The following is a 54,912-nucleotide window of genomic DNA, read 5'->3' as shown; positions in this document are numbered from 1 at the left end:
GGACACGCCGAGGAACGCATGATCACCCTGACCTTTCAAGATCTGTAACTGGCAGTAAGCGGGAAGGTGACAGGGAGAGCCCGAAGGGGTGGCACGGTGCCGACCTCGAACACCGCGGTGACGTGGTCGCCGGAACGCGAACCTCTATCAAGGAGGACCGTCGTGGACTCGAACCGCACGAACCCGGCCAGGCTCGGCAAAGCAGCTGCGGCCGGTGTGCTGGCCCTGCTGCCCTTCACGGCGACCGGTTGTGCCGGCGACGACCCGTCCGGGGAGGACGCCGCTCAGCCGATCACGGCCGTGGAGGACGACGCACAACTCGAATACTTCGGCTCCGACCAGTTCGTGGGAGACGAAGTGGTCGTCAGCTCCGTCGTGACGTGGGTGCTCGGTGAGAAGTCCCTCATGCTCGACGGCAGCGAGTACGGGGACGCGTCGCTGCTCGTGCTGTCGCCCGACGGGCTCGGAGCGGTCGAGGAGGGGGACATCGTCAACGTCAGCGGGTACGTCGAGCAGTTCGTCCAGGTCAACTACGCGGAGGAGTACGGCGTGTCCGACGAGGGCGTCTACGGCCTCTACGTCGACGAGGAGTTCCTCCTCGCGGACCACATCTGGAACGGCCCGTCCGACTCGTCGGGTACGCCCAAGCCGTCGAGCTGACCTGCGATCGATCGGACAGCGGCCGGACCGGCTATTCGGTGTCACCGCCGCGGGCACGCCTCGGACCAGAGGTGGTCCGAAGAACAGGAGGCGGCAACATGCGGGTGTCCGCCCGATCAGTGACGCGGGACGTTGCCACGGCGCGTCGACCGCGTTCGATCGAGCATCGGCCCATGTCGGTGCAGCCGGTCGACCTCGCCGCCCTCTCCGCTGGCCCGCCGACCTTGGACGACGTCCGATTGCGTTGCGTGAGGAAGACCTTCCAGTGGTGACACTGGTCGTCATGGTGCGTGAGGACGCTGGAAGCGGGTGCTCCCGGTGAAGCCTGTCGGGACCCGAGATCCTGTTCGGTCGATGTCGCGCGGTGTGCTTGCCGGGCTGTCTGATCCACTTTGTAGTGGATTCCCGCATGCCACAACAACCACCTCCCGCACGGCGGACCGACGAGCTCGACCCCATGCCGGTCACCGCACACGGTCATCAGCCTGTGGTGCCTCAGTACGGTGCGGCCCCGCTCCAGGACATGGCTCCGCTCTACGGCGTGCGCGAGCCTGCCGCAGCGAGCGTTGCCAGCGGCGTGGCGTTCGTGGCCGGCGTGTGGTTGGCCCTTGCACCGTTCGCCCTGGACTACGCACCTGCGGAGCAGGGCCTCGAAGGCTACTGGCACGACATCGTCGTGGGCGGCACTATCGGGCTGTTGGCCCTGGTGCGCTCCTTGGCCCCCCGTCACGTGCCGTGGCTGAGCCTGGTCAACGTCGGGCTCGGCGCGTGGCTGGTGCTCTCGCCCGTGGTGCTCGGCTACGAGCCGTGGCCGGTTTCGACCACCGCGGCGGTGAACAACATCGTGGTCGGCGGCGTGGTGATCGCCATGGCGCTGCTCAGCGCGTGGACGACGTACCGGACCCGCTCCGAACGCCGATCGCACGAGGGAGGGCGCTGATGGTCGGCCAACCGTCCCAGCGGTGGGACGGGCAGCCGGCCGACGACAAGCACATGCCGCTGACTGCCGGCGCCGCGAGCGCGGTGACGCTCTTGGCCGGCATCTGGCTGCTGCTGGCACCCCCGGACAACAGGCCTGGCACGGGCCGGAACAGGTGGAAGCCATGGCTCGTCACGCGAGGCTGGACGCCGAGGCGAGGCCTGAGTACGCCATCGTGATGGACACCGGGGACTCGCGGCAGTACCGGTCGGGTTGATCGGTCCGAGTGGTCAAGGGACGCTCCAGGGCCCGTGGCCTCGGCCACCAGGATGCGTCCGCCGCGGACCGCTTCACCTGACGATTGGCTGACGATGGGGCGCGGCCCGGTACCGCGCGCCTCCCGGGGCATGGGCGTGAGGACGGCGGGTAGTCACCGACCATGCGCGCACTCACCGTCGTGCCCGGCACCGCCGGGTCGTTGCAGCTGACCGACCTCCCGGACCCCGAACCGCGACCAGGGGAACTGTTGGTCGAAGGGTTGGTCGTGGGGGTGTGCGGGACGGACCGGGAGATCGCGGACGGCGAGTACGGGTGGGCGCCGCTGGGTCGTGACCGGCTCGTGCTCGGGCACGAGTCACTCGGTCGGGTGAGGGTCGCGCCGGAGGGCAGCGGCTTCTCCGCCGGTGACCTGGTGGTGGGGGTGGTCCGTCGACCGGACCCCGAGCCGTGCGGGGCGTGCGCGCGGGGCGAGTTCGACAACTGCCGCAACGGCCGCTACACCGAGCGCGGCATCAAGGAGTTGGACGGGTACGGCGCCGGGCTGTGGTGCGTCGAAGCGGACTACGCGGTCGGGCTCGACCCGGCGCTGGAGCGGGTCGGGGTGCTGATGGAGCCCACGTCGGTGGTGGCCAAGGCGTGGGAGCAGGTGCGCCGGGTGGGGGAGCGTGCCTGGTTCGAGCCGGAGCGGGCGCTGGTGACCGGCGCGGGACCGATCGGGCTGCTGGCGGCGATGATCGGGGTCCAGCAGGGGCTGGAGGTGCACGTGCTCGACCTGGTCACCGACGGGCCGAAGCCCCGGCTGGTCGAGCAGTTGGGTGCCACCTACCACCACGGGGACATGGCGGAGGTGGCCGGGAAGCTGCAGCCGGACGTGGTGATCGAGGCGACCGGCGTGGGCAGCCTGGTGTTCGCCGCCATGCGCAACACCTCCCCGTACGGCGTCATCTGCCTCACCGGCGTGTCGGAACCGGGTCGCCGGTCCGAGGTCGACGCGGGTGGCGTGAACCGCGAGATGGTGCTGGAGAACAACGCCGTGGTCGGCTCGGTCAACGCCAACCTGCGCCACTACCGGCAGGCGGCGCGAGCACTGGCCGCGGCCGACCAGGACTGGCTCGACGGCCTGATCACCCGGCGCGTGCCGCTGGAATCCTCCGCCGAGGCCTTCGAGGCCGGACCGGAGGACGTGAAGGTGGTCATCGACCTGGAAGGCGGTCGGTGAGCGGTGCCGTCCCCGATCGAGGACTACGCCCTGTTGGGTGACCTGCAGACCGCCGCCCTGGTGGGCCGGGACGGCAGCGTGGACTGGCTGTGCCTGCCCGCGTTCGACTCGCCGGCCTGCTTCGCCGCGCTGCTGCACGACGAGAGCGCGGGCCGCTGGCTGCTCGCCCCGGCCGGTGGCGGACCTGCCACTCGGCGGCGCTACCGCGGCGACTCGCTGGTGCTGGAGTCGGAGTGGGACACCCCGGACGGCACCGTGCGGGTGATCGACTGCATGCCGCCCCGCGGCGAGGCCGCCGACGTGGTGCGCGTGGTGGAGGGCGTGTCGGGCCGCGTACCGATGCGCACCGACCTGCGGCTGCGGTTCGACTACGGCAGTGTCGTGCCGTGGGTGCGCCACCACGACGGGGCGTTGGCCGCGGTCGCGGGTCCGGATGCCGTGTGGCTGGAGGCCGGGGTGCCGGTGCACGGGCACGACCTGACCACCACGGCCGAGTTCGAGGTGCGCGCCGGGCAGCGCGTGCCGTTCGTCCTCACCCACACCGCCTCCCACCTGCCACGTCCACACGCGGTCGATCCCGAGCAGGCCGTCCTGGACACCGAGGACTTCTGGAAGGGCTGGATCGGCCGGTGCACGTACGACGGTCCCTGGTCGGAGGCGGTCCGCCGCGCGCTGGTCACGCTCAAGGCGCTGACCTACGCGCCGACCGGGGGCATCGTGGCCGCGGCCACCACGTCGCTGCCCGACCAGTGGGGTGGGCCGCGCAACTGGGACTACCGCTTCTGCTGGCTGCGCGACGCCACGTTCACCCTGCAGGCGCTGTTGGGCACCGGTTACGTGGCCGAGGCCCGCGCTTGGCGCGAGTGGCTGGTGAGGGCGGTGGCGGGCGACCCGGCGAAGCTGCAGATCATGTACGGCATCGACGGCCGCAGGCGGCTGCCCGAGCAGACCTTGCCGTGGTTGTCCGGTTACGAGGGCGCGTCACCCGTCCGGGTTGGCAACGCTGCTGCCGACCAGTTCCAACTCGACGTGTGGGGCGAGGTGCTCGACGGGCTGCACCTGGCCCGCGAGGCCGGGCTGCACACCAGCGACACCGCGTGGGACCTGCAACGGGAGCTGCTGGACTACCTGGAGGGCCACTGGGAGGCTCCGGACAACGGCTTGTGGGAGGTGCGCGGCCCGCGCCGGCACTTCGTGCACTCCAAGGTCATGGCGTGGGTCGGACTGGACCGCGCCGTGCACACGGTCGAGAACCACGGCCTGGACGGCCCCGTCGACCGCTGGCGGCAGGTGCGCGACCTCATCCACGCCGAGGTCTGCGAGAAGGGCTACGACGCCGAACGTGGCACGTTCACCCAGTTCTACGGCTCACAGGGACTGGACGCCTCGCTGTTGCTCATCCCCAGGGTCGGGTTCCTGCCGTGGGAGGACCCGCGCGTGCGCGGCACGGTGGACGCGGTGCGCCGCGAGCTGTGCACCGACGGGTTCGTGCTGCGCTACCGCACCGACGCCGACGGTGGCGTGGACGGCTTGCCCGGCACCGAGGGCGCGTTCCTGGCGTGCACGTTCTGGCTGGCGGATGCCCTGCACGGTACCGGCCGGGTCGACGAGGCGCGTGAGCTGTTCGAACGGCTGCTCGACCTGCGCAACGACGTCGGCCTGCTCAGCGAGGAGTACGACACCGCGACCGGCCGCCACATGGGCAACACCCCGCAGGCGTTCAGCATGGAAGGCCTGGTCAACACCGCCCGCCGGCTCGGCGGCGCCTCCACCCGCACCTCCGCCGGCAAGGACGAGCAGGCATTGTGACGTCGCCCGTGCCCGAGAGCCGTTGCTGGATCAACCTGGATCGGGTGAAGCTGGCCGAGACGATCGACGCGCTGATCGCGTGCGCGGAGGCGTGTACGGCGTGCGCGGACGCCTGCCTGGGTGAGGCGTCGGTCGCGGAGTTGACCAAGTGCGTGCGCACGAACATGGACTGCGCGGACATCTGCGGCACGACCGCGCGGGTGCTGTCGCGGCACACGGGTTACGACGCGAACATCAGTCGGGCGCTGCTGGAGGCATGCGTGACCGTGTGCCGGTCGTGCGGTGACGAGTGCGGGTCGCACGCGGAGATGCACGAACACTGTCGGATCTGCGCCGAGGCGTGTCGCGCGTGCGAGGCCGCCTGCCGGGACCTGTTGGCCGCCATCAGCTGACCGCGGCACGGTCCGAGTCGCCGAGGCACCGGTGGACGTCGATTTCACCCGGGCGGCGGGCCGTCCTGCGTGGACAGCGGTGTCGGCTCCGCGGTGTCGCCCGTGGTCGGCGTGGTGGAGGTCGTGGAATCGGGTCGTTGGGTGACGGTCGGGGTGGGCGCCGGGGTCTCCGCCGGAGTGGTCAACGGTCGTGGTTCGGTCTGCGTGGTGACGCCGCAGGCGGGAAGCACGAGGAAGGTCACCGCGGAGCATGCGGCGAGCAGGAGCGCGGGCATCTTCACGGGCGTGCCTCCGGGATCTCCACGACGAAGCGGGCGCCACCGCCAGGGCGGTCCTCGACCCAGGCCGAGCCGCCGTGGCGCTGGACGTGCTGGGTGACCAGGGCCAGGCCGAGACCGCTGCCGGTGTCGGTGCCCCGGCTGCCGGCGCGTGCGCCGCGGTCGAAGCGGTTGAAGATGCGGTCGCGCAGGTCGGGCGGCACCCCCGGCCCGGCGTCGTCGACCTCCAGCCGGGCGTGGCCGTCCCGGGTGAGCACGGCCACGCGCACCGCACCGCCGGCGTGGCGTTCGGCGTTGTCGAGCAGGTTGTTCACCACCCGGTCGAGGCGGCGGCGGTCCCCCAGGACCTGAGGGCCGGGTCGTGCCGTGCGAACCGGGACGTCAGTGCCGGGACGGGAGTCCAGGACGTTGTCGACCAGGGACGAGAGGTCGATGACCTCCAAGTCGGTGTTGTCCGCCTCCTGGTCGGAGCGGGAGATCTCCAGCAGGTCGACCACCATGTCGGCGAACCGGTCGACCTCGGAGGTGAGCAGGTCCAGGGCGCGGCCGGCGGTGCCGGGGATCTCGGCGCGGCGGCGGCGCAGGACGGCGGCGGCATTGACCATGGTGGTCAGGGGTGAGCGGAGTTCGTGGCTGACGTCGCCGGCGAACCGGGCGTCGCGCAGCACCCGCTGTTCCAGCGCGTCGGCGGTGGTGTTGAACGTGGTCGCCAGGTGCGCCAGGTCGGGGTCGGTCTGCGTGGGCAGTCGGGCCTTGAGGTCGCCTCCGGCGATGCGCGAGGCGGCGGCGGTCAGCGCTGTCAGGGGCCGTAGGGCACGTCTGCTCGCCCATGAACCCAGCGCGACGCCGAGCAGGCCGCTCACCACCACGCCTGCGATCAGCAGGATGCTCAGGAACCGGAACGTCTGGTCCAGCTGCACCAAGGGTGCGAGTTCGACGTAGACGCCGTCGGTGGAGCTGATCGGCAGGCTGATGGCCAGCACGGGAATGCCGTCGACGACGAGCCGTTGGGAGGCCGGTGTGTCGCGGCGGCCGAGTTCGACCAGTTGATCGGGCAACACTCGGGGGTCGACCTGCCGACCGCTGGTGAGCACCTGTCCGGGCCGGTAGAGCAGCACGCTGGAGTCGGGTCCGGTGGTCAGACCGGTCAGCAGGTCCTCCAGCCCTTCGGAACCAGTGGACAGTGCCTGGTCGACCAGGCGGGCGTTGACCTCTGCTTGGCGGGTGGCGCTCTGCTCCCGCTGGTGCAGCATGTACCCCGAGGTGAGGTTCCACACCAGCACAGCGAGTGCACTGGTCAGCAGCAGCGAGCCGATGCCCAGCACCACCGCGACCCGCCAGCGCAGCGACAGCCGGCGCATCAGCCGGCCACCCGGTAGCCCACCCCGCGCACGGTGACGATCAGCTCGGGGTCGTCGGGGTCGGGCTCGACCTTGCGGCGCAGGCGCCGGATGTGGACGTCGAGCAGCCTGGTGTCGCCGAAGTAGTCGTAGCCCCAGACGCGTTGCAGCAGCTGCTCGCGGCTCACCACCCGACCTTCCGCCGAGGCGAGCTCCACCAGCAGCCGGAACTCGGTGCGGGTGAGGTGCACCTCCTCGCCCGCGCGCAGCACCGTGCTCGTATGCGGCTGGACCTCCAGTTCACCCAGCCGCAGAACTTCGTCGTGGCGGCCGGTGCGGCGCAGTAGAGCGCGGATGCGGGCGGCCAGCACGCTGGCCATGAGCGGTTTGGTGACGTAGTCGTCCGCACCCGCCTCCAGTCCGGCGATCACGTCCGAAGCGTCGGTGCGTGCGGTGACCATGATGATGGGCAGGTCACCCTGGGCTCGAAGGGTGCGGCACACCTCCAGACCGTCCACGCCGGGCAACATCAGGTCCAGCAGCACCACGTCGAACGTCGAGGTCTCCAGCAGCGCGAGGGCCTCTTCACCGGACACAGCGTCGGTGACGGTGAAGCCCTCGTCGTCGAGCGCGAGTCCGAGAGCCTGCCTGATGTGCTCGTCGTCCTCGACCAGCAGCACGGAGAGGGTCATCCCCTGATTCTCGGCGCACGGTGACGGGTCCGCCGCCCGGCGGCGTCTTCCGGCATCGAGACGGAGGCTGATCGTAAGGTCGTTCACCGAGTCGCCATGCGTCAGAGGTGATGGTTGAACGTGAAGCGGTAGCGGCCGTCGACGTCCATGCGGACGTCCAGCAGCTTGTCCCGCAGGTACCGCGCCGCGGCTGGCGCGAGGAAGATCCGGTCACCAGTCGGCGCGGTGACCACCTCGTCCTGCGCCACGGGGTGGGCGGCGACGGTCAGGGTCATCGCGCGCACCCCGTCCCGCTCCGACCAGCCGATCCGCAGACCGCCACGTTCTTCACCCTCACCCGGGGCCAACCCGCCGATCACCGCGCCGGCCGCATGGGTGATGTCCAGCATGGAGGAACTCCTCTCAGGCCTGGGGGTAGACGCCGAAGTGGACGCGCCCGGCATGGTGCTTGCGCACGTCGAGCACCTTGTCCGCCAACGCCTGCGCGGCGAGGGGGTCGAGGAAGACGCGGGCGTCGCCGTGCGTGACGATCACGTCGTCGACCTCGGGGTGCGGCTGGATCGACAGGTCGAAGTCCCGGTCGCGGGTTCGGGTGGTCGTCGCGATCCGCAAACCGCCCTGACGCCCAACCCCGGTGGCCGTGGTCAGCTCGTCGATGGCCTGCACGGCCGTGGTGTCGATGTCGAGCACGGTCTGTCCCCTTCCCTCGCTCGGGTGCGGTCATCGCCGAGACTAGGTCGCCGTCCTCGTCCACGGCCGCATCCCGTTGCTCCGCAAGGAGATTGTCAGGATGTGGCGCGATGAGGCCGAAATCGCAAGGTTGTCGTCAGGTGCGACCGACTGACGACCCTTCTGTGGGCAGGACACCGTTGAACTTCACAGGCAGCTTGCCGACCGCGGTCGGGCAGTACCGATCTGGAATCGTTCGAGGATCCTCATGCCCCCGCCCACGCCCGCAGGTACCCGCCGTCCGGGACGGTCGACCTTGCGATCGCCTGACGACCGGAGGGAACGTGCTCTGCTGTGCCTGACTCGGGTAGCCGGAAGGGCATGAGCAGGATCGGCACGACGCGCTGCTCGGCGTGCGCACACGGAGCGCGGACCAGGTCGAGTCGCGTTCCGATACCGACTGCGACGGCACCTCCGAGACCGTGCCACGCATCGGCGTGCCCGCCGAGGGCGCCGTGGACGTGCCGCCCACCCACTGCCCGCCGAACCACCAGGAGCCAATGACATGAAAGCCCTTCGTACGGCGCTGCTCGCGACGGCCGTTGCGACCGCTGCGGCGTGCACCTCCGGGCCTACCGCCACTGTCGCGCAGCCGAGCAGCGCCCCGCCCTCCGCGACCGGGACGTCCTACGCCGACCTGGTGGAACGCATCGCACCGCACGTGGTGACCGTTCGCACCGACGGCGGTCTGGGCAGCGGGGTGGTGTTCCGCTCCGACGTGGTGGTGACCAACCAGCACGTCGTCGGCGAGCAACAGGACGTCGTGGTCGAGTACGCCGACGGGCAGCAGTCCCCGGGCGAGGTGCTCGCCACCGACGAGGTCACCGACCTGGCGGTGGTGCGCACCGAGCGCAAGGACCTCCCAGTCCCCGAATACCGGGAGGAGCTGCCCCGGCCGGGTGATCCGGTACTGGCCCTGGGCAGCCCGTTGGGCTTCGAGAACACCGTGACCGCGGGCATCGTGTCCGGGCTGCGCCGGGAGATTCCGGGCTCGGCGGCGCAGACCCGGGCGTTGGTGGATCTGATCCAGACCGATGCCCCGATCTCGCCGGGAAACTCCGGCGGTGCGCTGCTGGACACCGCAGGTCGGGTGGTCGGCATCAACGAGGCCTACATCCCCCCGGCTGCGGGCGCGGTGTCGCTGGGCTTCGCCATCCCGGCGGCCACGGCGGTCGACGTGGCCGAGCAGCTGCTGGACGACGGCTCCGCCACTCACCCCTACCTGGGCGTGTCGCTGGGGCGGTTGACCGACGACATTCGTGATCGGTTCGGCGTGACCGCCGACGAGGGAGTCCTCGTGCTGCGCCTGGACGATGGTGGCCCGGCTGACGTCGCCGGCGTGCGTGCGGGCGACGTGGTCGTAGAGCTGGCCGGGCAACAGGTACGCGAGGTGGAGGACGTCCTCGGGGCGCTGCGCCGCACCGAGCCGGGAGAACGGGTCGACTTGGTCGTCGTGCGGGATGGACAACGGCAGGAGCTGTCTGTCGAGATCGCGGCGCGCGAGCGCTGAGAACGGTGGTGGCCGGTCGGTGTGGACGACGGTCGACGTTGGACGGTTGTGTGCTGTTCGCGTGCGGACGCACCGGAGCGTCCTGCTCGTCGCGGCCCTGATCACGCTCGATGCGGTGGCGGGCGGTCCCCGTCGGCCTCCCCGATCGTTCCTCCAGGGTCCACTTGGCGGCCGCCGTCACCGCGGGCCTTCACCCGCGAGCCTGGCACCGAACTTCGCGTCGCGGGGTGCCGACCCAACGGCCGGCCCGATGGTGGCCGGGGCTTGGTGAGCATCGTCTCGCCGAGCGACTTCAGCAGGGAGGTCCTGCTGCACGGCCTCACATTCACCGGAACCGCCGGCTGATGACGCCTTGGCGTTCGTTCGCGCCGGACGCAAGCTCGCCGCAAGGTTCCGGACTCGGCCCGCGGGAAACCGGGACAAGGGGGATGGAACGCAAGCGCAGGACCGTATGACAGGAGCTTTCGATCATGTTTCGACGTGCGGACAAGGTGGTCGCGGTGAGCGCGGTGCCGGCTCTCGCCACCGGGCTCACCGGATGCGGAGCCGATGACGACAACCCCATCGCCGATGGCGGGGCGGCCACCACGACCGAGGAGACGATGACCGGGGAGACAACGACTTCACCCGCCCGGACTCAGTACTTCGCCGGAGCCGACCACGTCGGCGAGAAGGTCACGATCACCCTGCCGGTGGTGCAGGACCTGACCGACGGCTCGGTCGTGCTCGACGCGGAGGCATATGGAGACGACAGCCTGCTGGTGCTGTTCAAGGGTGGCGAGCGTGAGTTCGCGGAGGGCCAGTCGGTGACGGTCACCGGCACGATCCGGCAGTTCTCCTACGACGACTACGCCGACGACTACGGCTTGGCCGAGTCCGCGCTGTTCGACGTCTACGCCGACGAGGAGTTCATCGCCGCCGACGACGTCACCGCGGATTCGCCCGCCCCAAGCAGCTGACGGGCGGCCCGACGGGCCGACCCGGAGAGCGGGAGGTGACACCACGTGGACAGGACGGCCGGCCACGACGACGAACGAGCACTGGCCGAGATCGAGCGCGAGCTTACCCGCGGCGGACCCCGCGCCGGCCGCGGCTCTGGACACCGTCTCCCCGGTACTGGGCGCCGGTGGGCGCGGTCGCTGGCTCGTTGACCTCGTGCGGGTGTTCGGTGACAAGTTGTCCGTGTTCGACGGCGGCGGGGTGAGGTGCGTCCCTGGCGGCGCTCGCTGTTGCTGGAGCTGGAGGAGAAGCGTGAACGTGACCAAGAACGATGCGGTGGTGGCCGGTGTCGACGGGACCGAACCGTCCGAGCGCGCGGCGCTGTGGGCGGCCCGGCAGGCGGTCGTCTTCGGCAAGCCGCTGGTGCTGGTGTACGGGATGCGGTGGCCGATGTACACGCAGGCGCACCTGCACGCGCCCGTCGGCATGGGCGTGGTCGAGCCCGGTTTCAACGAGGAACCGATGCGGCGGTGGGCCCGGGACATGCTCGACGGCCTCGCCGAGCGGTGCCGGGAGGCCACCGGCGCCGAAGTGGACAGCGACATCGTGTCGGGCGAACCTGTGGACGCGGTGATCCTGGCCGCGGACCGGGTGGCCTTCGCGGTGGTCGGCCACTCCGAACAGGGTGGGGTGGCCGAGTTCCTGCTGGGCGTTGGTGCGCCCCTTGGTGCTGCTGCTCGTCGTCGTGATGCCGTTGGCGGCATTCGCGGCCGGGGCCGCGGCTCTCCTGCTGGGTCTGCCGCTCGCGCTCGCCGCGCTGGTCGGTGCGTGCCTGTGTCCGACCGACCCCGTCCTGGCCGCCTCCGTGGTCACCGGCGAACCGGCCGAGCGGGACCTGCCCGGTCGCCTCCGCGCCCTGCTGACCGGTGAGAGCGGCGCGAACGACGGGTTGGCGTTGCCGCTGGTCGGTATCGCCGTGGTGGTCGTGCTGCCCGCTACCCACCTCGGTGACGCGTTCGGAAAAGTGGCGTGGGAGGTGGCCGGGGGCGTGGTGATCGGTCTGCTCGCAGGCCTGGCCGCAGGGTGGGCGCTGCGCGCGGCCACCCGGCAGCGAGACTTGGAGGAGGGACCGAAGCTGGTGTTCACGCTACTGCTCGCCGTCTCCGTCCTGGGCATCGCGCGCTTGGCCGGCACCGGCGGCGTGCTGGTGGTGTTCGTGGCGGGCCTCGCCTACAACCGCATGGTCGCCGAGAGCGACCGCGGCCCGCAGGACGCCGTGGACGAGGCGGTGAACCGCTATGCGGTGCTGCCCCTGTTCCTGGTGTTCGGCGCCGTACTGCCCTGGCGGGACTGGGTGGACCTCGGCCCGGCGGCGGTCCTTTTCGTCCTCGCGATCCTGCTGATGCGGCGGGTGCCGTTCGTCCTTGTGCTGGCCCGGCCCCTGTGCCTTGCGCGCCGGGACGCGCTGTTCGCGGGCTGGTTCGGTCCCATCGGCGTCAGCGCCCTGTTCTACCTGGCCCACAGCATCCACGAAGGGGTGGACGACCCGCGCCTGTTCGCGGCCGGGACACTCGCCGTGGCGGCCAACACGGTCGTCTTCGGCCTCACCGCCACCCCGGGCCGCACGCTCTACGCGAAGTCGCGGGCCGCCGACCCGCCGCGGTCGTCGCGCTGACGGCTTCACCGGTCTTCCGAGGCCGCCAGGAACAGCTGACGCTGCTCACCGGGGCCGACCGGCCGGACTCGCTGCTCGGCGTGCGCACCGACAGCGGGGCCCAAGTCGAGCTGATGGCCGACCGGGACTGCGACGGCACGAGCGAACGGGTCGACCACATCCGCCTGCCCGCCGGAGGTGCTGCGGAGACCGGGTCCGGCGGCGTCGACGCCGCCTACCACCTGCGGATCGTCGACTTCACCCGCGAGGTGCCCGCGGGCACCACCGTCCCGCTGACCTTCACCTTCGCCGAGGCTGGGCAGACGACCTTGGACGTGCCGGTGAAGACGGGCGGGGACGGTCACGTACCGCCGCCGGCCACGTGCATCCCCGGCCCGTCCCCGACAACCGGCACCACCCCGGCGACGTCACCGACCCGGCCCGCGACAGTCCTGCGTGGCCGGGTGGTGGACGGCGTGGAGCCCGGGTGCCTGGTGCTGGCCACCGACCGCGGCCAGTTCCTGTTGCTCGGCGGCGACGAGGAGGTCCTCCGAGCGGGTGCGGAGGTCGTCGTGGAAGGCACGGTCCGCCCCGGCCAGGCCACCACCTGCCAGCAGGGCACGCCGTTCGCCGTCGACGAAGCGCGAACCGCGCCGACCCGATGAGGCATGACCGGCGGTTCCGGCAGCCGCAAGGTGGCCGCAAGGTTCTTGCCCGGTGGCCAGGGAACCCGGCTGACCATGACGAGCGGTGACAGCGCGGTGCAGGAGGCAGGTCCGATGGCGATATGCGGAAATCCTGCGGCGGCCGTGCGGCCGGCGGCGGACGCGGCCGGGTGAGGTCATGGGCCGATACCCGAGCGGTGAACCGGACTACCAGCGCGCCGCGCGGTTGACCGCCCGTCGGGGCGCACCGGGGCCCGGCGGGGTGGTGGCGGCCGCAGGGGTGTGGCTGGTGCTCGCGCCCTCGGTCCTGGAGTACCCGGACGGCGGTGCGGTGGTCAACGACGGTGTGGTCGGTGCCGTGGTCGCGATCGTGGCGATCACCGGCGCGGCGGTGCCCCGGGCCGCGTCGTGGTCGAGCGGGACGACCGCGCTGCTCGGCGTGTGGGAGGTGGCCTCGCCGTTCGTGCTCGGCCCCGGCTCCGACCGTTCGGTGGTGGCCAATCAGGTCGTGGTCGGCCTGGTGGTGGTCGTGGTGTCGTTGGCCGGTCTGGCGGTGGCGGTCGAGCGGTCGTGCTCGGGCAGTCCGATGCGGGCGAGGCGGTCCCGGTGGGAGTGGCGTCGTGCGCGTCCCCGCCGCGTGCGTCGGTGAAGAGGGGAACGATGACGCGTCTTGTGGGTCTGTGCCTGGTGGCGGGTGTGTTGCTGGCCGGGGTGCTGTTCCCGGTCGTGGGCGGGGCGGGGGTGCTCCTCGCCCGGGCTGGTGATCACGTCACGGGTTCGGTCGCGTTGCTCGGCGACGTCGAACCGCCGACCGTGACGACCTTGGTCGACGCCGACGGCGAGCCGTTCGCCCACCTCTACGACCAGTATCGAGTGCTGGTTTCCTCGGAGGAGATCTCGCAGGCGATGAAGGACGCCGTCGTGGCGGTGGAGGATCACCGGTTCTACGAGCACCGCGGTGTGGACTGGGTGGCGACCGTGCGGGCGGCGCTGCGCAACTACGCCTCGGGTGGGGTGGTGCAGGGTGCGTCGACGCTGACCCAGCAGTACGTCAAGAACCACCTGGTCCACGTGGAGGCGCGGCACGACCCCCTGCGCCAGGCGCGGGCCCGGATGCGCACACCCGAGCGCAAGCTGTGGGAGATCCGCACGGCCGTGGCCTTGGAGAGGCACCTGTCCAAGGACGAGATCCTGACCCGTTACCTCAGCACGGTGCCGTTCGGGGCCGGGACCTACGGCGTCGCGGCGGCGGCCCGGACCTACTTCGGCACCACACCGGACCGCCTGACCGTGCCGCAGGCCGCACTGCTGGCCGCCCTGGTCAACAGCCCGGCGGCGCTGAACCCCGAACACCACCCCGACGCGGCTTTGCAACGCCGCGACCTCGTCATCGACCTCATGGCGCGGCACGGCATGCTGGTTGCGGAGGTGGCGGAGCGAGCCAAGCGGGAACCGCTGGGCGTGCTGACCCCGGTGCGGCCCCTGCCCAACGGGTGCGTGGGCGCCGATCCGGGCCTGGGCTTCTTCTGCTCCTACGTGATCGACCACCTGGTCGCCAAGGGCCTCGACCCGAAGCGGCTGAAGTCAGGCGGCTACACCGTCCGCACCACCCTGGACCGGAAAGTCAGCGCCGCCGCCGAACGAGCGGTGCGGGCGCAGGTCCCTCGTGACACCCCCGGTGTCGCCAACACGATGGCGGTGGTCGAGCCCGGCCGGGAGCGGCACGAGGTCGCCGCGCTGGTGGCCAACCGCGACCACGGCCCGGACGCCGCGCGGTTCCAGACCATGCTCGACCTGCCCTCCGGGGTGGCCAACACCTTCGGCGCCGGCTCGGTCTACAAGGTCTTCACCGCCGCCGCGGCCCTGGAGCACGGCTACCGCCCCGACTCGGTCGTCGACTCGCCCACCTCCTACACCTCCCGGGTGTTCAAGGGCGGTGCGCCGGGTTGCCCGTCCACGGGTGAGCCGGACACGCGCTGGTACTGCCTGCGCAATCACAACGACGACTACCCGCCGCGCATGACGCTGCGCCAGGCCCTGGCCACCTCACCCAACACCGCCTTCGTGATCCTGGAGGAACGGGTCGGCCTGGACGCGGTGGTCGACATCGCCCGAAGGCTGGGCATGCGCCGCACCCTGGCGAGCACCATCGCCGGCGACGCGCCGGACTCGAACTCGCCCCGGCCCGAGCTGCGGGTCGACCAGGCGGAGTTCTTCACCGCCCGGCAGAACGCCTCCTTCACCCTCGGCCCAGCGCCGTCGAGCACCCTGGAGCTTGCCAACGTCGCCGCCACGATCGTCAGCGGCGGCACGTGGTGCGAACCGACACCGCTCGTCGAGGTGGTCGACCGGCACGGGCAGGTCGTGGACCTCCCGGCCTCACCGTGCGAGCAGGCCGTGCCCGAACCGCTGGCCGACGCCCTGGCCGCGGCGCTGAGCGACGACGAGGACCGTGGCACCGCCGCCGCGGCGGCCCGGCGGTACGGGTGGACCCGGCCGATGATCGGCAAGACCGGCACCACCGAGGAGTACAAGTCCGCGGCGTTCCTCGGTGCGACGATGGACCACGCGGGCGCGGTGCAGGTGTTCAACGACAGCCCGGACCCCCGTCCCGTCTGCGTCGGGGCGGCTGCGCCGAGGCTGTGCGCGAGCGGCAATCTCTACGGCGGTACCGTCCCGGCACACACCTGGTTCGACGCCATGACGCGGATCCACGCCGACCTGCCCGCGACACCCCTTCCACCGGTCCCACCGGCCCACCGCGCGAGCACCGGTGACGGATGAGCCGCCGGACGGGACGCGCCCGGTCTCCGGCTCGTCCGGCCCGCCGGTGGGCAGGTTGTCGGGCGGTTCGATGCGCAGGGCCTTGGCCACCGGCACGTCGGAGGAGGAGTGCAGGACGATCGACAGGGCGATGGTGACGGCCACGAGGTCGAACACGTGTGCGGCGTCGGGCAGGCCGGATCGCAGGACGAGCAGGCCGTAGACGACCGAGGCGAAGCCCTTGGGGCCGAACCAGGCCGCGGCGGCGCGTTCGCGCCTGCTCAGCCTGCTGCGCAGCAGCGAGACGGCGGGTGCGCGGTCTCATGGGAAGCGGCGGCCAACCGAAGGCCAACACCAGGGTCACGACGGGCTCCAGTTGTGACTTCCAGTCATATATGGCGGATTTGACAGCGCGTTGGTTGGTTGACGAACTGTTGAAGGGCGGGTGTTCCCAGCGGTAGTTGGCGGGAACGCGGTGGTCCGCCCCCTCCTGCAACTGCTCGCCGTGTGGTCACGGACATCACAGCCTCACCCATGCAGGGGACACTCCGGTAGCTGGAACGAGTGACGGGGCTGTGGAGGTGGTGCTGCTCGTGTGGCGAGGGAAGTCCTGGAGTGACCCTATCGACGACGCGCTGTGCCACCGGGGTGAAAGCACGTGGACCGTCATCCGAGCCCGACCACCCTCCGATCGGTTGCCGGCCGGGGAGTCGACCACGACGGCGACCGTGATAGAAGGTCGGATACACCAGTGATCAGGGCACCGGTCCGTGATCCGATCAGGGACCTGATCACACCGCAGGCGTTGCGGGATCCGGCTTCGGCGTGGGAGCCGTTCCGGCACCGCGAGGGCTTGTGGTGGAGCGACACCCTCGACTCCTGGGTGGCGGCCTCGTCGGCCGACTGCTCGGCGGTGCTGGCGGACGCCGACCGGTTCTGCTCGGACTGGCGACGGCTGGGGGAGGACACCCCCGCCTCCGCGTTGAGCGTCCAAACCCTCGACCCGCCCGAGCACACGGCGGTGCGGGCCCTGCTGGTCCACGCCTTCCGCGCCCTGGACTGGGACCGCCTGCGCCGACGCACGGCCCAGGACGTCGAGCGCAGGCTCGCGGCGCTGGCCGACCGCTCGTCGTTCGACTTCATGGACGAGTTCGTCCAGCCGCTGGCGCTGGCGGCCATTACCGAGGTCCTCGGCGTCACCCTGCCCGACGAGAACCGGTTCACTGCGATCTCGGCGGACATCGTCGACTCCATGGACTACGCGCTGCGCCCGGACACCGTCGAACCGGGGCGCACCGCACGCACGGCCCTGGCCGAGCTGGCGGGCCGGTGGCTCGACGAGGACACCACCAAGCCCGGCGTGGTGCGCCACCTGGCTGCCCACCGCGCCACCGCCGAGGTGTCCGAGACCGTGCTGCGCAACTCGCTGCGCGTCATCCTGCACTCCGGCTACGAATCGGCGAGCAGGCTGCTGGGCAACGCCCTGCTGGCCTGCCTGGACACACCCGGCGTGTGGGAGGCCCTGGCCGGCGGCGTGACCGACAGGGCGTTGCAGGAACTGGTGCGCCACGCCGGACCGGTCCAGGCCGAAGCTCGCGGCTGCGTGCGCGACACCGACGTCAACGGACACCCCGTCCGCCGCGGCGAGATCGTCACCGTCCTGATCGCCGCGGCCAACCGGGACGAACGCGTCCTCGACGACCCGCACACCCTGCGCCTGGACCGCCACCCCAACCCGCACCTGGGCTTCGGCCGCGGCCCCCACGCCTGCCTCGGCGCACCCCTGGCCCTGCTCCTCACCCGCACCGCACTGGGCGCCCTGACCCGCCACCACCGACCACCCCGACCACTGGGCGAACCGGTCTTCCGCCGCAACGCCACACTGCGCGGCCTGCACCGGCTCGACCTCGGTTGGGGTTGACCGTGAAACCGAGAACCAGCGACGAGAGGAGAAGACCATGCGTCACCTCCACTAAACCCATGACCCCGGCTCGGTGCCCGGCTCACACGCGGGCACCGCGCCCACCTGTGTGCAAGCTTGAGCCCGTTCCATAGAAAGGTTCGACACGACGCTGCAAACATCGCCGGTCGACCCCAACTGCCACATAGGGCCGGCAACCGCCATTCATCGTTGGGAGTCACAGGCACCGAGTGCAGTGGCGCCGCAGGCGATTCGGTGGACCAGTCGACGTGTCATCCTCATTCCTCCTTGCTCGTTCGAAATCCCGGGCTTGACCGGGCGTGCCTTTCCACCACAGCAAGCGGCCGGAGTGAACGCAAGTCCAGGTCGGTGGGCTGCGTGTCTACCCGCCGAACAACACCGAACCGGTGTTCGTCGAGCACGGTGCCACCGCGTGCGCGCCGCCGCTCGACGGCCCGTTCCTGGAGGTCGGCCCGGTCCGACCCGGAGCCGACAACACCGGGATCTGACATCGGACCACACGGCCGGCGTGGGCCGCGTCGAGGCCGACCGCACGACCGCACGGTCCGCGGTGCCGTCGTGCCGACGGGACGCACGCCGTGTGGAGGCGGGCAGTCGGTGGGGCTGCTTGCGTTGTGCGCCAATGGCGGCGAGGCAGGGGCTACCTGTTCCGAACGGGAGGAGCGGTGCAAGGTGATCGTCAGGTTCAGTGGACCGTGCCGGTGGCAGACTCGGGCCGTGGTTCGAGATCCTGCCGCCGCGTGCCCCGGCCACCCTGGGGCGGACGAGGACCGACGATGAGCGCCGGGCACGACAGCGCTGCCTTCGACGCCGGTTATGACACGGCTGTGCTGGTGATCCGGGACGACCGGGTTCTATGGCGGGAGACGACCCGACTCTGGCTGCGCGAGCGCATGGACGGCTGGCCGGATCACGACGTGCTGCAGGTCGAACTGGTCGTCGCCGAACTGCTCGACAACGCGCAGGGCTACGGTCTACCGCGTTACGTGGTGGAGCTGGTGCTGGACCGGCATGCCGAGATCCTCACGATCAGGGTTCGCAACCGCGCCCCGCGCAGCGGCGCCGGTTGGACCCAGGCCGCCGGGTTGTCGATAGTCGAGGCGCTGAGCGAGCAGTGGGGCGTCGTGTCGATGGGGAATTCCACGACCGTGTGGGCCAGGGTGCGGTTCGCTGCGGTGTGACGGCGGTCCCGGATCCGGCTCCGCACAGGTCGTTCCCGGCCCCGATCGCGTCGTTCGTCGTGCCGGTGATCGGGTGGCGGCGCCTTGTCCTGCCCGAATGGTTCATCGGGGACGTGGTGGGAATCCTTACCGGTAACCGGTTTTGTGAGAGGAGAGTCGTTTGTGGGGTCGACGGTTCGTACTGACGGCACGGCACTGGGCGGTGCCGGCGTCGCTGGTGCTCATCGCCGGTTGCACGGCCGGTCCCGCTGACCCTGCATCGAACGCCACACCGGTGACGGCGGAGGTGAGCGCGCCCTCGACCGCGCTCACGGTGCTCGACGTCGGCGACGGCGGTGAATCGGCGATCGCGACCAGCGCCGCGCTGTTCAGGAGCGCGCCCGTCGCCGTGGTGACCGACCGCTCGGATCTCTCGGGCGCGGGCGCGATCGCGGAACGGCTCGGTGCCCCAGTGCTCCTCGCCCCCACCACCGGCCCACCCGACGCCCTGCGCGAAGAGCTGACGAGGCTGTCGCCGCAGGCTGTGCTCACCGTCGACTCCGGAACGCGACCCGTCGCAGAGGCGGCGGCGGGGACCGTGCCGGTGCTCGCCGTCGACCCCGCGACCTCCGAACTGCCCGAGGGACTGCCCGACATCGACCCGCCCGCACCGGTCGGTGTGACAGTCCTGGTCGACGCCACCCGGGACGACGCGGCGGCCGTTGCCACGGCACGTGCCGCCGGCGCCCGGGTCGTCACCGTGCGCGGCGCCGATCCCAGGGCCGACCGCGCCGCGGCCGAGGCGCTGCGGACCGACCCACTGACGGCCGTACTGGCCGTGGGTGGCGGCTTCGGTCCGGTGGAACGGTTGCGGACGCGGCTGGAGGTCGCCGTTCGCGGGATCGAACTGCCGGGCGGCGGCCAGGTGCTGTTCCCCGCCAGGCGGCTGGTGTGCCTGTACGGCCACCCCGGCGCACCCGTGCTGGGAGTGCTCGGTGAACAGGGCGTCGAGCAGGCCGTGGCGCGGGCGAAGGAGCACGCGGCCCGGTACGAGCCGTTGAGCCAGGTACCCGTGGTGCCGGCGTTCGAGATCATCGCCACCGTGGCGCAGGGCGCGCCCGGCCCCGACGGCGACTACTCGGGCGAGGCGAGCGTGGAGTTGCTGCGGCCCTGGGTCGAGGCTGCGGGCCGGGAAGGACTTTACGTCCTGCTCGACCTGCAACCCGGCCGCGCGCGGCTGCTCGACCAGGCGAAGCGGTATGCGCCGCTGCTGGAGCTGCCGCACGTCGGGCTCGCCGTGGACCCGGAGTGGAAGCTGGGACCGGACCAGGTGCCGCTGCGGCAGATCGGCGGGATGGACGCCGCGGAGATCAACGAGGCCGCGACCTGGCTGGCCGACCTTACCGCCCGCGCCGCCCTGCCGCAGAAACTGCTCGTGGTCCACCAGTTCCGGTTGTCCATGATCCGCGACGAGCCGTCGCTGAAGACCGATCACGACGAGCTGGCCGTGCTGATCCACATGGACGGCCAAGGCAGCACAGCCCAGAAGACCGCCACCTGGCAGTCCGTCGTCGCGGCCCGACCACACGACGGCGTGCCGATGGGGTGGAAGAACTTCTACGACGAGGACCACCCGATGCTCACCCCGGAGCAGACCATGCGCTACGCGCCGACCCCGATGATGATCTCCTACCAGTGAACCGCCGCACGATGCTGAACTCCGCTGCGGGCGGCGCCCTGCTCGTGTCGGACGCGTGCACGGCGACACCACCGGACCAAGCGCCCGCCGCACCGGTCGCCACCGCGCACACGCCACCGCGACTGTCCTGATCGCCGGTGATCGCCACAACCCGTAGGGCACGCCCGTCAGCGGTCGGTGCTCGCGGTGTTGGCGGTCGAGGCCAACCGGGTGGTGCCGGTGCACAGCCTGATCGACCGTGTCTGGGGCGAGCGGCCGCCGGGCACGGCGCGTTCGGCGTTGCGCGTCTACCTGACTCACCTGCGCCGGGCACTCGCCCCGAGTGGGATCACGATCACCCGTTCGGGTGGTGGTTATGCGCTGGCTGTCGAGGCCGACATCGTGGACCTGCACCGTTTTCACCGGTTGCTCGCCCTAGTGCGCGAGCAAGCTGACCCGCAGCGTGCCCTGGCGGTCGTCGAAGACGCCCTCGCGTTGTGGCGGGGTGAGCCGCTGGCCGAGCTGGACACCGCTTGGGCGCAGGCGATGCGGGAGCGATTACGCCGCGAGCGCACCGCCGCCGAGACCGACCGGGTCGACTGGGTACTGGCCTGCGGTCGGCACCGGCAGATGCTGCCCGAGTTGACCACCCGGGCCGAGGCCGAACCTCTGGACGAGCGCGTCGCCGGACAGTTGATGCTCGCGCTATACCGCGTCGGTCGTCAGGCCGACGCCCTGGTCCACTACCAGCACACTCGCCGGCGCCTGGTGGAGGAGTTGGGCGCCGACCCCGGCAAGGCACTACAAGAGCTGCACCAGCGCATCCTCACCGTCGACCCAACCCTCACCCCGACGGAAACCGCGACCATCACGGCCGCAGCCGGGTGGTCGCTGGTGCCGCGGCAACTGCCCGCCGCCCCTCGCTGGTTCACCGGCCGTGCCGACCATCTGGCCGCGCTGGACGCCGTCCTGGACAACCAGGGCACCGTGGCGATCTCCGCGATCGGAGGGGCGGGCGGCATCGGCAAGACCTGGCTCGCGCTGGCCTGGGCGCACCGGCACCTCGACCGGTTCCCCGACGGACAGCTGTTCGTCGACCTGCGTGGGTTCAACCCGGATGGCACACCCACCGACCCGGTGGTGGCGCTGCGCGGCTTCCTCGACGCCCTCGGCGTGCTCCCCGACCGCATCCCGTCCGGCCTCGGTGCCCAGGCCGCGCTGTACCGCAGCCTGGTCGCTGATAAACGCATGCTGATCCTGCTGGACAACGCCGCCGACACGGCCCAGGTCACCCCGCTTCTGCCCGGCGGCGATACCTGCACGGTCGTGGTTACCAGCCGCCACCGGCTTCCCGGCCTGGTCACTGCCCATGGCGCTCACCACCTAGCCCTCGACGTGCTCACCAACGTTGAGGCCCGTGCCCTGTTCGCCCGTCGGTTCGGCGCCGAACGCATCGCCGCCGAACCGGCTGCCGTGACCGAGCTGATCGCGTTGTGTGGCGGCTACCCGCTGGCGCTTGGCATCATCGCCACCCGCGCTCGCACCCAACCTGACCTTTCACTGGCCGAACTCGCCGCCGAACTGCACGAAACCGGGCTCGACGCGCTGGACGACACCGACCCCGCCGCCAGCCTGCCCACCGTCCTGTCCTGGTCCCACCACGCCCTGTCCTCCGGACAGCGGATGGTGTTCGCGCTGTTGGGCATCGCCCCCGGCCCCGACATCGGCCTGCACGCCGCGGCCAGCCTCACCGGCCTGCCGCCCGTAGAGACCAGAACGGCGCTCGACAAGTTGGCACAGGCGTCACTGATCGGCCGGACCGCCGATGGCCGGTACCGGATGCACGACCTGATCCGCCGCTACGCTGCCGACGCCGCCCATCGCGAACTGACCGAGCAGCAGAGGGATACGGCGCTGCGGCGCGTAATCGACCACTACACGCACACCGCTTACACCGCATCGCGGCTGGTACACCCGCTCAGTCGCGACGTTGTTCCGCGACCGGCCGCACTCGGTTGTCGCCCCGAAGACGTCCACTCGCAAGTACAGGCGTGGTCGTGGTTCCACCGTGAACACGAGTGCGTCTTGGCCGCCCAACGCGCGGCCGCCGAGCGGGGTGATCACCGGACGGGGTGGCTGGTGATGAGATTCCTGTACCCGTTTCGCCACCTGAGCGGGGACTTCCACCGGCACGTCACATCCTGTCGAATTGCACTGTCGGCCGCTCTTCATCTCGAGGACCCGGCGGTGCACAGCGACGCACACCGTTTTCTCGGTGGAGCACTGTGCCGCATCGAACGGTATGAGGAGGGCATGGGCCATCTGCGCATCGCCGAGACCTTGGCTCGGCGATTCGGCGACGACCGGTGCCTGACACGGACCCACGAAGCCCTCGCCCTGGCGTGGAACCAGCAAGGACAACACGAGCGAGCGCTGCACAGCGCGACCCATGCCCTGCGCTTCGTCACCTCGCTGCACAACCCGGTGTGGCAGGCCACAGCACACACCATCGCGGGCCGCAGCGCGGCCCGCCTCGGCCTCCACAACCTGGCCACCACCCACTGCCTGGCCGCGCTACCCGTACAACGGGAGCACGGCGACCACGACGGCCAGGCCAATTCCGCGTTCACCCTCGGCCTGGTCGCCCAGGACACCGGAGACCACGACCGAGCGGTGACCCACTTCCACGAGTCCTTGGCCGTGTTCCGCGCCCAAGCCAACGCCCCCTTGGAAGCCGACACTCTCGACCGGCTCGGCCACGCCCATGCCGCTCTCACGCAGCAACACCGAACCCGCGAGGTGTGGCGGGAAGCGCTGGACCTGTACCAGGTACAAGGACGCCGCGAGGACGCCGAACGCGTGCAGCGGCAACTCGACGCACTCGATCCCGAAGGCGACCCGGCCACACGATCCGCAACGTAATCCGAACGATTTCGGGGTGGCCTAAGAAGCGTGAGGTGCTGCGGTTGCCGGTGTGGCCGCGTTGCGATCCGGAAAGGTCGAGGGCCATCGGCAGGCCGTGGAGGTGTCCGGGTCTCCGAACGCTCGGTGGGCACTTGGAGGCTTGCCTGCAGACAGGACGGTTGTGACGGCCTGGCGACGCGCAAAGAGCGTTCCGGTCCGGCCGAGCTGATCCGGCTGGTCGTCGGCTTCGACATGACCGAGCAGGGTGTCGGGTTGTGGTTGGTCGGCACGGTTCACCCTGCAGCGTCCGACGCGACGGGCCTACAAGCAGCAGCCCGCCGCGGTGCGGTCCTGGCTGAACGAGCGGAACCCGGCCATCGAGTCTCGGGCGAAGGCTGACGGTGCGGTGATTGCGTGGGTTGACCAGTGCGGACCGCGCTCCGGCACCGTGCCAGAACTGGCCGCGGTTGAGCTGGATCAGCTGCCGACTGGTGGACAACACACGCAGGATGGTCGAGGTGTGCGCGAGCGGCCATGGACTCGGTTCCGCAGGCGCTCCAGCACATCGCCACACGCCAGGAGGAATCCTCCAGACCGGCTCGGTACCGGGCGGCGCGCCCGTGCTGTTCCTCGACGGAGTCCGACCTTCCAGGTGCCCCGAGCTGAGCTGGCTGACGGTGTGATCTACGCGTGACTTCCATGCGCGGTCATCCGACCGGCAGAACTGGCGGTCCCGGGCGATCCGGCGGTGAGCGTGGAAGCCGCCTTCCGATCCTCCTACGAGGCTCTGGACGAGCAGTCACGCCGGTCGTTTCCGAGCGCTGGCCACACTGCCCATGCCGATCCACGCGGCCGAGGTGGACGCAACTGTCCCCCGGCAGGTCCGCGGCCGGCATACTCGTGTGGGGTACCACGTGTTGGGGTGGGGACATGGTGCGGATCGCGCTGGGATTGGTGGGTCTGCTGGTCGCGGTGATGCTGACGGCTGTCTTTCGAGAGCCGTCGGTGGTCGTCGGACAGGCCAGTCCGCAGTGGGACCGCGTGTCCCCGATCACCATGAGGGAGACCTTCGAGGACTGCGCGGAAGGTGCGCGGTCCCTGTCGACCGGTCCGCTGGTCGCCGGTCCGGTTCTCGCGCGTTCCGACGGGTTCGTCGTCGTCGGCAGCTCGCTCAACTATGTCCTGGCCTGCGTCAGGAATGGCGCGCTTCCGAGCAGTCACGGGTTGATGACGGGCTCGGCGTCGACGCGCGAGCACGTGTTGTGTCCGTGCGGCTTCCTCGTGCTGGGCGACCCGGAGGGCACCGCCCGGGTCGGTTATGGGCGCGTGCGATCGGATGTCGTCGCCGTTCACCTCCGCACCCGAGCCGGACTGGCCATCCAGGCGCAGGTGTCCGGTGGTGTCTTTCTCGCCGACCTGGCCGGGGTGACCTCCGACGAGTGGACCACCCTGTCCTATCGCGCGCTTGACGCCACCGGCACGGTGCTGGCCGAGTGGTAGCGGTGCCTGGCGGGCTCTCCCAGCCGGTCACCGGACTTTGCCGGATGAGCGGAATCCACCCGTTCCCGACCGCTCCGGCGAGGGTGTGGCGGGCGTGTCGAGTGCCCGCCGGCGTCCCCGTACCCAGGCGATCCGTCCGTTGCCGGTGGTGTCGTCCGGCCCGCCTCCTAGGCATGCGGATGCGCGGTGGTAAGGGAGAAGGGCACGGAAGCTGACGCCGGATCCGCGGACCGCCGGGCATGTGAGGTGGATGTTCGACCGCCGGTTGGCGGGTGTCGATGGCCGGAATCGCCCGTGAGCTCAACGAGCGTGGTGTGTCGTGTCCGTCGGTGGCGGATCGGGAGCGCCATCGGCATCGTTCGAGTGAGGTCGCCCCTTTGAATCGGACACCCTGATCCCAGACACCACGTATTGCGGTCGCCCTCGTCACTGTGCCGCACCTGCCGCCACGGAAACCGCCTACTTGCTGACTCACGGTCATGGGTGGGCGGTAGGGTGGTGGACTTCCATGCGGGCCGGATGGTGGGGAGTGGCGAGCTGGTGAGTACTGAGTCTGAGCACGTTCCTGATGCGGTTCCGGATCCGGGTGGTGGGTCTGCCAACGCGTTGGGCACGATGATCGCCACTGCCGCGGTCACGGCGGCGGTGGTGCCGTTCGTGCAGGCCATCGCCAAGAAGGCGGCCGACGATTCCTATGACGCGGTCCGAGGGTGGCTCAAGGGTCTCTTCCGGGACTCCAAGGCCAAGCGGATTCCGCCCGGCGGTGCGCCCAAGGAGTTGCTGGTCGTCACGGATCTCGACCCCAAGATCAAACTCTACCTGCCGACTGATTTGTCCGATCAAGCTATCCGGGCGTTGGAGCAGCTCGATCTCGACACCGGGGTCGCCAGGGGAAAGCGAGACAAGGTCACGAAGCTGCCGATCTACTTCGACGAGCGGACCGGGACGTGGCGGATCGGCGGATGACCGATCTCCGTGCCGAGTACGAAGCGCTACTCCGTCGGGAAGGGCTCACGCCTCGGCCGGATCGCACGCCAGAGGAGACGGCCGCCTGGCGTGCCGGGCTGACGGCGTCCGAGCAGGCGTTCTTCGCCGCCCTGTCGTTGGACGGGAAGTCACCGGGCCTGTTCCAGCACTTGGCGGACGAGCTGCTCGGCACCATGGCGGACGCCGGCATCGAGCTGCCCACCCCCGTGCACGTCGACGAGTATCCGCACGAGGCGTTCAACGCGCGGGCGTGCGCGGTGCCCGGCGGCACGTTGATCCTGCTCAACACCGGGTTCGGGTTGATGGTCCACGAGATCAGCAAGATTTTCGGGATGTCGGTCCGGACGTTCGAACGGGACGCCGACGGCGGGATCAGGATTCCCCAGCCGTCTTCCGCTGATCGGCGGCGTGGGCACATGGCCGACGCCGCGTTGGCCAGCGCGGTGCTCGGTTACCTGCTGCGCGGCGATGTCCGGTACGGGATGCGGGTGCCGTTGGACGTCGATCACTCGGTCGGGTTGGCGTGGCAGCTCACCAAGGCCACCGAGCGGTTCGTGCTCGCGCACGAGTTCGCCCACCTGCTCGAAGGGCATCTCCACGAGGCGCCGCGCGCCGGGCACGCCTGGCTGTCGCGGACCCGTGAGCAGGAGTTCCAGGCGGACCAGACAGGGGCGTTGCTGGTGCTGCGCGGGCTGAAGGCCACCGACGACCCGGTGATGACCTACCTGGCCGTGGCCGGGCCGTTGCTGTTCTTCGTGATCGACCACCTAATCACGCGGGTGCGCAAGGAGATCGACGACATCCCGCACGGCCTGCACATGTCCGACCACCCGACGTCGGACGAGCGCGGCGCCGCCCTGCGGGCGTTGTTCACCGAGCTGCACGGGCCGGCGGTGCTGCAAATCGCCGACGCGTGCGTGCAGTGGCTCTCCTCGCGCGAGGACGACATCGTGGCCGCCGCCCGACGTCAGCTGCCGGGCTGAAGCTGCTGGCCCGGGAGTTGCCGGGCTGGCGGTCAGCCGAGGTCGTCCAGCGCCGCCCGCGCTCGCCGCGCCGCCTCGGGCTCGGGCGAGTCCACTGCGATCCGGTAGAACCTCGTCGCCTCACGAATCTCGCCGCGCTCCTCGAACGCCCTGGCCAGGTTGAACGCGGCGACCGTGCGTTCGAGCCGCGCACCATGGTCGAAAGCCTGTCGCCACCACTGCTCCGCCTCCGCCGAACGTCCCCGATCGTCTTCGATCACGCCGATGTTCAACGCCGCCAGCGGGCCGTACTCCGGGTCACCCAGCGCCGCCTCGTAAGCCTCACGGGCACTGCCCGGGTCTTCCCGAGCGAGCAGACCGCCGAGCAGGTAGCCGCAGTGCGCGCGAGAGCTGCTCGGTCCCAATGCCAAGCACTCGCGGAACGCGCGCTTGGCGCCCGCAATGTCGCCGAGGAGGTTGAGCGCGTCACCGAAGCACAGCAGGGCGACGGGCTTCAACGAGCGGTCGGCCTTCCGCACCGCCACCTCGTACAGACTCGCCGCGGCCTGCCGGTCGTGGTCCTGCTGGGCGAGTTGACCGGCCTGGATCGCCGCGGCGGCGGCCACCGCGTCGTCGCCGTAGTCCACGATCACCTGGTACGCCTGCCGGGCCCGGCGGCGATCACCGGCCTTCTCGGCGCCGAGGGCGTGCGACGAGGCCATGCCCAGCAGCGCGGGCATGGCGGCGGCACAGCGCTGCTTGCGCCGCTCGGCCGTCACGCCTGTGAGCTGTCCCAGCAGTTTCCTCGCGACGCCGCTGGAAGCCTCCTTCGCAGTGCCCTTCTCGAAGAAGCCGCCGTATCCGGCGGCCGGGTCGCCGCCGCGGTTCCAGATCGCGGTTCCGTCGCCGATCCGGCTCACGTCCTCCGAATCCATCACGATCGACAGCTCGCCCCGCCCAATCGTGGCCCCGCACAAGGGACATGACGTGCCGACGAGGTCGTCGATGCGGTCGGCGACCTGGTCGCTGCCGCTGAAGGCGTCGCATTCGACGCAGTGGAGGCACTGTTCCGAGACGAGTGCGACGTTCACCTCTTGCCCCTCCGGTCAGCCGGGAGCCGGACATGTCGGCGGGGTAACGCGCGCACCGGGATGCCCTCCAGCGGTACGGCACCGCCAGCCTACGCTCGTCGTACGTCATGACGGTATCGGAAGTTGCCGTCATGATGGCAAAACTTTCTACTCATCGCATCCGTGATCCGTGTACCAGGCACCCGGTGCTTGAGCTGCCAGAAGTCGCGGCCCTGCTCGTGGCTCACCTCGATGTCGTCACCGGCTTCCACCGCGACACTCCAGTCCGGCCCCGACCTGAGTTGTTCGATGCAGAACAACAGGGTTTTACGCAGTTGGAAGAGATAACCGTCGGCGGAGGCCGACGCCTCGACCAAATCGAGCTGTTCGCCCATGCGCCCTCCGTAGTCGAACTCCCCGGTGCGGAATCGTACGGCGCGGACCACGAAAGGAAATGATGGTGAGATATTGGTGACCTGACTCGACTCGAACAAGTGAATGACTACCACCCGATCAGACGAGTAACGTTCAACCATCTTCCCCGATTGGCCCGCTGGACACCGCCCAGACCGTCGTCGGGACGAAGTGGGTCTACCGGCGCGCCGACAACTACTGGGGTGACCGCCTGCCCTTCGACGGCGTCACCATGACCGTGTTCGACAACGAGACGGCCATCGTCAACCGAGACGGTGAAGGCGCTGGTCCCGAAGTCCGGACATCCTCGGCCGAGGACGTCCGGGACGACCTGAAGGCCCTCAACCGCAACCTCGTGGAGAACGCCTGGTTCGTCCCGTTCTACCGGATGACCTACGCGCTGGTGACCGACGGCGGCGTCAAGGCGACGCCCCAGTCCGGCATGGCCGTCCCGTCCCTCTACAACTACCAGCCGGCCGGCTGAGGCCGCGGGGAACTTGATCCCGCAGGAGGCCGTTCACCACGTCCAGATTCGCTGCCCGCCGCCTGGTCGCGGGCGTCTTCCTCCTCTTCGTCGTCTCGTTCGTCTCGTTCGTGCTGTTGTCGATTCCCACCCTCGACGCGGCGCGCCAGCTGTTGGGGCAGTCCGCGTCGCAGGAGGCCGTGGACGCCAAGAACGCCGAGCTCGGCCTCGACCAGCCGGTCCTCACCCGCTACGGGCAGTGGCTGGGTGACGCGCTGACCGGCGACCTGGGGAGGTCGTGGTTCACCAGCCGATCGGCGATCAGCCGACGTCAGTGGCCCCGGAGCCCGACCACTCCGGTGACAACGGCCACGATGGGTGACAAGCTCGCCGTTACGGGCCTTCTCCCTGGACGCTGACGAGAGTGCACGACTAACCGGGACCTGCCTGCGGTAGGTCGGCATCCACGGGCGATTCCCGTCGTTCGCCGGCGAACTGGACGTGATCGGGTCGGCGCAGTCGGTTCGACGCGATCGTGGTGGAGGAGTTCGAGCGCGGGTTCGCCGGGATCAGATCCAGCACATCGTCGCGTTGTGCCGGCGGTGAGCCGCACCGCCATGACCATGAAGCCGATGGGCAGCTCGTCCTTGCCGCCTGGGAAGTGGTGCGGCCGGCCGCGTGTGTGATCTTCGCCTGGATGGCGATGTCGCGCTGGGACACCGCCAGGTAGCCGGATCTTGAGAACAGGTCCGCAGTGGCTTCGGTGATGCGCTCCACGCCCTGGGGTACTCGGCTCGGCTCGGAGATCCAGATCACGTGCACGGGCTGGTCGAGGTACTGGACAGGGTGACGATCTTAGGTAAGCCTTAGCAAAGTTTCGCCAAGGAGGGGCAGTGTCAGGGCACGGGGATGTGGGCATCGAGGGCAGGGTTGCGCTGGTGACCGGCGCGGCACGCGGTATCGGTGCGGCGGTGGTGGGCGGTTTGGTTCGCGCCGGCGCGTCGGTCGCCGCAGTCGATGTCGACCCCGAGGTGCATCTCCTCCAGGGCGAACGGGTTACGCCTTTCGTGGTCGACGTCGCGGACCCGGCGGCGGTCGCGCGCGTCGTGGGCGAGGTGGAGCGCGACCTCGGGCCCATCGGCATCGGGGTGTCGGTGGCGGGCGTGCTGCGGCCCGCGTCGGTGTGCGAGACGACCGACGAGGACTGGGCGGCGACGTTCGCGGTCAACGCGACAGGTGTGTTCCACGTGCTGCGCGAGGTGTCGCGGCGGATGGTGCCCCGCCGTGGCGGCGTGCTGGTCACGGTCGGGTCGAACGCGGCCGGAGTGCCGCGCACGGGGATGGCGGCCTACGCCGCGTCCAAGGCCGCGGCCACCATGTTGACCCGCTGCCTGGGGTTGGAGTTGGCCGCTTCCGGTATCCGGTGCAACGTCGTGTCGCCCGGGTCGACCGACACGGACATGCAGCGTCTGCTGTGGACGGACGACGACGGCGCTGCGGCGGTTGTCGCCGGTTCGCCCGAGCAGTTCCGGGTCGGCATCCCGCTGGGGCGTATCGCGGACCCCGCCGACATCGCCGACGCGGTGCTGTTCCTGGTCTCCGACCGGGCGCGCCACATCACCATGCAGAACCTGTTCGTAGACGGCGGCGCGACCCTGCGCGCATGATCCACGCCTTCCAGGATCGATGAACTTAGGTTAGGCTAACCAAAGCCAACGCCTTCGCGGGTGTGGGTCAACCCTGCCCGCCTGTCCGGCTGTCGAGCGCGCTCCGCGCTGTCACCGAAAGGGATCACGACGTGTCCCCACCTGCTCTGGCACGCCCTCGGCCCGTGCACCGGGCGGCCGACCTGCTGGCCGCCTACCTGCCGGGCTCGTTCTACTTCGCGTCGGCGCGCGGCTCGCTGCTCGCCGACGGCGTGCACACGACTGTCCGGGCCGGGAACGGCGCGCGGGCCCGTGCGGCGGTCGAGGCGCTCGACGCGGCGGCGGTGGGCGGAGTGGAGGAACCGGTGGTGGTCGGCGCGATCGGGTTCCGGCCCGACGCCGAGGCGAGCCTCGTCGTGCCCGCCCTGGTGCGGCGGGCGGGCGCCAACTCGGCGCTCGACGTGCCGGCCACGCCGTTCGGCTCCACCAGGTGGTCCATCACGCCGAGGCCCGAGCCCGAGGGTTACGCGGACGGCGTACGCCGTGCGCTGGAGCTGATCGGCGGGGGTGAGCTGGACAAGGTCGTGCTGGCCCGCTGCCTCGAACTGGTCGCCGGCGACCGGGTCGCCGTGCCGTCGCTGCTGGCCCGGTTGGTGCGCGCCGACCCGGCCGCGCACGCCTTCGCGGTCGACGTCAGCGCGCCGGGTGATCCAGCGCCACGCACCCTGGTCGGCGCGAGCCCCGAGCTGCTGGTGTCACGGCGGGGCGCCGTCGTGACGGCCAACCCGCTGGCCGGGTCACGGCCGCGCGTCGCGGACGAGGCGGAGAACCGGAGGCGGATCGCGGAACTGCTGGCGTCGGAGAAGGACCGGCACGAGCACGCGCACGTCGCCGCGCAGGTCGCCGGTGTGCTGGGCGGGTTCTGCGCCGAGCTGGACGCACCCGCCGAGCCCGTGGTCGTCGGCACGCCGACGATGTGGCACCTGTCGACCCGGATCACCGGTCGGCTCGCCGACCCGACCGATCCCGGCTCCTCGTCGCTGGCGCTGGCCGAGGCGCTGCACCCGACCCCCGCCGTGTGCGGGGTGCCGGTCGCCCGCGCGCGTGCCGCCATCGCGGAGCTGGAGCCCGAGGACCGGGGCTACTACGCGGGCCTGGTCGGCTGGACCGGCCTGGACGGTGACGGCGAGTGGGTCGTCACGATCCGCAGCGCGGAGGTGTGCGACCGGACGGTGCGGCTGTTCGCCGGCGCCGGGGTCGTCGCGGGGTCCGACCCGGCCTCCGAACTCGCCGAGACCAGCGCCAAGTTCCGCACGTTGCTGCGCGCGCTGGGCTTGGAGGGCGCGGCGTGAGCGCGGGCGTGGACCACGTCGCCTGGCCGGCCGACGTCGCGGCCCGCTACCGGGCGTCCGGGCACTGGCGCGGGCAGACGTTCGGCACGTGGCTCACCGCCCTGGCCGCCGCCCACTCCGGCCGGCTCGCCGTCGTGGGTGAGCGGGACGGCGTCACGTCGCGCTGGACGTTCGCCGAGCTGGACGACCGGGCCCACCGGATCGCCGCCGGGCTGGTCGAGTCGGGTGTGCGGCCGGGCGACCGGGTCGTGGTGCAGCTGCCGAACGTGCCGGAGTTCGTGCCGGTGGTGTTCGGGCTGTGGCGGGTCGGAGCGTGGCCGGTGTTCGCGCTGCCCGCCCACCGGCACAGCGAGTTGCGGCACTTCGCCGAGCAGAGCGAGGCGGTCGCGATCATCACCGTGGACCGGCACGAGCGGCACGACCACGCGGGCACCGCGCGTGCCGTCGCGGACGACGTGCGGTCGGTGCGGGACGTGTTCGTGGTCGGGTCGCCGGAGTTCGACGGCCTGGCCGCCACCGCGCCCCGTGAGCTGCCGGACCCCAATCCGGCGGGCGTGGCGTTCCTCCAGCTCTCCGGCGGCAGCACCGGGTTGCCGAAGTTGATCCCGCGCACGCACGACGACTACCTCTACAGCGTCCGGGAGAGCGCGCGGATCTGCGCGCTGCGCCCGGACAGCGTGTACCTCGCCGCCTTGCCGGTGGCGCACAACTACCCGCTCAGCTCGCCGGGTGTGCTCGGTGCGCTGCACGCGGGCGCGGCGACCGTGCTGGCCCCGCGTCCCGACGCGGACACCGCGTTCCGGCTCATCGAGTCGGAACGGGTGACGATCAGCGGTGTCGTGCCGCCGTTGGCCGCGGCCTGGGTGCAGGCCGCCGCGCGCACCGGGCGTGACCTGTCCTCGCTGGAGGTCTTGCTGGTCGGTGGCGCCAAGTGCGGCCGCGAGCTGGCGGAGCGGATCGGCCCCGCGCTGGGCTGCCGGTTGCAGCAGGTGTTCGGGATGGCCGAGGGCTTGGTCTGCTACACCCGGCTGGACGATCCGGACGAGGTCGTGCTGGGCACCCAGGGCCGGCCGATCTCGCTGGACGACGAGGTTCGCGTCGTGGACCCGGACGACCCGGCCGCGTCGTCGGACGCCGTCGTGCCCGACGGTGAGGTCGGCGCGCTGCTGACCCGTGGCCCGTACACGATCCGCGGCTACTTCCGGGCGGAGGCGCACAACGCGACCGCGTTCACGGACGACGGGTTCTACCGCACCGGCGACCTGGTGCGGCGGATGTCGACCGGGCATTTGGAGGTGGTCGGCCGCGCCAAGGAGCAGATCAACCGGGGCGGGGAGAAGGTGGCGGCCGAAGAGGTGGAGAACCACCTGATGGCGCACCCGGACGTGCTCGACGCGGCCGTGGTCGCGGTGCCGGACGAGTACCTGGGCGAGCGGACGTGCGCCTACGTCGTACCCGCCGCCGGTGCCACGCCGACCGGAGCCGACCTGCGTCGGTTCGTGCGCGAACGCGGTGTCGCGGCGTTCAAGGTGCCCGATCTGGTCCAGGTCGTGGCGGAGTTCCCGGTGACCGGGGTCGGCAAGACCAGCAAGCGCGAACTGCGGGCGGCCCTGGCCGCCCTGGCCGAGAAGAAGGGGTGACACCCGTGTCCCTGCCGAAGATCCAGCCCTACCCGCTGCCCGCGGCGGCCGACGTCCCGGTCGGCCGGGTGTCGTGGCGCCCGGACCCGGCTCGCGCGGCCCTGCTCGTGCACGACGTGCAGCGCTACTTCCTCGCGCCCTTCGAGGGCGCGCCGATCCCCGAGATGACGGCCAACATCGCCGCGCTCGTGGCGGTCGCGCGCGAGCGGGGCGTGCCGGTGTTCTACACCGCGCAGCCCGGCCGGCAGGACGCCGCCGACCGGGGCCTGCTCACCGAGTTCTGGGGCGCGGGAATCGGCGCGGTCATCGACGACGACCCGCGTGCCGCCGACATCGTCCCCGAGTTGGCGCCGCAGCCGGGCGACACCGTGCTGACCAAGTGGCGCTACAGCGCGTTCCAGCGCAGCGCGTTCGCCGACCAGCTCGCCGAAGCCGGCCGCGACCAGCTGCTGATCACGGGCGTCTACGCGCACATCGGCTGCCAGGCGACCGCTGTCGAGGCGTTCATGCGTGACGTGCGGCCGTTCCTGGTCAACGACGCCGTAGCCGACTTCTCCCGCGAGCGGCACGACCAGGCCTGCGAGTACGTCGCGCAGCGCTGCGGTGTCGTCACCACCACCGCCGACGCGCTGGCCGCGTTGTCCGCACCGTCCCCCGTCGCCCAGATCCCCGCTGGAGCACCGCGATGACCACCGCAGCACTGACCGCCGACCGCGTCCGCGCCGACGTCGCCGACCTGCTCGGCGTCGACCCGGCCGAGGTCGACCCGACCGGCGATCTGCTCGACCTCGGCTTGGACTCGATGCGGATCATGAGCCTCGTCGAGCGCTGGCGCGCCGCCGGAGCCACCGGGCTGGAGTTCGCCGACCTCGCCGAGGACCCGCGCCTGGAGCGCTGGACCGAGCTGGTCACCGGGGCGTCCTCATGAGCCGCGTCGACCACCGCGACCGGCACCGGGAACGCATCGCCGAGGTCCGCGCCGGTGGTGGCGCCGACGGCGGCGCGGAGAAGGTGGGTTATCCGATCCGCATCCGCGCGGCCGAGGTCGTGCGCACCGCCATGGTCGGCTCCGGGCTCCTCCGCGTGACGCTGGGCGGACCGGGCACCGACGGGTTCGAGGCGCACGCGCCCGACGAGCACGTGAAGCTGATCTTCCCCGAGCCGGACGGCACCCTGCGACTGCCCGAGCCGAACGGGAACATGCTGCGCTGGCCGCGCCCCTCGCCGACCTCGCGCGAGTACACCGTGCGCCGCTACGACCCGGCGACCGGCGAGCTGGACATCGACGTGGCGCTGCACGACGGCGGCCTCGGCTCGGACTGGGCGCGTTCGGTCGAGCCCGGCGCGGTCGTGCACGTCGCGGGGCCGCCCGGCGGGCTGATCGTGCCGCACGACTACGACCGCTACCTGCTCGCGGGCGACCTCACCGCCCTGCCCGCCATCGCCCGGTGGCTGGAGGAGCTGCCGCGCACCGCCGCCGGCTGGGCGTTCATCGAGGTCGCCGACGCCGCCGAGGAGATCCCGCTGTCCGCGCCGGAGGACGTCGACGTGCGCTGGCTGCACCGCGGCGACGCCCCGGCCGGCACCACCACCCTGCTGGCCGACGCCGTGCGCGCGATCGAGGTGCCCCCGGGCGAACGCGTCTACGCCTGGGTCGCGGGCGAGGCGGGCGCGATCAAGCCGCTGCGCCGCTGGGTGCGCGACGAGCTGGGCCTGGCCAAGGCCGACCACGACATCACCGGCTACTGGAAGCGCGGCGTCGCCGACTTCGACGACGACCACGACCACTGACCCCCGTAACACCGAATCCCCCGAGGAAAACCCGATGTCCATCGCCAGAACACCCCGCCTCGCCGCCGCGCTGGCGTTCACCCTCGTCGCCGCCGTGGGCTGCGGCTCGGCCGAGAACACCGCCACCGGCCAGACGGGCGCCGCCGAGTCCGCGACCCGGGTCTTCACCGCCGACAACGGCGACATCACCATCCCGGTCTCGCCCCAGCGGGTGGTGGCCACCGGGTACGCCGTGCCCGCCCTGCTGGAAGCGGACGCGCCCCTCGTCGGGATCTCCTCGTGGAAGCGCGGCGAGCCGCTGATGAGCGCCGAAGACCTGAAGAAGTACCAGGAGCTGACCAAGGTCGCGGGCGAGTCGGCGGCCGAGACGAACTACGAGGCCATCGCGCAGGTCGAGCCGGACCTGATCGTCATCGGCGTGCCCAAGCCGGTGCTGGCCGACATCGACCTCAAGCGCCTGGAGACCATCGCGCCGGTCGTGGCCATCGGCCCGTCGCTGCCCTCGGCGTGGCGCGAGCTGTCCCGCAAGCAGGCCGACGCGGCGGGCGCGCTGTCGGAGTTCGACTCCGTCAAGGCCCAGTACGAGGAGAAGGCCAAGGGCCTCAAGGACAAGTACGCCTCCGTGCTGCCGACGCTGAAGCTCGGCCACGTCGGCGCGTACGGCGAGGTCGCCAAGGGCAACTTCCAGCGCGAGTTCAACGGCTCCTGGGGCACCAACGTCGCGCAGGACATGGGTGCGACCTACTACGGCCAGGTCAAGGTCAAGGGCGGCGGCTCCAAGGACGTCAGCGAGTACCCGTCCATCGAGGAGCTGACCGCGGCGTTCAGCGAGGCCACCGCCATCACCTACTCCGTCGCCGCCGACGGCAAGGTCCCGGCCCCCGTCCAGTACGTCATGGACTCGCCGCTGTGGAAGGAGCTGCCCGCCGTCAAGGCCGGTAAGACCTTCCCCCTGCGCTACACGGAGGCCGCCACCTACCGCTCCGCGATGAAGGCGCTGGACGCGGCCGACGAGGCGTTCGCGCCGCTGCTGGCCAAGTGACCGCCACGCGCCGGCTGCCGGGTGCACGGGTCGTGGCGCTGGTCGCCGCACTGGCCGTGCTGGTCGGGGTGGCGGTGGTCAGCGTCGGGATCGGCGCGCACGCCATCGCCCCGGCCGAGGTCGTGCGGGCCCTGCTGGACCACGACGGGTCGAGCGACCACGTCGTGGTCCGCGACATCCGGGTGCCCCGCGCCTTCCTGGCCGTCGGCGCGGGCGCCGCGCTCGCCGTCGCCGGTGTGCTCGTCCAAGTCCTGTCGAGGAACCCGCTGGCCGAACCCGGCGTCCTCGGCGTCACGGCGGGCGCCGGGTTCGCGATCACCGTCGGCTCCGCGCTGGGCGCCACCGCCTCGGCGGCCGGGGAGCTGGTCCTGGCCGTGCTCGGCGCGGTGGTCGCCGCGGTGCTCGTCTACTCGGTGGGCCGCCGGTCGCCGCTGCGGCTGGTGCTCACCGGCGTGGCCCTCAGTTCCGTGCTGGCGGGCGTGTCACTGGGGCTGAGGCTGGTGCTGCCCGACGTGTTCGACGAGTACCGCTTCTGGTCGGTCGGGTCGCTCGCCGGCCGCGAGCAGTCGCCGACCACGCTGCCGCTGCTGGCCATCGCCCTCGCGGTGGCCGGCGCGCTGCTGCTGAGCAGGCAGCTCAACGCCGTCGCGCTCGGCGACACCGTGGCGCACACGCTCGGCGCGAACGTCGCCCGCGTCCGGATCACCACGCTGGTGCTGACCACCGTGCTGGCCGGCGCGGCGACCGCGGTGGCCGGGCCGATCCTGTTCGTCGGCCTGATCGTGCCGCATCTGGCGCGGCGGATGGCGGGCGGCTCGGTGCCGTGGCTGGTCGTCTACGCGACCGTGCTGGGCCCCGTCCTGCTGCTGCTGGCCGACATCGGCTCGCGGGTCCTGCTGCCGACCGGCGAGGTGCCGGTCGCGATCGTGACCGCGTTCCTCGGCGGCCCGGTGCTGATCTGGGCGGTCCGGCGGTACGCGGCGGCGGAGCTGTGAGCGCCCTCGTGCTGCGCCGCGGCCCGGTCTCGGTCCGGGTCGAGCGGCGGACGCTGGTCCTGGTCGCCGCGATGGCGGTGGTCATCCTGGGCCTGGGATTCCTCGGCCTGTCCTACGGCGCCACGTGGGCGAACCCGGCGAAGGTGTTCGCCGCGCTCACCGGATCCGGCGGCGGGTCGGGCGTGGTGATCCGCGAGTGGCGGCTGCCGCGCGTGCTCGCGTGCCTGGTGTTCGGTGCGGCGCTCGGCGTGGCCGGGGCGATCTTCCAGAACGTCACCCGCAACCCCATGGGCAGCCCGGACGTCATCGGCCTGGACGCGGGCGCCTACACCGGCGCGCTGGTCGCGATCACCCTGCTGTCCGGCACGTCCGCGCAGCTGACCACCGCCTCGGTGCTGGGCGGTGTGCTCGCCGCGGCGGCCGTCTACCTGCTGTCCTCGGGCGGCGGGCTGTCCGGGCTGCGACTGGTCGTCATCGGCATCGCGGTGAACGCGATCCTCACCGCGGTCAACTCGTGGATCGTGCTGCGAGCCGAGCTGGAGGTCGCCATCGCCGCCGTGGGGTGGAGCGCCGGCTCCCTCAACGGCATCGACTGGGACGACGTGCGCATCCCGTTCGCCGTCCTCGCCGTGCTGCTGGTCCTGCTCGTGCTGCGCTCCCACGCGGTGCACCAGGACGCGCTGGGCCGGGAGGTCGCGGTCACCACCGGCGTCGGCGTGGATCGGCTGCGGCTGTGGCTGGTGCTCATCGGCGTCGGCTGCACGGCCACCGTCACCGCTGTCGCGGGGCCCATCGCGTTCATCGCGCTGGCCGCGCCGCAGATCGGCAGGCGGCTGGCCCGCGCGCCCGGCGTGCCGCTGCTGCCCGCCGCCCTCACCGGCGCGGTGCTGCTCCAAGGCGCCGACCTGCTCGCCCAAGTGCTGCTCGCGCCCGTCGCCCTGCCCGTCGGCGTGGTCAGCACGGCCATCGGCGGCTGCTACCTGATCTGGCTGCTCACCAAGGAGGTGCGGCGAGCGTGACCACGCGCCTGACCGCCAGGGACCTGACGCTGCGCTACGGCGACCGCGTGGTCTCCACGCGACTGGACCTCGACGTGCCCGACGGCGCGTTCACCGCGATCGTCGGGCCCAACGCCTGCGGCAAGTCCACCCTGCTGCGCGCCTTCGTGCGGCTGCTGCGCCCGGCCGACGGGCAGGTGCTGCTCGACGGGCGCGAAGTGGGCTCGTACCCGAGCAAGGCGCTGGCCAGGGAACTGGGTTTCCTGCCCCAGGACCCGGTGGCGCCCGAGGACATCCGCGTCCGGCAGTTGGTCGCCCGCGGGCGTTTCCCGCACCAGTCGCTGCTGTCCACGTGGTCGGAGCAGGACGAGGCCGCCGTCGGCGAGGCGATGGCGGCGGCCGACGTCGCGGCGCTCGCGGACCGGCCCGTGCGGGAGCTGTCCGGCGGGCAGCGGCAACGCGTGTGGATCGCCGTCGTGCTGGCCCAGCGGACGCCGTACCTGCTGCTCGACGAACCCACGTCGTTCCTCGACCTCGCCCACCAGTACCAGCTGCTGGCCCTGCTGGCCCGGCTGCGCGACGAGGGCCGCACCGTCATCGCGGTGCTGCACGACATCAACCAGGCGTGCCGGTACGCCGACCACCTGGTCGCCGTGAAGGACGGCCGGATCGTCGCCCAGGGCGCCGCCGCCGACATCGTCGACGCCGAGCTGGTCAAGGAGGTCTTCGACCTGCCCAGCATCGTCGTGCCCGACCCGGTGACCGGCACGCCCATGGTCGTGCCGTCGCTGTGAGCGCGGCACACCCCGATCCCAGGAGCACGAGTTGAGCACTGCCCACGCCCAGCGCCCGACGACCGCGGACGTGACACCGGTCGACGCGGTCCTCGACCTGACCGGAGCGCAGACGGGCATCTGGAACGCGCAGCGGCTGGAGCCGGACTCGCCCTACTACGTCGTGGGTGACGTCGTGGAGATCACCGGCCGGGCACCGGTCGATGCGGGACTGGTCGCCCGCGCCGTCCGGGCCGCGTTCGAGGAGGCGGAGAGCCTGCGCTTGCGGGTGTTCGACACGCCGTCCGGGCCGCGCCAGGTCGTGTCCGACGAGCCGGTGCCGCTGCCGGAGGTCGTCGACCTGAGCGGCGAGGCCGAGCCGCGGGCGGCTGCCGAGGCGTTCGTGGTGGCCGAACGGGCGCGCGTCGCCGAGGCGTGCCGGGGCATGGTGGACCGGGCGCTGTTCTCCTGCACCGTCCTGCGGCTGTCCGACCGCGAGGTCTGGTACACGCAGCTGGGCCACCACCTCGTGTTCGACGGCTACACCGCGGCGATGCTCGCCCGCCGCACGGCCGCGCACCACACCGCGCTGGCCACCGGCGCTCCCGCGCCGAAGCCGGCGTTCGGCCGGTTCGCCGACCTGGTCGCCGCCGACCGCGCCTACCGGGAGAGCGAGCAGGCCGAGCGCGACCGGGCCTACTGGATCGACCGGTTCACGCCGCTGCCCGAGTTCGACGTGGACGACGCGGCGGCCTCCGGCCCACCCGACCGCACGGTCACCGCCCGCGCCGTCGTGCCCGCCGCCGAGGTGACCCGGCTGCGGGAGTTCGCCGAGGGCGCGGGTGTCACCTGGGGCGAGGCGTTGATCGCCTGCTACGCCGCCTTCCTGCACCGCGTGCAGGGTCGCACGGACGTCGTGTTCGCCCTGCCGCTGATGTGCCGCACGGGCGTCGGCCTGCGCACCCCGGCGATGGCGGTCAACGTGCTCCCGCTGCGGGTGCGGGCGTGCGGCGACGACGACCTCGGCGAGCTGAGCAGGCGCGTGGCCGGGGTGATGCGCGAGATGCGCACCCACCAGCGCTACCGCGGTGAAGACCTGCCCCGCGACCTGGCCGTGCCCGGCGCGGGCGCGCTGCTGCACGGCCGCGGCATCAACCTCAAGGCGTTCGACCTGGCCCTCGACTTCGCGGGCGCCACCGGCGTCATGCGCAACGTCGCGGGCGGTCCGCCGGAGGACATGGGCCTGAGCGTGCTGCCGACCCGGGACGGTGGGCTGCTGCTCGGCTTCGAGGTCGACGCGCGCACCCACGACCAGGCGGCCGTGGAGCGCAAGCTCACCGCGTTCCGAAGCCTGCTCACCGCGTGCACCGGCACCGACGCGCCCGCCATCGGCCGGGTCCCGCTGGTCGGTGACGAGGAGCGGGAGGCGTTGTTGGGGGAGTGGGTGACGCCGGCGCTGCCGGGCGTGCCGCGCGATGTCACCGCCCTGCTCGACGACCTGGCGACCGACGAGACCGCCCTGGTGCACGGAGCGGAGCGGCTGACCGGGCGCGACCTGGTGACCCGGGTGCGTCGGTTGGCACGTGCGCTGCGCGCGGAGGGCGTCGGGCCGGACGACGTGGTGGCGCTCGCGCTGCCGCGCTCGGTCGACCTCGTCGTGTCCCTGCTGGCCGTGCTCGACGCCGGTGCCGCCTTCCAGCCGTTGGACGTCGAGCACCCGGCGGAACGGCTGCGCGAGCTGGTCGTCGACACCGGCGCCGTGCTCGTGCTGTGCACCGCGGCCACCGCCGGCGTCGTCCCGGACGGTGTCGCGCGGATGTCCCCGGACAGCGACGGGCCGGGGATCGAGTTGTCCACTGTGGAGCGTGACCCGGAGCGGCTGGCGTACGTCATCCACACCTCCGGCTCGACCGGCCGTCCCAAGGGCGTGCTCGGCCGGGTCGGCGGCCTGCTGGCACTGCTGCACCACCACCGGTCGACCACGGTCGTCGAAGCGGAGCGCGCCGCGGGCAGGCGGTTGCGCGTCGCGCACACCTACTCGTTCGCCTTCGACTCCGCGCTGGACCAGCTGTCGTGGCTGCTGTGCGGGCACGAACTGCACCTCTACGACGCCGACCTGACCCGGGACGCCGACGCGCTGCTCGACGCCTACCGGCGCGACCGGATCGACGTCGTGGACACCACCCCCTCGATGGCCGCGCCCTTGGTGGACGCGGGTCTGCTGCACGGCGGACACCGGCCCGTCCTGCTGGTGCTCGGAGGCGAAGCCACCCCGCCCGCGCTGTGGCGGCGCGTCGTCCGCTCCGGCGTCGCAGCGCGCAACATGTACGGCCCCACCGAGGCCGCGGTGGACAGCACCAGCGCCCGCCTCGACGGCGACGTGCCGACCATCGGCTTCCCCCTCTCCGGCACCCGCGTCTACCTGCTGGACGGCGCGCTCCAGCCGGTGCCGCACGGTGAGCGCGGCGAGCTGTACCTGGCCGGGCCGCACTTGGCGCGCGGCTACCTGGGGCAGCCGGGGCTGACCGCCGAGCGGTTCGTCGCCGACCCGTTCGGGGCGCCGGGCGACCGGATGTACCGCACCGGCGACCTGGCCCGCTGGGTGCCCGGCCGGGGCGTGGAGTACCTGGGCCGCCGCGACGGCCAGGTCAAGATCCGCGGCCACCGGGTGGAGGTCGGCGAGGTGGAGGCCGCGCTCGGCGCGGTGCCGGGCGTGAGCGCCGCCGCGGCGGCCGTGCGCGCGGACGGCGGCCCGGCCCGGCTGGTCGGCTACGTCGTGCCGGAGGTCGGTGCCGCCGTGACGCCCGAGTCGGTGCGGGAGTCCCTCGCCGACCGGGTGCCCGACCACCTGGTGCCCGCCGCCGTCGTGGTGCTGGACCAGCTGCCGGTCACGGTCAACGGCAAGCTGGACCGCGCCGCGCTCCCGGCACCGAGGGCCGCCGGCGGCGGACGTGCGCCCGCCACCGAGCGCGAACAGCTGCTGTGCGCCGTCGTCGCCGAGGTGATGGGCGCGGAGCGGGTCGGCGTGGACGACGACTTCTTCGCCCTGGGCGGTGACAGCATCACCGCGATCAGCGTCAGCAGCAGGCTGCGGGCGCACGGCCTGGAACTGCGGCCGCGCGACCTGCTGGCCCGGCGTTCCCTCGCCTCGCTCGCCGCGGCGAGCCGCGAGGTCGACAGTGGTCCCGCCCCGGTGGCCGACGATCCGACGGGCCCCGTGCCCGCGCCTCCGATCGTGCGTGCCCTGTTCGACGCGAATCCCGACGTGGCCGACATCGCGGGCTACGCGCAGTGGACCGCCGTGCGGGTGGACGAACCCCTCGCCCTCGGCGACCTGGTGTCGGGCGTGGCCGCCGTGCTGGACCGGCACGACGCCCTGCGCCTGCGGTTGACCGACGACGGCTTGGTGGTGCGCCCGCGTGGTGCCGTGCCCGCTGCCGTCGAAGAGGTTCCCGCCGGGGAGGACGAGGTGACCGCGGTCGCCGAACGGCTCGCCGCTGCCCTGGACCCGCGCACGGGCGACCTGGTGCGGGTGGCCCTGGTGCGGACCCCTGCCGACGCACCGGACCACCTGGTCGTGGTGGTGCACCACCTCGTCGTAGACGGCGTGTCTTGGCGCGTGCTGCTGCCCGACCTGCGCACGGCTTGCGCGGGCGGCGCGCTCGCACCCGCCGGCACGTCGTGGCGCGGGCACGCGCTGCTGCTCGCCGAACAGGGCGAGACCGGTGCCCGGCGCGGCGAACTGGCCCACTGGCAGCGCGCGGCCGAGTACCAGGGCATCGGCGCCCGCCCGCTCGACCAGGCCGTGGACGTCGTGGCCACCGCCGACCGGACCACCACGACCGCGTCGCCCGAAGTGACCGCCGCGGTGCTGGACGCCCTGCTCGCCGCCTACCGCGCCGGCGTGGACGAGGTGCTGCTGGCCGCGCTCGTGCTGGCCGTGCGGCTGTGGCTGCGCGAGGCCCGCGACGCGGTGACCGTGACCGTCGAGGGCCACGGCCGCGAGCAGCTCGCGCCCGGCGCCGACCTGTCCCGCGCGGTCGGCTGGTTCACCTCCGAGCACCCGGTGCGGGTGCCCGCCGACACCGTGCGCGCCGACGCCGACCTGGCCGACGCGCTCGCCGGCGGTGACGCGGCCGGACGGCTGCTGCGGGCGGCCAAGGAGGCCAAGCGCGCCGCGCCCGACGGCGGCATCGGGTTCGGCGTGCTGCGGCACCTCGACCCGCGGACCCGGGCCGAGTTCGCCGCCGTCCCGCCGCCCGACCTGCTGTTGAACTACCTCGGCCGGTTCGCCCCGCTGCCCGGCACCGGCTGGCGGCTGCCCGAGCACGACCCGTTCGCCGTGGTCGAACCCGCGGGCAAGGCCCTGGAACAGGTGCTCGCCCTCAACTGCTTCGTCCACGACGACGGCGAGGCGCCGCGCATCGCCGTCGAGTGGACGGCGGCCGGCCTGGTGCTGCCGCCCGCCGCCGTGGCGGGGCTCCAACGGGCGTGGGTGACCGCCCTGGACGCGCTGGCCGCGCACGCCGACCGCATCGGGGCCGACGGCGGCGGCCTCACGCCGTCCGACCTGCCGCTGGTCGCCCTCGACCAGAACGCGATCGACGCCCTCGAACGCCGCGGCCGGGTCGCCGACGTGTTGCCCGCGACCCCGTTGCAGGTCGGCCTGTCCTTCCACAGCCTGGTGCGCGGTGACGACGACACCGACGTCTACGTCGTGCAGGCGATGACCCTGCTGCGCGGCGAGCTGGACGCCGACCGGATGCGGGCCGCGACCGCCGAGTTGCTGCGCCGCCACCCCTCGCTGCGCGTCCACCTGCACACCACCGCCGCCGGCGACGTCGTGCAGGTGGTCCCGGCGGACGTCACCCTCGACTGGCGGCAGGTGGACCTGCGCGACGCGGCCCGGCGCGACGAGCTGCTCGCGGAGCACTGCCGCGCCGACCTGGAGCGCCCGTTCACGCCGACAAGGCCGCCGCTGATCCGCTTCCTGCTGTGCGCGCTGGGCACGGACGAGCACCGGCTGGTCATCACCAACCACCACGCCCTGCTCGACGGCTGGTCGATGCCGCTGGTCGGCCGCACGCTGCTGGCGATCTACGCCGAGCTGGGTGGCGGCCCGACCGCACCCGTCGCGCCGTCTCTCACCGAGTACCACCGCTGGCTCGCCGAGCGCGACCACGATGCCGCCCTGGGTGCGTGGAAGGAGGCGCTGGCCGGTGTCGACGAAGGAACCCGGCTCGCTCCCGCCGGCGTCGCGTCCACAGTGGACCGCCCTGATCGGGTGACCGTGGGCTTGGGGGTGGAGTTCAGCGAGCGGCTGCGGGCGTTCGCCCGCGACCGGGGGATCACGCCGACCACCGTGTTCCAGGTCGCGTGGGGCGTGCTGCTCGGTCGGCTCACCGGTCGGCGCGACGTCGTGTTCGGCTGCCCGGTCTCCGGCCGGCCCGCCGAGGTCGGCGGTGTCGAGGCGATGATCGGCCAGCTCGGCGGCACCATCCCGGTGCGCGTCCGGCACGAGCCCGGTGACACCGCGGCACGGCTGCTGGACCGCGTGCACGAGCAGGCCGTGGCGCTCACCGAGCACCACCACATCGGCCTGCCGGACGTGCAGCGGGCCGTCGGGGTGGGCGAGCTGTTCGACACCATGCTGGTGATGGAGAACTTCCCCCTCTCCAGCAGGCGGCGCACGCCCCTGGCACCCGGCCTGGACCTGGTGGGCGTCGACATCACCGACGCCACGCACTACCCGCTCACGGTCATCGTCATCCCCGAGGACGAGATCGTGATCGGCCTCGGCTACCAGCCGCACGCCTTCGACGCGGAAACCGTGCGCGGTTACGGCCGCTGGCTGACCACCCTGCTGCACGAGGTCGTCGACGACCCGGACCGGCCGGTGGCCCTGCTGCGCGTGTTGGACGACGACGAGCACGACCGGGTGCTGCGCCTGGGGCGCGGTCCCGAGCCGACCCGCGAGCGCGGCGGCTGCCTGGAGGAGTTCGGCAGGTGGGTGGCCCGCACGCCGGACGCGGAGGCGGTGGTGTGCCGCGACCGGTCGCTGACCTACGCGGAGCTGGACCGGCGGGCCAACCGGCTCGCGCACGCCCTGCTCGACCGGGGCGTGCGGCCCCAGGACGCGGTGGCCGTGCTGGTCGGCCGGGACGTGGAGATGGTCGTGGCGCTGTTCGGCGTGCTCAAGGCGGGCGCGGTGTACGTGCCGATGGACCCGGACTACCCGCGCGACCGGTTGGCGCACATGCTGGCCGACGCCGCGCCGACCGCCGCCGTGACCGCGGGCGACGCGCCGGTCGTGCTGTCCGGGCGACCGGTCCTCGACTTGGCGGAACCGTCCACGCTGGACGGGCCGGTGGAGTGGGACGCCGATCCGGTCGACGCCCGCCGCGACCTCACCGAGGACTCGTTGGCCTACGTCATCTACACCTCCGGCACGACCGGCAAGCCCAAAGGCGTCGCCGTGCCGCACCGGGGCGTGCCCAGCTTGATCTCGTTGCAGGAGGACGTCGTCGGCATCGGCGCGGGCGAGCGGTACCTGCACTTCGCCTCGACCAGCTTCGACGTGGCGTTCTGGCAGTTCATGCTGCCCCTGCTGTCCGGTGGCACGTCGGTCATCGCGCCCGAGGAGGTGCGCGTGCCCGGTGACGAGCTGATGGACTACATCGCCGAACAGCGCTGCACGGGTGTGAACCTGCTGCCGTCGTTCCTGGCCGCGGTGCCAGACGACCGCACGGTCGACCCGGACGTGTTCTTCGTCGTCGGCGCGGAACGCCTCGATCCCGAACTGGCCCACCGCTGGGGCGCGGGCCGGCGCGCGCTGTTCAACGCCTACGGTCCCACCGAGGTCACCATCAACTCGGTGACCTGGCACTACGACCCGGACGACGAAGGCCCGCTGCCCATCGGCCGGCCCGACCCGGAGGTGCGCGCCTACGTGCTCGACGGCGGCCTGCTGCCGGTCGGCGTCGGCGTCACCGGTGAGCTGTACCTGGCCGGCCCGAAGCTGGCCCGCGGCTACCTCAACCGGCCAGGCCTGACCGCCGAGCGGTTCGTCGCCGACCCCTTCGGCGCGCCCGGCGAGCGCATGTACCGCACGGGCGACCTGGTGCACTGGCGGCCGGACGGGCAGCTGGTGTTCCTCGGCCGCGCCGACCACCAGGTCAAGGTGCGCGGCTTCCGCATCGAGCTGTCCGAGATCGAGACCGTGCTGACCCGGCACCCCGACGTGCGGGCGTGCGCGGTGGTCGTCCGCGAGGACCGGCCCGGCGACCGCAGGCTCGTCGGGTACGTGATCCCCGCCGACGACGCCGAACCGGGAGCCGACTCGCTGCGCGGGCACCTGTCCGCCGAGCTGCCCGACCACATGGTGCCGTCCGCGTTCGTGCTGCTCGACCGGCTGCCGCTCGGGCCGAGCGGCAAACTCGACCGGACCGCGCTGCCCGCACCGGGCACGGGCGCGACCGCACCGGCCAGGGAACCGGCAACGCACGCGGAAACCGTGCTGCTGGCCGTGTTCCGCGAGGTGCTGGGCACCGACGAGGTCAACCTGGACGACGCCTTCCTCGACGTCGGCGGCGACAGCATCGTGTCGTTGCGCGTGGTTTCCCGAGCGCGGCGCGAGGGCCTGTCCCTGACCGCGCGAGACGTCTTCGAGGGCCGCACGGTCGCCGGGATCGCCGCCCGCTGCGGCGGTGTCGAACGCACCGAGGAAGCCCCGGCGACCGGCGACGCACCGCTCACGCCGGTGCTGCGGGACCTGCTGCGGCGCTCCGGCGCGTCCGCCGACCGGTTCTGCCAGTGGGTCGAGGTGGTCGTCCCGGCGGGCGGTGACGTCGCGACGTGGCACGCGGTGTTCGACGCCGTGCTGGCCCGACACGACGTGCTGCGTGCCCACCTGGCCGGGAACGTGCTGCGCATCCCCGCCGTCGGCGCGGTGACCGGCGCCGACGTGCTGACCCGCGTGGCCGCCACCGACGACCCCCGCGCGGTCGCCGACGCGTGCATCGCCGACGCCCGCGACCGGGTTGACCTGCGCACCGGCCCGCTGCTGCGCGCCGTGTGGCTCGACGCGGGGCCGACGCGGCCGGGCAGGCTCGTCCTGGTCGCGCACCACGCCGTGGTGGACGCGGTGTCGTGGCGGGTGCTGCTGGACGACATCGCCCACGTCCACGGAACCGGCCGGCCGTTGACCCGGCACGGCCAGTCGTTCCTGGGCTGGGCGACGTCACTGCGCGACGCTGTGCCGCACCGCCGTGCGGAACTCCCGCACTGGGAGCACGTGGCCGCCGCACCGCCGCCCAGGTCCACTGTGGACCCCGTCCGGGACACGGCGGCCACCGCCGTCCACCACGTGCTCCACCTGGACCCCGTCACGACGCGGACCGTGTTGACCACTCTGCCCGCCGCTTACCGCACCACGCCGGACACCGTCCTGCTCACCGCGCTCGCGCGAGCGGTGGGGGAGTGGCGCGGCACCGCGCCGGACCTGCTCGTGGCCTTGGAGAGCCACGGCCGCCCGCCGCACGCCCCCGACCACTCCGGCCCGGTCGAGCTGTCCCAGACCGTCGGCTGGTTCACCGCCGTCCACCCCGCCCGCGTGCGGGTGCCCGACACGCCCGTGTCGGCGGCGCTGAAGGCGGTCAAGGAGCAGTTGAACGCCGCGGGCGACGGCCTCGGCTACGACATCCTCGGCGACGAAGCGCCCGCGTGCGCGCCGGAGATCAGCTGGAACTACCTCGGGCGCTTCCCCTCCCGGCCCGTCGAGGACACCCCGTGGCAGGCACCGGCGGACGCCGACCCGCTCGGCTCGGGCGGCGGTGACGACCTGCCGCTGCCGCACCCGCTGATGATCAACGCCCTGGCGCGTGACGACGGCGACGGCGAGGCGCTCGGCCTCCGGTTCACCTGGCCCGCCGCGCTGTTCACCGAGGCGGAGATCGGCGAGCTGGCCGGACACCTGACCGCCGAGCTGACCCGGATCGCCGAGGACCCGCGGGCGCTGGTGGACGCCGGCCTCACGCCGTCCGACCTGCCCCTGGTCCCGCTCGACCAAGCCGCCATCGAGGCGCTGGAAGCGGAGCACCCGGTGGCCGACGTGCTGCCGCTGACACCGTTGCAGCAAGTGGTGCTGCGGCACGCGCGGGCGGACGCCGACGACCCGTACACCGTGCAGGCGGCGTTCACGCTGTCCGGAGCGCTCGACGTGGACGCCCTGCGCGCGGCGGGCGACGCCCTGCTGCGACGGCACCCGAACCTCGGCGCGGTGTTTCCTCCGTCGCCCGCGGTGCAGGTGATCCCGCGCGAACCGCGCCCGGGGTTCCGCGTCCTCGACGCGGACGACGCGGACCGGGCCCTGGACGCCGACCTCGCCGAGCCGTTCGACCTGGCCGTGGGGCCGCCGATCCGGCTCACCGTACTGCGGTCCGGACCGGAGCGGCACGTGCTGGCGCTGACCAGTCACCACGTGCTGTCCGACGGGTGGTCGGCCCCGCGCATCCTCACCGAGCTGTTCACGCTCTACGCCGGCGGCGCGCTGCCCGAGCCGGTCCCGTCCAGCCGCTACCTGCGCCACCTGTCCGCACTGAACCGGGCGGAGCACCTGCGGGCGTGGCGGGCGGAACTGGCGGACCTGCCCGAGGGCGACTACCTGACCCGGGGCCGCGACGTCGTCGTGGGTGCGGCCGATCCCGTGCTGTTCGAAGTCGACGCGTCCGTCGTGGCGGCGTTGACCCGGGAAGCGGCGCGGCGCGGCCTGACCCCGAACGCGCTCCTGCAAGGTGCGTGGGCGGCGGTGCTCGCGGCCCGCTCCGGGCGCCGGGACGTGTGCTTCGGCGCGATGGTGGCCAACCGGACCGCCGACGTCGAGGGTGTCGAGGAGATCATCGGCCTGGTGGCGGGCACCGTGCCGGTGCGCGTCCGGTTCACCGGCACCGTCGCCGACGCGCTGGCGGACGCCCAGTCGCGGCGGCGGGCACTGGCGGAGCACGACCACGTCGGCCTGCCCGAACTGGAGAGGCTGACCGGCCGCGACCGGCTGTTCGACAGCCTGGTCGTGTTCGAGAACTACCCGGTGGACCCGGCGCGGCTGCGCGAACCCGCCCCCGGCCTCACCGTCACCGGCACCCGGTTCCGCGAGCGCACGCACCACCCCGTGACGCTGACCGTGGTGCCCGAGGCCGGCGGGTGGACGGGCGTGCTGGGCCACCAGGCCGGGCTGTTCGAGCGCGAAGAAGCCGAGGCGTTGGCGGCCGACCTGCTGCGCGTGCTGCACGACCTTCCCGCACACCTGGACGCGGACCTGTCCGCCCTGCTCGGGGAGCAGGCACCGTGAGCGGGCCGACGACGGCCAAGGTGGACGCGGCGCTGTGGCGCACGGCCTTCACCCTGGTCCTCGGCACGTTCATGGCCACTCTGGACAGCACGATCGTCGCCGTCGGCATCGAGGCGCTGGCCGACCGGTTCGACGCGCGGGTCACCGACATCCAGTGGGTGACCACGGCCTACCTGCTCGCCGTGGTCGCCGCCGTACCCACCTCGGGGTGGCTCGCGGACCGCTTCGGCGGCCGACGGGTGTGGATCACCGCGGTGGCGGTGTTCGTGCTGGCCTCGCTGCTGTGCGCGCTGGCCTGGTCGTTGCCGAGCCTGGTGGCGTTCCGGGTGCTCCAAGGCCTGGCCGGCGGGCTGCTCCCGCCGACCGGCCAAGCGCTGCTCGCGAGGGCCGCCGGACGCGAGCGGATCGGCCGCGTGCTCGCCGTTGTTTCCCTGGTTCCGCTGCTGTCCCCGGTGCTCGGCCCGCTGGCAGGCGGCTCGGTCCTGGCCATCGCGGACTGGCCGTGGTTGTTCTACGTCAACCTGCCGGTCGGTGCGGCGGCGATCCTGCTCGCCCGCTGGACCGTGCCCGCGGTGCCTCCCGCCAGGGGACGTGCGCCGTTCGACGTGCGCGGCGCGTTGCTGCTGTCGCCCGGACTGGCCGCGCTGGTCTTCGGCCTCACCTCCGTCGACCAGGCCGTCCCGACCGCGGTGTCCGCCTCCGCGATCGCGGTGGGCGCCGCGATGCTGGCCGCGTTCGTCCTGCACGGCCTGCGCACCCACGGCACCCCGTTGATCGACCCGCGCCTGTTCACCCGACCGCCGTTCGGCGTGGCGGCGCTCGCACTGGTCCTGCTCGGCGCCTCCGTCTTCGGCACCATGTTCCTGCTGCCGCTGTACCTCCAGACCGGCGGTGACCTGTCCGCCTGGGAGGCCGGGCTGCTGCTCGCGCCGCAGGGCCTGGGCGCCGCGGTGGGGGCGGTCCTGGTCACCCGCGCGGTCGACACCGTCGCCCCGCGCACCCTCGTGCTGACCGGCATCGCGCTCGTGGTCGCGGGCACCGCCCCGTTCACCCAGCTCCACCACGCCCTGCCGGACGCCGTCATCGTGCTGTCGCTGCTCGTCCGCGGCGTCGGCGCGGCCATGATCGGCGCGCCGGTGATGAACATCGTCTACAGCCGGATCGAACCGGCGCAGCTGCCCAGGGCCGCCGGGGCGCTCAACCTGCTCAACACGGTCGGCGGCTCGGTCGGCACCGCCGTCCTCGCCGTCGTCCTCAGCACCCGGTTGGCGGCGCACGGACCCGACACGCCCGCGGCGTTCGCCGACACCTTCTGGTGGGTGCTCGGCTTCGCCGTGGTGGCCGCGCTCGGGGCGACCAGGCTGCCCCGTCCCGTTCACGAGAAGGACCACCCCGATGCCTGACCAGGACACCTTGCCCGCACCGGCCGAAATCGCCGGTCACCACTCGCCGACCGCCGCGGTGACCCGGCACCGCGAAACCGTCGCCGCCGTCCTCGCCGGGCGGGACCCCAGGGTCCTCGTCGTGGTCGGCCCCTGCTCCGTGCACGACCCGGTCGCGGCGCTCGACTACGCGCACCTGCTGAAGGACGCCGCCGACCGCTTCGCCGACGACCTCGTCGTGGTCATGCGCGCCTACCTGGAGAAGCCGCGGACCGTCTCCGGGTGGACCGGCCTGCTGCCCGACCCGACGCTCGACGGCAAGGGCGACATCGCGACCGGCGTCCGGCAGGGCCGGGCGTTCCTGGCCGAGGCGGCGGCCACCGGTCTGCCGCTGGCCTACGAGTTCGTCGACCCGATGCTGGCCCACTACGTGGCCGACATCGTGACGTGGGGCGCGATCGGCGCACGCACCGTCGCCAGCCAGCCGCACCGACACCTCGCGTCGTGGCTGCCCATGCCGATCGGCATGAAGAACTGCGTCTCCGGCCGCCTGGACACCGCCGTGGACGCCATCCGCGCCGCCGGCCTGCCCCACGCGTTCCCCGGCGTGGCCGCGGACGGCAGGCTCGCCACCCTGCGCAGCACCGGCAACCCCGACGCCCACCTGGTCCTCCGGGGCGGTCCGACCCCCAACTACAGCGCTGCACACGTCGCCGAGGCGCTGTCCACCCTGGCAGCGACCGGCGTGCCGCAACGCGTCGTAGTCGATGCCTCCCACGGCAACAGCGGCAAGGACCACCGCCGCCAACCGGCCGTGGTCGCCGACCTGGCCGCGCAGGTCGAGGGCGGCAACTGCGCCCTGGTGGGGGTGATGGTCGAGTCCTACCTGTCCGACGGCAGGCAGGACCCGACGGCGGGCCGGCTGCGCCCGGACCTGAGCATCACCGACTCCTGCCTGGGCTGGGAGAAGACCCTGCCTCTGCTCCACACCCTGGCCCGCGCCTCCCGCGCTCGCCGGTAGCGACCGTCCACAGACACCACCGGCGCGCCACGCTTCCGGTTGCCGGCGGTTCGGCCGTCCCGGTGACGGTTCGGGCGAGGCAAGACGTGGGATTCGACGGGGCTGTTGGCGTTGCGCCCGCTGTCAATGATCCGAGCTGGGGCACCACGTTCGCCATGCCTTCGGGGTGACGAGCCCGATCGCCCGCTCCACGCGGTGTACCAACTCCTGTCGTGGCTCGCGGGAAGGGCTCCATCGTCCATGAGACGTCGTGTCCTTGTTGTGCTCGCACTGTTGTGCGGCTTGTCCCTGTTCGTCCCTTCCACCGCATTCGCCGCACCGACGACGCACAACCGCGCGGATGCCGCCGCCGGGTGGCTGGCCCGCCAGATGGTCGACGGTGAGCGCTTCGAAGTCGACTTCGGCGGGGTGCTCTACCCCGACACCGGGTTGACGATCGACGGGGTGTTCGCCTTCGCCGCCGCCCAAAGCGCCGACGACTACGCCGACCGTGCTATCGCGCGGCTTTCCCAACCGACCGTCACCACCGGTTACATCGGCTCCGGTGGTGAGGCGTACGCGGGCGCGCACGCCAAGCTGATGCCGGCCGCTCAGGTCGCGGAAGCCGACCCGACCTCGTTCGGCGGGGTGGACCTCAACGCCGGGCTGCTGGCCCTGCTCACCCCGTCGGGACGTTTCTCCGACAACTCGGCGTTAGCACCTCGGCGGTAGACCCGTCGGAGACGACCTCGCCCTCGGCCATGAACGACGACCTTGTCCGCGACGCTTGCGACGAACTCCAGGTCGTAGGTGGCCACGACCGCCGCGACGCATCTCCGCCTTCTGCGCGGCACGCATTGGGTAGACGAAACAGTTACTGGGAGTGCTGAATTCGGGCAATTGGGCAGCAGTACGTGACTGCGAGTCGGACGCGACACCGGTTCGGCAGCCGGCTGTGAGTACCGGTCGGTTCTGGCACGGCCCGGCGGGTCGTCGAGGGCACTGGAGGTGGAGTGGAGCGACGACATCTCGGGCGTGGTTCACCGTGTTCGGCGGTGTGGCCGTTCTCGACGCGACCACCTGTTCGACCGTGGAATCGAGGTCTGCGAACACCCGCAGTCTAATTCGCGGGTGTTACCGGCTCCGAGTTGCCTGCTGTCCTTGATCAGGTGATCCGACGCTGGTCAACGCGACCATGTCATAGGGTCGGACTACCAGACCGTGCGCTTGTGCGGTGGCTCCTCGGTACTCTCACGGCGGATTACGTCACTCGATCGTGAGGCGTGCCCGCGACATCGGTCACCAGAACACCGGCATGGTGGTGCACCGCCCAGGACAACGGGGTGATGGTGTGCCGCTGATCAGGCGCAGTTCTGCTCTCGATAGCCGACCTCGCGACAGGGTTGAGGTTCGGGGTGAACATGGGAGGCGGACTGTGATGGCCTTGTGCGATCGGGATGTGCTGACCGACTGGATGGGGCTGTGGACCGAGGACGACACCTACGGTGACCGCGGAGTCCATCCAGGACCTGTTGTGGTGGGTGGGTTGAGGTTCGCCTTCTACGGTCGCACCTCGACCGTCGAGCACCAGGATCCGGAGACCTCGCGGGCGTGGCAGTTGGAGGTGTGCGAGGTGCTGGTCGCGGGGCGTGGTCGGATCGTGGGATGGTTCTTCGACGCGGGGCGGCCGCAGTGTGATCGGTGGCGTGATCGTCCGGAGGCGGCGGCGTTGTTGGCGGCGATCCGGGATCCGAATCGCGGGTTCGACGCGATCGTTGTGGGGGAGTTCGAGCGCGGGTTCGCAGGCGATCAGATCCAGCACATCGTCGCGTTGTGCCGTCGGCACGGTGTGCAGGTGTGGTTGCCCGAGGCGGGCGGCCCGCTGGACCTGGACGACCCCGAGCATCGGGCGTTGTTCAGGATGTTGGGGGAGCAGTCGCTGCGCGAGGTGATCCGGGCCCGGCATCGGGCGATGGCCGCGATGCGCGTCCAGGCCCGGGACCACGGCCGCTACCTCGGCGGCCGCGCACCTTACGGCTACCGGCTCGTCCCCGCAGGTCCGCACCCCAACCTGGCCGAGGCCCGTCGCGGCCGCAGCGTCTATCGCCTGGAGCCCGATCCCGAGACCGCGCCGACCGTGCGGTGGCTGTTCACCGAGCGTCGAGCCGGGCGCAGCGTGCAAGACCTGGTCGTCACGCTCAACCGGAGAGGTACGCCATGTCCGGCCGAGCATGATCCGGAGCGCAACCGGCACCGGACTCGTCGTCGGTGGACCGCGCAGTCGGTGGCGTCGATCCCGGCCAATCCGCGCTATACCGGTTGGCAGGTGTGGAACCGGCAGAGCGTCGACCACGACCACCACACGCCCGGCGAGCGCAGGCGCCGCCAGATCACCCGGTGGAATCCGACCAACCGGTGGGTCGTCTCCCGGCAGCGCTCCCACGCCCAGCTGGTCAGCGAAGCCGACTTCGTCGCGATCCAGCGCATGCGATCCAGTCGCCCGAACCAGCACGGTGAGGCCCGCGAGTACGTGTTCGCCGGGCTGTTGCGCTGCGGGATCTGTGGCCGGCGGATGGACAGCCACTGGGTGCACGGTCGTGCCGGCTACCGCTGCCGCCACGGTCACACCGGTCCACGTACCGAGCACACCCCGGCCACGCTCTACCTGCGCGAGGACGACCTGATCACCAAGCTCGGCCACGCCTTGCACATGCCCGTGGCCGCGAGCCCGAGCCGCGTTGCCGCCCGGCTCCGCGCCAGCAAGCCTCCGCTCGGCGAGGACGTGCGCGGCCATCTGCCGCAACTCGTCCGTAACGCCGCCGAGGACGGGTTCGGACCACAGCGCGAGCCCGGTGCGCAACAGGTTGGATGCACGGGCGTCGTCACCGGCGGCGACCGCGGACCGTGCCGCCGTCACCGCGTTCTCGAACTCGGTCAGGTCGACCACGCCGCCGATGTCGAAGCGGTACAGTACACCTACGACCTGCGCGGCCGGCTGGTCGCCACCGACGACCCGGACA

Annotated in this window: 42 protein-coding genes and 4 pseudogenes; 37 read left to right on the top strand and 9 right to left on the bottom strand. The window is 72.0% G+C overall.

Features of this window, described 5'->3' with window-relative positions; all coding sequences use genetic code 11:
* The first annotated feature begins 162 nt into the window (after positions 1 to 162).
* From A6A25_RS33615 to A6A25_RS33595, 5 genes are all read left to right on the top strand, one after another.
* Positions 163 to 660 carry a hypothetical protein gene (locus A6A25_RS33615; RefSeq protein ID WP_073897111.1) on the top strand — a complete coding sequence of 166 codons (498 nt, stop codon included), beginning with the start codon at positions 163 to 165 and terminating at the stop codon, positions 658 to 660.
* Between the two features lie 523 nt (positions 661 to 1,183).
* Positions 1,184 to 1,600 carry an SPW repeat domain-containing protein gene (locus A6A25_RS33610; RefSeq protein WP_073897110.1) on the top strand — a complete coding sequence of 139 codons (417 nt, stop codon included), beginning with the start codon at positions 1,184 to 1,186 and terminating at the stop codon, positions 1,598 to 1,600.
* Between the two features lie 418 nt (positions 1,601 to 2,018).
* Positions 2,019 to 3,077, top strand: a complete 1,059-nt coding sequence (locus A6A25_RS46505) for a glucose 1-dehydrogenase (RefSeq protein WP_073897108.1) — start codon at positions 2,019 to 2,021, stop codon at positions 3,075 to 3,077.
* 3 nt (positions 3,078 to 3,080) lie between these two features.
* Entirely contained in the window at positions 3,081 to 4,886 is a 1,806-nt protein-coding gene (locus tag A6A25_RS33600; protein WP_073897107.1) for a glycoside hydrolase family 15 protein, read from the top strand.
* Positions 4,883 to 5,278: a four-helix bundle copper-binding protein gene (locus A6A25_RS33595; RefSeq protein WP_241829061.1), complete on the top strand. Its 396-nt coding sequence runs from the start codon at positions 4,883 to 4,885 to the stop codon at positions 5,276 to 5,278. The genes A6A25_RS33600 and A6A25_RS33595 overlap by 4 nt, the downstream gene beginning before the upstream one ends.
* Before the next feature lie 44 nt (positions 5,279 to 5,322).
* Here the strand turns inward: A6A25_RS33595 and A6A25_RS33590 are convergent, their stop codons facing one another.
* The 5 genes from A6A25_RS33590 to A6A25_RS33570 form a co-directional block, all read right to left on the bottom strand.
* Positions 5,323 to 5,520 (bottom strand): hypothetical protein, encoded by a 198-nt coding sequence (locus A6A25_RS33590; RefSeq protein ID WP_143193583.1) that lies wholly within the window; start codon positions 5,518 to 5,520, stop codon positions 5,323 to 5,325.
* Between the two features lie 35 nt (positions 5,521 to 5,555).
* Positions 5,556 to 6,917, bottom strand: a complete 1,362-nt coding sequence (locus tag A6A25_RS33585; protein ID WP_143193582.1) for a sensor histidine kinase — start codon at positions 6,915 to 6,917, stop codon at positions 5,556 to 5,558.
* Positions 6,917 to 7,588 carry a response regulator transcription factor gene (locus tag A6A25_RS33580; RefSeq protein ID WP_073897101.1) on the bottom strand — a complete coding sequence of 224 codons (672 nt, stop codon included), beginning with the start codon at positions 7,586 to 7,588 and terminating at the stop codon, positions 6,917 to 6,919. Before A6A25_RS33580 ends, A6A25_RS33585 begins: the two co-directional genes overlap by 1 nt.
* Before the next feature lie 101 nt (positions 7,589 to 7,689).
* On the bottom strand, positions 7,690 to 7,977 hold the full coding sequence (locus tag A6A25_RS33575; protein ID WP_073897099.1) for a hypothetical protein: 288 nt from the start codon (positions 7,975 to 7,977) through the stop codon (positions 7,690 to 7,692).
* A 13-nt stretch (positions 7,978 to 7,990) separates the two neighbouring features.
* Positions 7,991 to 8,278, bottom strand: a complete 288-nt coding sequence (locus tag A6A25_RS33570) for a hypothetical protein (RefSeq protein WP_073897098.1) — start codon at positions 8,276 to 8,278, stop codon at positions 7,991 to 7,993.
* Between the two features lie 392 nt (positions 8,279 to 8,670).
* Here A6A25_RS33570 and A6A25_RS44355 point away from each other — a divergent pair, with 392 nt between their 5' ends.
* The 15 genes and pseudogenes from A6A25_RS44355 to A6A25_RS33495 all read left to right on the top strand — a co-directional run bounded on the left by A6A25_RS44355 (position 8,671) and on the right by A6A25_RS33495 (position 27,002).
* Positions 8,671 to 8,826 carry a hypothetical protein gene (locus tag A6A25_RS44355; RefSeq protein WP_158073862.1) on the top strand — a complete coding sequence of 52 codons (156 nt, stop codon included), beginning with the start codon at positions 8,671 to 8,673 and terminating at the stop codon, positions 8,824 to 8,826.
* Positions 8,823 to 9,827: a S1C family serine protease gene (locus tag A6A25_RS33565; protein WP_083668883.1), complete on the top strand. Its 1,005-nt coding sequence runs from the start codon at positions 8,823 to 8,825 to the stop codon at positions 9,825 to 9,827. Before A6A25_RS44355 ends, A6A25_RS33565 begins: the two co-directional genes overlap by 4 nt.
* A 500-nt stretch (positions 9,828 to 10,327) precedes the next feature.
* Complete coding sequence (locus A6A25_RS33560; protein WP_143193581.1) at positions 10,328 to 10,786, top strand: hypothetical protein; 459 nt, start codon at positions 10,328 to 10,330, stop codon at positions 10,784 to 10,786.
* Between the two features lie 196 nt (positions 10,787 to 10,982).
* Positions 10,983 to 11,465: pseudogene (locus A6A25_RS45995) on the top strand (universal stress protein); the annotation flags it as partial.
* 16 nt (positions 11,466 to 11,481) lie between these two features.
* The gene (locus tag A6A25_RS45990; protein ID WP_073897093.1) at positions 11,482 to 12,441 is read left to right on the top strand and encodes a cation:proton antiporter domain-containing protein; all 960 of its coding nucleotides are present in this window, start codon (positions 11,482 to 11,484) and stop codon (positions 12,439 to 12,441) included.
* Positions 12,438 to 13,085, top strand: a complete 648-nt coding sequence (locus A6A25_RS45985; RefSeq protein WP_274534365.1) for a copper chaperone PCu(A)C — start codon at positions 12,438 to 12,440, stop codon at positions 13,083 to 13,085. Before A6A25_RS45990 ends, A6A25_RS45985 begins: the two co-directional genes overlap by 4 nt.
* A gap of 178 nt (positions 13,086 to 13,263) precedes the next feature.
* Positions 13,264 to 13,734, top strand: a complete 471-nt coding sequence (locus A6A25_RS33540) for an SPW repeat domain-containing protein (protein ID WP_073897090.1) — start codon at positions 13,264 to 13,266, stop codon at positions 13,732 to 13,734.
* A gap of 11 nt (positions 13,735 to 13,745) precedes the next feature.
* Complete coding sequence (locus tag A6A25_RS33535) at positions 13,746 to 15,869, top strand: transglycosylase domain-containing protein (protein WP_073897119.1); 2,124 nt, start codon at positions 13,746 to 13,748, stop codon at positions 15,867 to 15,869.
* Positions 15,870 to 16,599: 730 nt separating this feature from the next.
* The gene (locus A6A25_RS33525) at positions 16,600 to 17,769 is read left to right on the top strand and encodes a cytochrome P450 (RefSeq protein ID WP_073897089.1); all 1,170 of its coding nucleotides are present in this window, start codon (positions 16,600 to 16,602) and stop codon (positions 17,767 to 17,769) included.
* Positions 17,770 to 18,566: 797 nt separating this feature from the next.
* Positions 18,567 to 18,971: an ATP-binding protein gene (locus tag A6A25_RS33520; RefSeq protein ID WP_073897087.1), complete on the top strand. Its 405-nt coding sequence runs from the start codon at positions 18,567 to 18,569 to the stop codon at positions 18,969 to 18,971.
* A 274-nt stretch (positions 18,972 to 19,245) separates the two neighbouring features.
* Positions 19,246 to 20,649, top strand: a complete 1,404-nt coding sequence (locus A6A25_RS33515; RefSeq protein WP_198932953.1) for a hypothetical protein — start codon at positions 19,246 to 19,248, stop codon at positions 20,647 to 20,649.
* Positions 20,650 to 20,826: 177 nt separating this feature from the next.
* Positions 20,827 to 23,550, top strand: a complete 2,724-nt coding sequence (locus A6A25_RS33510) for an AfsR/SARP family transcriptional regulator (RefSeq protein ID WP_143193578.1) — start codon at positions 20,827 to 20,829, stop codon at positions 23,548 to 23,550.
* Between the two features lie 912 nt (positions 23,551 to 24,462).
* Positions 24,463 to 25,032 (top strand): hypothetical protein, encoded by a 570-nt coding sequence (locus A6A25_RS33505; RefSeq protein ID WP_073897086.1) that lies wholly within the window; start codon positions 24,463 to 24,465, stop codon positions 25,030 to 25,032.
* 498 nt (positions 25,033 to 25,530) lie between these two features.
* Positions 25,531 to 25,998 carry a hypothetical protein gene (locus A6A25_RS33500; protein ID WP_143193577.1) on the top strand — a complete coding sequence of 156 codons (468 nt, stop codon included), beginning with the start codon at positions 25,531 to 25,533 and terminating at the stop codon, positions 25,996 to 25,998.
* On the top strand, positions 25,995 to 27,002 hold the full coding sequence (locus tag A6A25_RS33495) for a hypothetical protein (protein ID WP_143193576.1): 1,008 nt from the start codon (positions 25,995 to 25,997) through the stop codon (positions 27,000 to 27,002). The genes A6A25_RS33500 and A6A25_RS33495 overlap by 4 nt, the downstream gene beginning before the upstream one ends.
* A 32-nt stretch (positions 27,003 to 27,034) precedes the next feature.
* On the opposite strand, the gene A6A25_RS33490 is transcribed toward A6A25_RS33495, so the two are convergent.
* Together A6A25_RS33490 and A6A25_RS33485 are read right to left on the bottom strand one after the other, a co-directional pair.
* Positions 27,035 to 28,072 (bottom strand): tetratricopeptide repeat protein, encoded by a 1,038-nt coding sequence (locus tag A6A25_RS33490; RefSeq protein WP_073897081.1) that lies wholly within the window; start codon positions 28,070 to 28,072, stop codon positions 27,035 to 27,037.
* 89 nt (positions 28,073 to 28,161) lie between these two features.
* Complete coding sequence (locus A6A25_RS33485) at positions 28,162 to 28,587, bottom strand: hypothetical protein (RefSeq protein ID WP_143193575.1); 426 nt, start codon at positions 28,585 to 28,587, stop codon at positions 28,162 to 28,164.
* Between the two features lie 110 nt (positions 28,588 to 28,697).
* Here A6A25_RS33485 and A6A25_RS33480 point away from each other — a divergent pair, with 110 nt between their 5' ends.
* Positions 28,698 to 28,949 carry a hypothetical protein gene (locus tag A6A25_RS33480; RefSeq protein ID WP_073897078.1) on the top strand — a complete coding sequence of 84 codons (252 nt, stop codon included), beginning with the start codon at positions 28,698 to 28,700 and terminating at the stop codon, positions 28,947 to 28,949.
* A 56-nt stretch (positions 28,950 to 29,005) separates the two neighbouring features.
* Positions 29,006 to 29,347 (top strand): annotated as a pseudogene (locus A6A25_RS33475) (ABC transporter permease); the annotation flags it as partial.
* Positions 29,348 to 29,360: 13 nt separating this feature from the next.
* On the opposite strand, the gene A6A25_RS43515 reads toward A6A25_RS33475, so the two are convergent.
* On the bottom strand, positions 29,361 to 29,744 hold the full coding sequence (locus A6A25_RS43515; RefSeq protein WP_158073860.1) for a hypothetical protein: 384 nt from the start codon (positions 29,742 to 29,744) through the stop codon (positions 29,361 to 29,363).
* Between the two features lie 77 nt (positions 29,745 to 29,821).
* Between A6A25_RS43515 and A6A25_RS33465 the strand changes: the two genes are divergently transcribed.
* The 15 genes and pseudogenes from A6A25_RS33465 to A6A25_RS33395 all read left to right on the top strand — a co-directional run.
* Positions 29,822 to 30,595, top strand: coding sequence for a 2,3-dihydro-2,3-dihydroxybenzoate dehydrogenase (locus tag A6A25_RS33465; RefSeq protein ID WP_241829058.1), 774 nt, complete (start codon positions 29,822 to 29,824; stop codon positions 30,593 to 30,595).
* A 131-nt stretch (positions 30,596 to 30,726) separates the two neighbouring features.
* Positions 30,727 to 31,926: an isochorismate synthase gene (locus tag A6A25_RS33460; protein WP_073897072.1), complete on the top strand. Its 1,200-nt coding sequence runs from the start codon at positions 30,727 to 30,729 to the stop codon at positions 31,924 to 31,926.
* Positions 31,923 to 33,566: a (2,3-dihydroxybenzoyl)adenylate synthase gene (locus tag A6A25_RS33455; protein WP_073897071.1), complete on the top strand. Its 1,644-nt coding sequence runs from the start codon at positions 31,923 to 31,925 to the stop codon at positions 33,564 to 33,566. Before A6A25_RS33460 ends, A6A25_RS33455 begins: the two co-directional genes overlap by 4 nt.
* A gap of 5 nt (positions 33,567 to 33,571) precedes the next feature.
* Positions 33,572 to 34,255, top strand: a complete 684-nt coding sequence (locus A6A25_RS33450) for an isochorismatase family protein (protein WP_073897116.1) — start codon at positions 33,572 to 33,574, stop codon at positions 34,253 to 34,255.
* Complete coding sequence (locus tag A6A25_RS33445; RefSeq protein ID WP_073897069.1) at positions 34,252 to 34,494, top strand: phosphopantetheine-binding protein; 243 nt, start codon at positions 34,252 to 34,254, stop codon at positions 34,492 to 34,494. Before A6A25_RS33450 ends, A6A25_RS33445 begins: the two co-directional genes overlap by 4 nt.
* A complete protein-coding gene (locus tag A6A25_RS33440) occupies positions 34,491 to 35,357 on the top strand; it encodes a siderophore-interacting protein (protein WP_073897068.1) in 867 nt (288 codons plus the stop codon). Before A6A25_RS33445 ends, A6A25_RS33440 begins: the two co-directional genes overlap by 4 nt.
* A 34-nt stretch (positions 35,358 to 35,391) precedes the next feature.
* Positions 35,392 to 36,399, top strand: coding sequence for an ABC transporter substrate-binding protein (locus tag A6A25_RS33435; RefSeq protein ID WP_073897066.1), 1,008 nt, complete (start codon positions 35,392 to 35,394; stop codon positions 36,397 to 36,399).
* On the top strand, positions 36,396 to 37,394 hold the full coding sequence (locus tag A6A25_RS33430) for a FecCD family ABC transporter permease (protein ID WP_143193573.1): 999 nt from the start codon (positions 36,396 to 36,398) through the stop codon (positions 37,392 to 37,394). Before A6A25_RS33435 ends, A6A25_RS33430 begins: the two co-directional genes overlap by 4 nt.
* Positions 37,391 to 38,413: a FecCD family ABC transporter permease gene (locus A6A25_RS33425; RefSeq protein ID WP_198932952.1), complete on the top strand. Its 1,023-nt coding sequence runs from the start codon at positions 37,391 to 37,393 to the stop codon at positions 38,411 to 38,413. Before A6A25_RS33430 ends, A6A25_RS33425 begins: the two co-directional genes overlap by 4 nt.
* Complete coding sequence (locus A6A25_RS33420; protein WP_073897065.1) at positions 38,410 to 39,186, top strand: ABC transporter ATP-binding protein; 777 nt, start codon at positions 38,410 to 38,412, stop codon at positions 39,184 to 39,186. Before A6A25_RS33425 ends, A6A25_RS33420 begins: the two co-directional genes overlap by 4 nt.
* Before the next feature lie 31 nt (positions 39,187 to 39,217).
* Positions 39,218 to 49,510 (top strand): non-ribosomal peptide synthetase, encoded by a 10,293-nt coding sequence (locus A6A25_RS33415; RefSeq protein WP_073897063.1) that lies wholly within the window; start codon positions 39,218 to 39,220, stop codon positions 49,508 to 49,510.
* Positions 49,507 to 50,913, top strand: a complete 1,407-nt coding sequence (locus A6A25_RS33410; protein WP_073897062.1) for an MDR family MFS transporter — start codon at positions 49,507 to 49,509, stop codon at positions 50,911 to 50,913. The genes A6A25_RS33415 and A6A25_RS33410 overlap by 4 nt, the downstream gene beginning before the upstream one ends.
* The gene (locus tag A6A25_RS33405; RefSeq protein ID WP_073897060.1) at positions 50,906 to 51,913 is read left to right on the top strand and encodes a 3-deoxy-7-phosphoheptulonate synthase; all 1,008 of its coding nucleotides are present in this window, start codon (positions 50,906 to 50,908) and stop codon (positions 51,911 to 51,913) included. Before A6A25_RS33410 ends, A6A25_RS33405 begins: the two co-directional genes overlap by 8 nt.
* 282 nt (positions 51,914 to 52,195) lie before the next feature.
* The gene (locus A6A25_RS33400; protein WP_143193572.1) at positions 52,196 to 52,624 is read left to right on the top strand and encodes a hypothetical protein; all 429 of its coding nucleotides are present in this window, start codon (positions 52,196 to 52,198) and stop codon (positions 52,622 to 52,624) included.
* 583 nt (positions 52,625 to 53,207) lie between these two features.
* A pseudogene (locus tag A6A25_RS33395) lies at positions 53,208 to 54,515 on the top strand (recombinase family protein); the annotation flags it as partial.
* Between the two features lie 123 nt (positions 54,516 to 54,638).
* On the opposite strand, the pseudogene A6A25_RS46955 reads toward A6A25_RS33395, so the two are convergent.
* Positions 54,639 to 54,809, bottom strand: a pseudogene (locus tag A6A25_RS46955) (BTAD domain-containing putative transcriptional regulator); the annotation flags it as partial.
* Positions 54,810 to 54,912 lie beyond the last annotated feature (103 nt).

The sequence above is a fragment of the Saccharothrix sp. CB00851 genome (assembly GCF_001905065.1).
In the GTDB taxonomy this organism is placed as follows: domain Bacteria; phylum Actinomycetota; class Actinomycetes; order Mycobacteriales; family Pseudonocardiaceae; genus Actinosynnema.
The sequence above is the reverse complement of the archived record's forward strand: the minus strand, read 5'-3'. Positions and strand labels throughout refer to the sequence as shown.

What these genes read in the sequence shown, in the direction of transcription:
- A6A25_RS46505 (WP_073897108.1), top strand. Translation starts at nt 2,019, where the DNA reads ATGCGCGCACTCACCGTCGTGCCCGGCACCGCCGGGTCGTTGCAGCTG.
- A6A25_RS33480 (WP_073897078.1), top strand. Translation starts at nt 28,698, where the DNA reads ATGACCGTGTTCGACAACGAGACGGCCATCGTCAACCGAGACGGTGAA.
- A6A25_RS33495 (WP_143193576.1), top strand. Translation starts at nt 25,995, where the DNA reads ATGACCGATCTCCGTGCCGAGTACGAAGCGCTACTCCGTCGGGAAGGG.
- A6A25_RS33445 (WP_073897069.1), top strand. Translation starts at nt 34,252, where the DNA reads ATGACCACCGCAGCACTGACCGCCGACCGCGTCCGCGCCGACGTCGCC.
- A6A25_RS33540 (WP_073897090.1), top strand. Translation starts at nt 13,264, where the DNA reads ATGGGCCGATACCCGAGCGGTGAACCGGACTACCAGCGCGCCGCGCGG.
- A6A25_RS33565 (WP_083668883.1), top strand. Translation starts at nt 8,823, where the DNA reads ATGAAAGCCCTTCGTACGGCGCTGCTCGCGACGGCCGTTGCGACCGCT.
- A6A25_RS33405 (WP_073897060.1), top strand. Translation starts at nt 50,906, where the DNA reads ATGCCTGACCAGGACACCTTGCCCGCACCGGCCGAAATCGCCGGTCAC.
- A6A25_RS33585 (WP_143193582.1), bottom strand. Translation starts at nt 6,917, where the DNA reads ATGCGCCGGCTGTCGCTGCGCTGGCGGGTCGCGGTGGTGCTGGGCATC.
- A6A25_RS33575 (WP_073897099.1), bottom strand. Translation starts at nt 7,977, where the DNA reads ATGCTGGACATCACCCATGCGGCCGGCGCGGTGATCGGCGGGTTGGCC.
- A6A25_RS33435 (WP_073897066.1), top strand. Translation starts at nt 35,392, where the DNA reads ATGTCCATCGCCAGAACACCCCGCCTCGCCGCCGCGCTGGCGTTCACC.
- A6A25_RS33610 (WP_073897110.1), top strand. Translation starts at nt 1,184, where the DNA reads ATGGCTCCGCTCTACGGCGTGCGCGAGCCTGCCGCAGCGAGCGTTGCC.
- A6A25_RS33520 (WP_073897087.1), top strand. Translation starts at nt 18,567, where the DNA reads ATGAGCGCCGGGCACGACAGCGCTGCCTTCGACGCCGGTTATGACACG.
- A6A25_RS33485 (WP_143193575.1), bottom strand. Translation starts at nt 28,587, where the DNA reads ATGGTTGAACGTTACTCGTCTGATCGGGTGGTAGTCATTCACTTGTTC.
- A6A25_RS33580 (WP_073897101.1), bottom strand. Translation starts at nt 7,588, where the DNA reads ATGACCCTCTCCGTGCTGCTGGTCGAGGACGACGAGCACATCAGGCAG.
- A6A25_RS33505 (WP_073897086.1), top strand. Translation starts at nt 24,463, where the DNA reads ATGGTGCGGATCGCGCTGGGATTGGTGGGTCTGCTGGTCGCGGTGATG.
- A6A25_RS33440 (WP_073897068.1), top strand. Translation starts at nt 34,491, where the DNA reads ATGAGCCGCGTCGACCACCGCGACCGGCACCGGGAACGCATCGCCGAG.
- A6A25_RS33535 (WP_073897119.1), top strand. Translation starts at nt 13,746, where the DNA reads ATGACGCGTCTTGTGGGTCTGTGCCTGGTGGCGGGTGTGTTGCTGGCC.